The sequence below is a fragment of the Labrys okinawensis genome (genome assembly GCF_002982075.1).
Lineage (GTDB): Bacteria > Pseudomonadota > Alphaproteobacteria > Rhizobiales > Labraceae > Labrys > Labrys okinawensis_A.
Window position 1 is genome coordinate 508819 of sequence record NZ_PUEJ01000003.1, and the last position, 57194, is coordinate 566012.

A 57194-nucleotide genomic window follows, 5' to 3' on the forward strand; every position below is an offset into this window, starting at 1 on the left:
TCGGATCAATGTCGTGCCGGCCTCTTCTCCCAATCGCAGGATCGATCGGCTTTTCTCGAGACTGCCTTAGCCGACGACCGCAAGAATGGCCTTGGCCAGGTCCGGCGCGCGGTGGCGCAGCGGGCCTTGCAGCCTGCCATACAGGGTGAAGATGGCGGGCTGGGCGACGATGCCCAGCGACATCGCCGTCAGCAGGTCGGCATCACGTTCGGGGATGTCGCCCCGGCGCATGGCGTCGGCGAAAATCGAGCGCACCGCCTCCACCACATTCTTTCCTGCTTCGTTGGGCACTTCCGCCAGATGAGTGTGCTGGGAAAGCAACAGGAAGGCGAAGAGGGCGCGATCCTCGTCGAACAAGGTGCAGAATACCTCGACGATGCGCCCGATCTTGGTATCGAATTCGGCGTGGGCCTGATCCGCCGCGAGGATGTCACCGGCAAGCCTGGCATAGCCATCGAGGAAGAGGGAGCGCGACAGGGCATCCTTGGATGGGAAGTGGCGGTAGAGGGCAGCCTCCGCCACGCCCACGGCACCCGCGATGTCGCGGATCGAGGTCCCCGCCACGCCCTTTTGGGCAAACAGGCGCAGGGCCTCGGTCACGATCTTCGCGCGGGTCTTCGATCCGTCACGCATGGTTCCCGCCCGCTTCGTCTTGGATGGCCTTGGCCGGAGGCGGCGCTTCCGGTTCGGCGGCCTTGTCGGCGAGGGCGTGGGAAGCGCCGGCGGAACGGCCCGGTGCGGCAAGCGGGGCCGGCGGCGGGCGGTGGGCCTCCGGCTCGATGCCATTGCCCTGCGCAGGAGGCGGCGCGGAGGGCTTGGGCGGATCGGGCAAGTCCGGCAGCGGGGCCGGCGGGGTGACCTTGGCCTCACCGGCGCCGGCATTGGCCTGGCGCTCCTTCAGCATCTTATTAAGGCCGACATAATCGGTCTTGCCGGTGCCCATCACCGGCATGGCGTCGATGATCATGATCTCCGAGGGGATCATCAACTCGGCGGCATGCTTGTAGCGCAGATGCGCGATCACGTCGGCGCGGTTGGCCTGCTTGTGCGGCGTGACCAGCACCAGGCGCTCGCCCTTGCGCGGATCGGGCGTGGCCAGCACGGCGACCGGGCTCTCCGGCCAGAGGTCGGCAAGCATCGCCTCGACCGCGGCGAGCGAAACCATCTCGCCGCCGATCTTGGCGAAGCGCTTGGCCCGGCCCTTGATGGCGATGAAGCCCTGCGGATCGATGGTGACGATGTCGCCGGTGTCGTACCAGCCTCCTTCTGGCGCGGCGATTTCGCCGGGACGATCGGCCTTGAGATAGCCGAGCATCACATTGGGCCCGCGCACATGCAGGCGCCCGCCTTCCTCGATGCCGGGAACTTCCTCCAGCCGCGTCTCCATGTCCGGCAGAGCCCGGCCGACGGTGCCGTTCTTATTGAACATCGGCGTGTTCAGGGCCAGTATCGGCGAGGTCTCGGTGACGCCATAGCCCTCCAGGATACGCAGGCCGAACTTCTCGTTATAGGCCCGCCGCGTCTCTGCCTTCACAGGTTCGGCACCGGCCACGACATAGCGCAGCGAGCGGAAGTCGTAGGGGTTTGCCATTTTGGCATAGCCGGCGAGGAAGGTATCCGTGCCGAACAACGCGGTGGCGTTGGTGCCGTAGATCAGCTCGGGGATGATGCGGTAGTGCAGCGGGGTCGGGTAGAGGTAGAGCCTGACGCCGTTGACCAGCGGCAGGATCATGCCTCCGGTCAGGCCGAAGGAATGGAAGACCGGCAGCGCGTTGAAGACGATGTCGCCGGGGCCGAAGTCGATGCGGGCACCGACCTGAGCGATGTTGGACAGGATGTTGCTGTGCGACAGCACCACACCCTTCGGTGCGCCCTCCGAGCCCGAGGTGAACAGGACGGCGGCAGGGGCGCCCGGGCCGGGCTTTGCATGAGCGCGCCCGGCGCCGAGGAGACCCCTCAGCTTGTCGGCGGTTCCGACCCCGGCGCGCACGTCCTCCAGCCAGACGAAGCGGACATGCGCCTCCATCGCGGCCACGACATCGCCGAGCCGGCCTTTCTCCACGAAGGCGCGGGACGACAGCACCGTCTTCACCTGCGCGGTCTTGCAGGCCGAGATCAGGTTGGCCTGGCCGGCCGAGAAGTTCAGCATGGCCGGGATCCGGCCTGTCGACTGCAGGGCGAAGAAGGTGACGGCGACGGCATTGGCGTTGGGCAGGAGCACGCCGACATGCTCCCCCGGCGCGGTAAAGTCTACGAATTTACGCCCGAGCACGTTGATGCCGATCAAGAGGCGCTTATAGGTGAGGGTGCCGCTGACCGGATCCTCCAGCACCACCCGCTTGCGGCCATATTTGTCGGCAGCCGCCACAAGGGCCCTGAAGAGATCGGTGTCGACGGAACTCGTTTTGTAGATGAGGTCCGACATCACGTCGTAGAGGGCAGCGCCGGCGGCCTGGCGGCGCTTCTTGCCGCGCAGCTCCTCGTCGATGGTGAGGCGCGTGGGCTCGGTGAAGGTCACCGTCACCTTGGGGAACCAGCGGCGCGACACCTTGTTGGCGTCGAGCCTGGTGAAGGGCGTACGCTCCAGGCCGTCGATGCGCATGGGCACGATGTCGGCATGCGACTTGTCGGCGATCAGGCCGGCGCCGTCATAGACCTTCATCAGTGCGCCGGTGACGGTAAGGCGTCCCTCGGGGAAGATCACCAGGGTCTCGCCGGCCTTCACCGCATTGATCAGCCCGCGCGTCGCCATCGGCTTGGTCGGGTCGAGCGGATAGGCCCGGCAGATCTTCAGGAAGGGCTTGACCCACCAGGCCTTGGCGATGGTGTGGTCGATGGCGAATACGGGATCCTTGTCGAGCAGGGCCAGGACGAGGCCGGCATCGAGGAAGCTGACATGGTTGATCGCGATGATGCGATGGGGGGTCGGCGTCTCCAGGTTCTCGATGCCCTTGACCTCGAGCCGATAGAGCAGCCGGTAGAGCAGCAGGATGAAGTCGCGGAACCGGCTCATCGGCAGCACATAGAGCAGGACGATGCCGGCGATGATGTTGAGGATGGCGATGCCCAGGAAGGCCGTCGGGGTGGTCAGTCCGAATTGGGCTTGCAATAGGGACAGGCCGCCAGCACCCGCCACCATGAAAATGGCGGTGATGACGTTGCCACCGGCGATGACGCGAGCACGTTCATCCTTGGGAGCCCAGTGCTGCACGGCGGCATAGGCGGGAACGATGAACAGACCTGCGGCAACGGCCGTCAGGATCAGCACGATCGTGGTCTGGATGCCGTTGGCGCTGGCAAGGTAGCTCACGATGCTCAAGGGTACCTCGGAGCGCGTGGTTGCGAAGGCGATCAAGGCCACGACGAGGCAGAACACGCCCATCAGGATGCAGCCGATCGGCGAGAGCAGCAGGATGATGCGGCCGGCGGCGAGACGGGCTGCCAGGATCGAGCCGAGAGCAATGCCAATCGAGAAAGCGGTGAAGAACAGCGAGTTCACCGTATTGTCGCCGCCGATGACATCGTGGGCGAGCGAGGTCGTCAAAGACAGGATGACAATGCCGATCAGCCAGAACCAGGCGACGGCGAGGGAGCCGATCAGGAGCTTGCGGTCGTCTGCGACCAGACGAACCAGCTGATAGCTGGAGCGTACGATGTTCCAGTCCACCTTGAGGTCTGGCGCCGCTTGGCCGGTCGGTGGAATAGCGCGGGCGAACCACCAGCAGGCCACGGCGATCACGACCATGACGCCGGCCACCAGGGGGCTGGGCAGATCGGGCGCCACGATATTGGCGCCGAGCGTGCCGATCAGGATCGAAAGGAAGGTGCCGGCCTCGATCAGGCCGTTGCCGGCAGGCAATTCCTCTGGGGCGAGATGGTCGGGCAGGATGCCGTATTTGACCGGTGTGAACAGGGTACCCAGGACGCCCATCGCCAACATGCTAAAGAGCAATACGGGAACCGAATGCATTGCGAAGCCGACGGCAGCGATGGCAATGATAACGATCTCGACCAGCTTGATGCGCTGCGCCACCACGGCCTTGTCGTAGCGATCGGCCATTTGGCCCGCCAGACCGGACAGGAGCAGCCCTGGCGCCACCAGCAGGGCGCTCGCCAGCGAGACCAGGCTGTTGCTGCCTTCCATCGGGGCCGTCTGGGCTATGCCGTAAACAGCCAGGACGATGAGGGCCTGCTTGATGAAATTGTCATTGAAGGCGCTGAAGAACTGGCTCCAGAACAGGGGCCAGAAGCGGCGGGCGGACATCAGCGATGCGAGCATCGGCTTGGGTTCCTGGATGGGCGCGTGGCGGCGCGGGAGAATCGCATTTTAAGTTAGCGTTCGTTCACTAACTTAAAATATATGGTAAACCGCGTCAAGGAGAGGATTGTTTGCCGATATCGGCATGTGCGCCGTGGCACAACCGGAGGGCGATCGCCGGCTTGGCCGCGCGGGCAGATTATCCTTCGCGCCGGATGACGTTCAGAAACAGGCTGCCATAGCGTTCGAGCTTGGCCTGGCCGACACCGGGCAGGGCCAGAAATTCGGACAGGCTGCCCGGCCGTTCGCTCGCCATGGCGCGGAGCGTGGTGTCGGCGAAGATCATGTAGGGCGGCACGCTCTGTTCGCGGGCGAGCCGGCTGCGCTCGGCCCGAAGGGCGGCGAACAGGGCGCCGTCGCGTTCCGACATCTCGATCTCGCTGCGCCGGGCGCGTTTGGCCTCGGTGCTCTTGCGCGGCCGGTCGCGGCGGAAGATGATCTGCCGCTCGCCCTTGAACACGGCCCGCGCTTCCTCGGCCAGGATCAGGGCGCCATGGGCTTCATGGTCGACATTGACCAGGCCGGCTGCCGTGAGCTGGCGCAGCACCGATTGCCAGGTGCGGGCCTCGATATCCTTGCCGGCCCCAAAGACGGGCTGGTTGTCGTGGCCGAAACGCTGGACCTTCTCGGTGACTCTGCCGGTGAGCACATCGATGATGTGGGCGGCGCCGAACATCTGGCCGGTGCGGTAGATCGCGGCCATCGCCTTGACGGCGGCATCGGTGCCGTCCCAGCTCTCGACCGGCGAAAGGCAAGTATCGCAATTGCCGCAGCGGCCGGGATGGGCCTCGCCGAAATGGGCCAGGATAGCCTTACGTCGGCATTCGACAGTTTCGCAGATGCCGAGCAGGGCGTTGAGCTTGCCGAGTTCGACCCGCTTCACCGTCTCCGGTGCGTTGCCTTCCTGGATCATGCGGCGGCGCTGGACCACGTCGGCCATGCCGTAGCTCATCCAGGCATCCGAGGGCAGGCCGTCGCGTCCGGCCCGGCCCGTCTCCTGGTAATAGGCTTCCACCGAGGCCGGAATGTCGAGATGGGCGACATAGCGCACGTCCGGCTTGTCGATGCCCATGCCGAAGGCGACGGTGGCGACCAGGCAGAGGCCTTCTTCCTCCAGGAAGGCGTCCTGGTTGGCGCTGCGAACACCGGCTTCCAGGCCGGCATGATAGGGCAAGGCACGGATGCCCTGCTCGTTCAGCCACTGCGCCGTTTCCTCGACCTTGGCGCGTGACAGGCAATAGACGATGCCGCTATCGCCCTTGTGGCCGGCAAGGAAGGCCAGCAATTGCCGGCGGGCATTGTCTCGCTCGACGATGGCATAGCTGATATTGGGCCGGTCGAAGCTGGTGGCGAAGACTTCGGCCTCATTCAGACCGAGTCGCTCGATGATGTCGGCGCGGGTGACCGGATCGGCCGTGGCGGTGAGGGCGATGCGCGGCACGCCGGGAAAGGACGCGGCGAGGCCGCCGAGCTCGCGATATTCGGGCCGGAAGTCGTGGCCCCACTGGCTGACGCAATGGGCCTCGTCGATGGCGAAGAGCGCGATGTCGGCATCGGCGATCAGCGATTGGAAGCCTTGCGTCGCCACGCGTTCGGGGGCGACGTAGAGCAGGTCGAGCTGGCCGTCCATCAGCGAGCGGCGGACCTTGTAGGCCTCCTCGCGCGACAGCGACGAATTGAGCGCCGCGGCGCGCACGCCGGCCTGCTTGAGGGCTTCGACCTGGTCGCGCATCAGAGCGATCAGCGGCGAGACCACGATGCCGACGCCGCGCCGGCACAGGGCCGGGATCTGGTAGCACAGCGATTTGCCCGCTCCCGTCGGGAACAGCACCACCGCATCGCCGCCCCCGGTGACATGGCGCACCACCGCCTCCTGCTGGCCACGAAAAGCCGCGTAGCCGAATACGCTGTTGAGGACGGCGAGAGGATCTCGGGGAGATGAGAGGGTCATGCCTGCAGGATGCGCCTTCGATGCCTGATTCCATTCTATGGCGTTCGGTGAGGCTTACCCGACCAGGCTCGTGATTCGAAAATCTCTGGCATTGGATTCCTCCGCCGCCAGGCAATTCCGGTGGAATAATCTCGTTCGTCTGAGCGAACTCCGCTTCTGAGCGAGGATGCCGGCGGCTCCTGCGACGGAACTGAAGGGCTTGCTTGCGATCTCATAAGTTATGTTATAACATTTCATATAGATGGAAACTCAGTCGACCGCCATGGCATCGACATGCCCGTTTTCGCAATGGATCAAGGAATTCCGACATCATGCAGCCCACGCCGCAAACCCCCGTCACCGTCCTCACCGGCTATCTCGGGGCAGGCAAGACTACGCTTCTCAACCGCATCCTCACCGAAAGCCAAGGCAGTAAATATGCCGTCATCGTCAACGAGTTTGGCGAAGTCGGCATCGACAATGACCTCGTCGTCGATACGGACGAGGAAATCTTCGAGATGAACAATGGCTGCATCTGCTGCACGGTGCGCGGCGATCTCATTCGCATCATCGAGGGCCTGATGCGCCGGCGCGACCGCTTCGATGCCATCCTGATCGAGACGACGGGGCTGGCCAACCCCGCGCCGGTTGCCCAGACCTTTTTCGTCGACGACGACGTGCGCGCCAAGACCCGGCTCGATTCGATCGTCACGGTGGTGGACGCCCGCCATCTGCTCGGTGAGATCGAGAAGGCGCATGAGGCCCAGGAGCAGCTCGCCTTTGCCGATACGATCCTGCTCAACAAGATCGATCTGGTTTCACAGGAGGAGCTCGAACGGGTGGTGAAGCGGATCCGACGCATCAATCCCACCGCCAGCCTCCATGAAACCCGCCGCTGCGATATTGCCCTCGACAAGGTGCTCGGCCGCGGCGCCTTCGACCTCGACCGTATCCTCGAAGCCGAGCCCGATTTCCTCGAGGGCTTCCATGAGCACGAGCATGACGACCATGTCGGCAGCTTTGCCCTCGTGTCGCGAGAGCCGCTCGACCCAGGCAAATTCATGCCCTGGCTCAACACGATCGTGCAGCAATTCGGCACCGACATGCTGCGCACGAAGGGCATCGTCGCCTTCGACGGCGATCCCCAGCGCTTCGTCGTCCAGGGCGTGCATATGCTGCTCGAAGGCGATCATCAGCGCCCCTGGAAGCCCGGGGAGGAGCGCAGGAGCCGTCTGGTCTTCATCGGACGCAATCTGCCGAGGGAGGTAATCGAGGAGGGTTTCCTGGCCTGCCGGATACCGGCGACGGAAGACGCGGGCTGAATTCGGAAGGGCAGGGGCCGGCAGAGGCTGTTGCCCGCTGCATATTCGCTTGACCGCGCCGGCAACCCCCCGGTAACTGTGGCGTCGACGGTTCCCGTCGGATGCGAGTCCGACGGGAGTAATAGGGAACACGGTCCGGCTTTCTCCAAGCCCATGCCGTGGCTGCCCCCGCAACTGTAGGCGGAGTGCCGAGCATCCTCGTGGCGCGAAGAGCGCCATGCCACTGTGGGTCACCATGGGAAGGCAGAGGCAAGGCCTGTATCCGCGAGCCAGGAAACCTGCCGTCATCTCGATCAATCCCATGTCACGGGCGGGGATGCCCGGAACAGGAGACAATGTGACGTATCTTCCCGTCGTGTCGGGCCCTCGCCCGCCTGTTCCCTCCGCTTCGCACGACCGCGCCCTCCGCCACACCAGGGCCTGAGGACCATTCGCTGTCTTCGGCCTCTGCCGGAGGCGGCTGCTCCCCCAATCGCGAACCGAGAGAACGTCATGACCTTTTCAACGAGCAAGGCCTGGAGCAAGGCCTGCTGGTCCAGCTTCGCCGCTCTGCTTGCCACCGGCCTCGGCCTGATGCTGGGCAACGACCCGGCGGCCGCTCAAGCGACGAAATATCCCCTCAAGCTCACCAATTGCGGCCGCACCGTCACCTTCGACCAGGCGCCCCGCCGCGCCGTATCCGTTGGCCAGAGCAGCACGGAGGTGCTCTATGTGCTCGGCCTTGCCGACAAGGTCGTCGGGACGGCGGTCTGGTTCGGCCCGGTGCTGCCCGGCTATGAGGAAGCCAATGCCAGGGTTCCGCGCCTGGCCGACAATGATCCGAGCTTCGAGAGCGTGATCGCCAAGAAGCCGGACCTCGTCACGGCCCAGTTCCAATGGCATGTCGGACCCAGCGGCGTCGTCGGCAAACCGCAACAGTTCGAGGAACTGGGCATTCCCACCTATGTTTCGCCCGCCGATTGCGTCGGCAAGGACAATTCCGGCGGTGGCGACGGCACGCGCGGTACCCTCTTCACCATGGATCTGGTCTATCAGGAGATCACCGAACTCGCTGAGATCTTCGACGTGCAGGAGCGTGGGGCGAAAGTCGTCGCGGACCTGAGGGCGCGCGAGGAAGCCGCCCGCCGCAAGATCGCTGCCGGCGACGGCAAGGTCTCCGCAGCCTTCTGGTTCTCGAGCGCCAAGGTCGATGTCGATCCCTATATGGCCGGCAAGAACAGCGTGCCGGGCTACATCATGTCCGTGCTCGGTGTCCGGAACGTGGTGGAGAGCGAGGAGGAATGGCCGAGCGTCGGCTGGGAGACCATTGCCAAGGCCGATCCCACCATCATCGTCGCCGGCCGGATGGACCGTCGCCGCTATCCCGCGGACGATATCGCCGTGAAGCTGAATTTTCTCAAGACGGATCCGGTGGCGAGCCTGATGCCGGCGGTCAGGCAGGGACATGTCGTGGAGATGGATGTCCAGGCCATGCAGCCGAGCATCCGCATCGTCGATGGCATCGAGATGCTCGCAGATGCGATCCAGCGTTTCGGTCTGAAGCGCTGAGATGAATCACGCTGTCACACGAATGCTGGCGATCGGATTAATGGCGCTTGCCGTGCTCGTCCTGGCGCTCTGGCTGGGCGCCGCCATCGGGGAGACGGCCATTCCGATGGATGTCGTGGCCAAGACGGCCGCCAACCGCCTGTGGAGCGCCGGTTATGCTCTCGATCGCATCGATGAAGGCATCGTGTGGAACTACAGGCTGAGCCGTGCCGTGGTGGCTGCCTGCTGTGGCGCTGCCCTGGCGCTTTCGGGTGCCGTGCTGCAGTCGCTGCTGCGCAACGTGCTGGCGGACCCCTATGTGCTCGGCATCTCGGCCGGGGCGTCGACGGGAGCGGTCGGGGTTGTCATCCTCGGCCTCGGTGCCGGCATTCTGAGCCTGCCGGCCGGCGCCTTTCTCGGCGCGCTGACGGCCTTCAGCTTCGTCGCCTTGCTGGCGATGCGCTCGGGCCGCGGCACGGGCGCGGTGATCCTGGCTGGTGTCGCCGGATCCCAGCTCTTTAATGCCCTGACCTCCTTTATCGTCACCAAGGCTGCCAATGCCGAACAGGCGCGCGGCATCATGTTCTGGCTGCTGGGCAATCTCTCGGGCGTGCGCTGGCCGGATGTCTGGCTGGCCCTGCCGGTCACGGCCGTGGGGCTGCTGGTGTGCCTGTGGCACGCTCGCGCGCTCGATGCCTTCACCTTCGGCACCGAATCGGCGGCCTCCCTCGGCATTTCCGTCCGGCGGGCCTATGTCGTGCTCGTCGGCGTCGCGGCGATGATGACGGCGGTGATGGTGAGCATCGTCGGATCCATCGGCTTTGTCGGCCTGGTGATTCCGCATGCGGCCCGGATGGTGGTGGGCGTGCGCCATGGACGCCTGCTGCCGGCCAGCGCCTTGATCGGCGCCGTGTTCATGATCATCGCCGACATTTTGTCCCGGACCATCATCCCCGGCCAGGTCCTGCCGATCGGCGTGATCACGGCCCTGGTCGGCGCGCCGGCCTTCGCTCTCATTCTCAGCCAAAGAAAGGCGACGACATGAGCCTGTCGGCGCATAAGCTGTCCTGGTCGGCGGGCGGGGCCTCGATCCTGCACGGGGTGTCGCTGGGGGTTCGTCCCGGCGAGTTGCTGGGTATCATCGGTCCCAACGGCTCGGGCAAGACCAGCCTGATGTCCCTGCTGGCAGGTATCCGCCGTCCCCAGAGTGGCGAGGTATTGCTCTCGGGCCAGCCGCTCCACGGCCTCGCCCGTCGCGAGGTCGCGCGCCGCATCGCCCTGGTCGAGCAGCAGGCGGAGACGGCCGAGCGCATCACCGCCCGCCAGGCCGTCGAACTCGGGCGGACGCCGCATCTGGGCGCCTTTTCGCCCTGGTCCGGCAAGGACGACATCATCGTCGACCAGGCGCTGGAGGAGGTGGCCATGACCGGTCTCGCCGGCCGCTTGTGGCACACGCTCTCCGGCGGTGAGCGCCAGCGCCTCCACATCGCCCGTGCCCTGGCGCAGCAGCCGGAGATCCTGCTTCTCGACGAGCCTACCAACCATCTCGATATCGGCCATCAGATCGGTCTGCTGCATCTGGTGCATCGCCAGAACCTTACCGTCGTGGCGGCCCTGCATGACCTCAATCATGCGGCGATGTTCTGCGACCGGGTCGCACTGATGCAGGCCGGACGGATCGAGGCGATAGGTCCTCCGGCGGAGGTGCTGACGGCGGCGCGCATCCAGTCGGTCTTCGGGGTTACCGCCGAAGTCGTCCGCGATGGCACCGGCGGCTGCTTTATCCGCTATCGGCATCCGGACCTGCCGGCACCGCGACCGGGCTGGATCGCGGCGGCGTCGTGACACGCATCCGCCAACAGACGGGGAGAGCCTTCAGGTGACGAGCACCGACGCTGCGAATTACGACCTCAAGGAAGAGATCCGCGATTATTGGTCGAAGCGGTCGGAAACCTTCGACCGCGCCTTCGGGCACCATATTCCCGAGGGACCGGAATTCGAGGCCTGGGCCGCGGCGATCCGCGATCATCTCGGCATGGAACCGCGCCGGATTCTCGATCTTGCCTGCGGCACGGGCGAGATCACCAAGCTGCTGCTGGCGCTCGGCCACGACGTGACGGCCCTGGATTTCTCCGAGGCGATGCTGGCGGTAGCCCGGCGCAAGCATGCCGGGCGACAGCGCCTGCGCTTTCGTCTGGCCGACGCCGAGAACACCATGGAGCCGGAGAACGCCTATGATGCCATCGTCTGCCGGCATCTGGTCTGGACGCTGACCGAGCCGCACAAGGCCTTTGCCGATTGGCATCGCGTGCTGAAGCCGGGCGGCAGATTGCTGTTCTTTGACGGAGACTGGGCGAAACCCACCCGGATCGGCCGGATGGCATCCGGGCTCATTGCCCTGATCGACCGCCTCGCCGGCGCCGATCCCTATTACGACGGCGCGATGGGCGAACGCCATGCCCGCATCATGGAGCGGTTGCCTTTCGGCGGGGGCTTGCGAAGCACCGATCTCCTCCCGCTCCTGCAAGAGGCCGGCTTCAAGGATGTGGTGATCTCGTCGCATCGGCCGATCGCCGCGGCCCAGAGGCGCCAGGCGGATGTCCGAAACCGGCTGCGCACCTATCTCTACCAGCGCTTCATCATCTGCTGCCGCAAATGATCTGCGGGCTGTCTCCGCCTTGCATCCCCAGGGTAACGGAACCATATCCCTCAAAGCAGCCTGGAGAACCGCCCGAGGCCCGTTCGAGGTAGCGAAACTCCACGGCGCGACATGCTTCCGCCACCCGGTGGCCGAGCAGAAAAACAAGCACGATAACTGATGACGTCGCCGGGGCTGGGGTCTATGGTCCGTGACGGGACGCTATCAAGCTCTGTGAACAAGGACGTGAGATATGGCTTCGAAACTCGAACAATTGCGCGCCATGACGGTCGTCGTCGCCGATACCGGCGATATCGACTCGATCAAGGCGCTCAAGCCGGTCGATTGCACCACCAATCCGAGCCTGCTGCTCAAGGCCGCCGAGATGCCGGCCTATGACCATTTGATCGCGGAAGCCGTGAGCTGGGGCAGCAAGCAGGGCGGCAGCAAGGAAGGCACCGTCGCAGCCATCGCCGACCGTCTTGCCGTTTCCTTTGGCGCGGAGCTGACCAAGCTCGTTCCCGGCCGCGTCTCCACCGAAGTCGACGCCGATCTATCCTTCGATACGCAGGCGACCATCGCCAAGGCGCATGCCATCATCGCCGACTACAAGTCCCGCGGTATCGAGCGCGATCGCATCCTGATCAAGATCGCCTCCACCTGGGAAGGTATCCGCGCGGCCGAAGTGCTGCAGAAGGAAGGCATCGACTGCAACCTGACCCTGCTGTTCTCCAAGGCCCAGGCCGTGGCCTGCGGCGATGCCGGCGTGTTCCTGATCTCGCCCTTCGTCGGCCGCATCCTCGACTGGCATGTGAAGAATGAGGGCCGCACCTTCACGCCGGAAGAAGATCCGGGCGTGATCTCGGTCCGCGGCATCTACGCCGATTACAAAGCGCGCGGCATCAAGACGGTGGTGATGGGCGCCTCGTTCCGCTCCACCGGCGAGATCGAGGCGCTGGCCGGTTGCGACCGCCTCACCATCGCACCGAACCTGCTGCAGGCGCTCGATGCGGACCAGGGCACGCTGGAGCGCAAGCTGTCGCCCGACAACCACGCCTCGGCGCCGACCACCGGCAAGATCGACGAGCGTGCCTTCCGCTGGGCGATGAACGAGGATGCGATGGCGACCGAGAAGCTCGCCGAAGGTATTCGCGGCTTCGCCAAGGATCTCGGCAAGCTGCGCACGCTCATTGCCAAGCGCGTCGAGGGCACGGCCCAAGCCGCATGATTCTGGCTGCCTGACTGTCGCAACGTGAGCCGGGCTTTTACCCAGGATGGCCAGGAAGGGGAGGACGCTCAGGTCCTTCCCGAGCGGCCGATTTCGATCGAGCGCAATCTCGTGACGGCGCGAGGCCTTGCCATGATCGAGGCCGAGCTCAAACAGGCGCGTTCGCTTTTCGCCACGGCCGAAGCGGCCGGGGATCGCATCGCCATGGGCAATGCCTCGCGCGACATTCGCTACTGGGCCGCTCGGCGCGCCTCGGCGGAACTGGTGACACCTTCCGCCGCCGATGACGGCATTCGCTTCGGCATGGCCATCACGCTGCATTATCCCGACGGGCGTGAAAGGATCTGGCGCATTGTCGGCGAAGACGAGGCCGACGCTGCCCTTGGGCGTATCAGCCACGTCTCGCCCCTGGCACGGGCGCTGTTCGGCAAGGATGTCGGGGATGTCGTCCGCGTCGGGCCGCAGGAGGCAGAGATCGTCGAGATCGACAGGACGCCGGAAGTGCCCTGATTCAGGTTTCCCACTCTTCTACCCGATCGAATTCCAGAACGGCGAATTGCAGGGCATCGAGGATGGCCAGATTACGGGCAACACGCTGGCTCCTATAAGCGCCGTAATAGAGTTCATGGACGGCGACGGCTGGGAGTGCGATATCTGCCGGACGGTGTTGTCGCAGCCGTGCCTATAGCCCGTACAGGCGCTGTGCAAGAGGCAGGGTGCCATAGTGCCGGCCAAAGAAAAATGGCGGCCATCGGCCGCCATTTTCGGATATGCGCAGGGAATGCGATTATTCCTCGGAGAAGCCACCGAGATGGCTCTGCGAGTAGTTCTGGATGCCGAGGCGCTCGACCAGGTCGAGCTGCGTCTCCAGGAAGTCGATATGGCCTTCCTCGTCGGTCATCAGTTCCTTGAACAGGTTCTCGGAGACGAAATCCTTGACGGTGCGGCAATATTCCGCGGCTTCCTGATAGAGGGCCCGGGCCTCGCGCTCGGCGGCGAGATCGCACTCGAGAACTTCCTTCACCGTTTGACCGATCCGCAGCGGATCGAGCGTCTGCATGTTCGGGAAACCTTCCAGGAAGAGGATGCGGGAGGTCAGCTTGTCGGCATGCTGCATCTCCTCGATCGATTCGGCGCGCCACTTCTTGGCAAGGCCCAGCAGGCCCCAATTGTCGAAGATCCGGTAATGCAGCCAATATTGATTGATTGCGGTCAGTTCGCTCCGCAACGCCTTGTTGAGATAGTCGATGACCTTCTTGTCGCCCTTCATGAGCGTTTCTCCGTACTTGGTGGACTGAAGTCACATTAGAAGAATTCTAAATTTAGGCAAGCCCCGATGGCGGCAAATTTGTCCGGGGGTATTTTGCCGGGCAGGGGGCGGTACAGGCCCATCCACGATCGCCTCAGGCGCTCCCAGTTTATTCTTGTTCTAAACTACTGATTTATAACGATTCTATTGTTGTGTCGGGCCATTGACAAGCCGGGCGCGTCCGTCCACATCACTTCCGTCACTGCCTTTGCTCGAACCCAAGATCGCTGCGAATGATCGTCTGTTCCTGCCGTGTTTTGACCGATGAGGATTTCACCAGCACGCTCGCGACCGAGCAGCCGGGCTGTCCGCGTTCGGCTGCGGAGGCTTATCGCTGTCTGGGCTGCGGACCCGAATGCGGCCGCTGCCTGATCACTGTGCGTCAGATCCTTGCCGATGCGCGCGCGGCAGCGCGCTGCCATGACTGCACCGAGGATTGTGCCCTGCGCGATATGGTCGAGGCGGCCAATACCGACGAAATCCTGCTGGACGCCGCCGAATAGGCCGTTTTGCCGGCGGCAAGACCAGACCTTCGCTGCGACGGTATTCGCATCCTTCTTTATCCCCTCTTCGTGATCCGCTTCTCACGATTGCGTTTCGCGTCAGCCGCGCCACAATAATGCCGCGCCATGTCGGCATAGGCGATTCATGCCCCAGTCAGGTGATCAGGATGTTCGAACCGGCCTAGCCGCGCATCTCGTGGCGCTGTGGCGGTTCGGGCTGGTGCTGTCGGGCAGCGGACAGTCGGCGGAGGAACTGGTCCAGGCAACCTGCTTGAGGGCACTCGAGCGCTCGCATCAGTTCATACCGGGAACGCGGCTCGACCGTTGGCTGTTCGCCATCGAGCGCTCGATCTGGCTCAACGAGGTCCGGGCGAACAAGGTTCGCAATCCCGTCGAACTCGACGAGGCGGAGGCGGCCCTGTCTTTCGACGGCGAACGGCAGTTTCAAACGAATATTCTGGCTGCTCAGGTGTTGAGACAAGTGCAGGCTTTGCCTGCAGCGCTGCGCGAAACCGTCTTTCTGGTCTATGGAGAGGGGCTCAGTTATGCCGAGGCGGCCGAGATGCTGGCCGTGCCGATCGGCACCGTCATGAGCCGTCTTGCCTCGGCCCGCCTCAGGCTCGCGCATCTGAACAGGGATACGCCGGAAGGCGCTTCGGGGGAGGCATCATGAGTGTGGAAGAGATGGGACCCGATGACGCCATCCTCGTGGCCTTCCTCGATGATGCGTTGTCGCCCGAGGAACGTGCGAGCCTGAAAACCCGTCTGGCCCGGGAACCGGAATTGAAGGCGAGGCTGGATGCCCTCGCGGGCGGCTCCCTGCCGTTCAGACAAAGCTATGACGCCCTGGCGGCGCATGCGCCGCAGGCGCGGCTCAAGGCTATTCTTGCGGCAAGCCAGACGGCAATTCCGGCCTCGACGGCCAACGACAACCAGAAACGTTCCGGCTGGCGCGTACCGCCGGCTGCGGTGGCGGCGGCGCTCGCCTTGTTTGTTCTCGGCGCTGGCATCGGCCATTATCTGCCGCCCGGCCTCTGGCCATTTCCCTCGGGACAGCACGGTGATCATGACGGGCCGGATGCCTGGCGTTCCACCGTGGCGGAATATTGGGGGCTGACCACGTCGCAGACACTCGACTGGATGCCGAACGACGTCTCCACCGCACAGCGCGACCTTGCCGCCGCGACCCGCCGGCTCGGCTTCCCGCTGACGCCCGACAAGATCAGCCTGCCCGCCCAGGAGCTCAAGCGCGTCGAACTCTTCCACTACGACAATGCGCCGCTCGTCGAGATTGCCTATTTGGATGAGCTGACCGGGCCGCTTGCCTTCTGCATCTATGCCAACAATCCCGGCACGGTGACGCCGCCGACGCTCGAGCAGCGCAAGGGCTTCAACGTGGTGTTCTGGTCGGATGCCGAACGCTCCTACATGCTGATCGGCCATGGACCGGACGAGATCATGCAAAAGCTCGCCGCGATGCTGGCAAAGCAGATCGCGGCGTGATCGGGGGCGGGTCTGCAGGCCCGCCTGCCTTCTTGTCTCGGGCGGCGGTTCCACGCCGCTTTGAACACCAGCCCCCCAAAAAACTTGCCAAGCTGGTGAGACAAGCGGATTCTTACTCTGGAGCCGTTCAAAACTGTGATTGACAGTGACTCCTTCTTTTGATCAACTGGTAAAAAATAAAGAGCCAAATACCAGAGGTTCAGATGACTGCACGATCCGACATTGCGCGGGGCCGTCTCGATTCCGCCACGCTTGCCAGCAATTTCTCAGATCTTCATCCCGCCTTCGACAGGCATGAAGCACGGGTTGCCGCCGAGCGCTGCCTGTTCTGCTATGATGCTCCCTGCGTAAAGGCCTGCCCGACTTCGATCGACATCCCGCTGTTCATCCGCGAGATCATGACGGGCAATACGGTTGGCGCGGCCCGGACCATCCTGGAATCCAACATCATGGGCGGCATGTGCGCCCGTGTCTGCCCCACCGAGACATTGTGCGAGGAAGCCTGCGTCAAGGAGACCTCCGAGGGCAGGGCGGTCGAGATCGGCAATCTGCAGCGCTATGCAACCGACGAACTCTTCGCCAAGGGCCGGCAATTGTTCAAACGCGGCGCCCCCACCGGCAAGCGTGTCGCCGTAGTCGGCGCCGGCCCGGCCGGTCTCTCATGCGCCCACAAGCTCGCAACGCTTGGTCATGAAGTGGTGGTCTTCGAGGCACGCGAGAAGGCGGGCGGCCTCAACGAATATGGCATCGCCGCCTATAAGAGCACCGGCGATTTTGCCCAGGCCGAGGTCGACTACATCACCGCCATCGGCGGCATCACCATCGACTATGGCAAGCGGCTCGGGCGCGACATCGAACTCTCGGATCTTGCCAGGCAATTCGACGCCGTCTTCCTCGGCATGGGGCTGGGCGATACCAACGATCTCGGCCTGGAAGAGGGCATCGAGGGCGTGATCGACGCCGTCGATTACATCGCGGACCTCCGCCAGGCCACCAATCTCGCCGATTTGCCGGTCGGCCGCCGCATCGTGGTGATCGGCGGCGGTATGACCGCCATCGATATCGCCTCGCAGACCAAGCGCCTGGGCGCGGAAAGCGTGACCATCGCCTATCGCCGCGGGCAGCCGCAGATGAATGCCTCCGATTACGAGCAGGAGGTCGCCCAGACCGATGGCGTGCTCATCCGCCACTGGCTCAAGCCCGTGCGGCTGCACGCCGAGGATGGCAAGCTGGTGGCCGTCGAGCTCGAATATACAGTGGAACAGGATGGGCGGCTCGCGGGCACAGGCGAAACCGTCAGGCTCGAATGCGACCAGCTTTTCACGGCGATCGGCCAGTCCTTCCTGCCAGGAGAGGTGAACGGCGTGCCGCTTGCGCTGGAAAAAGGGCGGATTGCCGTCGATGCCCAGCGGCGAACCTCGGTCCCCGGCATCTGGGCCGGCGGCGATTGTGTCGCTGGCGGCAAGGATCTGACGGTGGCAGCGGTGGAGGACGGCAAGCAGGCCGCTCTCTCGATCGATCTAGCTCTGAAGTCCCGAGCGAAAGCGGCGTGAGGAGGAACGACATGGCCGATCTCAGCACCAACTTCCTGGGCATCAAGTCTCCCAACCCGTTCTGGCTGGCCTCTGCGCCGCCGACCGACAAGGAATACAACGTCGTCCGCGCCTTCCAGGCGGGCTGGGGCGGCGTGGTCTGGAAGACGCTCGGCGAGCAGGGCCCGCCGGTGGTCAACGTCAATGGCCCGCGCTACGGCGCCTGGCACAGCCAGGACCGCCGCGTGATGGGCTTCAACAATATCGAGCTCATCACCGACCGGCCGCTCGAGGTCAATCTGCGCGAGATCAAGCAGGTCAAGCGCGACTGGAAGGACCGGGCGCTGATCGTCTCCCTGATGGTGCCTTGCGAAGAGAATGCGTGGAAGTCGATCCTGCCCTTCGTCGAGGACACCGAGGCCGACGGCATCGAGCTGAATTTCGGCTGTCCGCACGGCATGTCGGAGCGCGGCATGGGCTCGGCCGTCGGGCAGGTGCCCGAATATGTCGAGATGGTCGCGCGCTGGTGCAAGCAATATACCCGCATGCCGGTGATCGTGAAGCTGACGCCCAATATCACCGACGTGCGCAAGCCCGCCGAGGCGGCCAAGCGCGGCGGGGCTGACGCTGTATCGCTGATCAACACCATCAACTCCATCGTCTCGGTCGACATCGACAATATGCGCCCCTGGCCGAATACCGATGGTTTCGGCACCCATGGCGGCTATTGCGGCCCGGCGGTGAAGCCGATCGCGCTCAGCATGGTCTCGGAGATCGCCCGGGCGGAGGCGACGCGGGGTCTGCCGATCTCCGGCATCGGCGGCATCGAGACCTGGCGTGACGCCGTGGAATATATGGCGCTGGGCTGTGGCACGGTGCAGGTTTGCACCGCCGCCATGGTCTATGGCTTCAAGGTGGTGCAGGAGATGATCTCCGGCCTGTCCGACTGGATGAACGAGAAGGGTTATACCTCTGTCGACCAGTTCGTCGGCAAGGCCATTCCGCGTGTCACCGACTGGCAGCACCTCAACCTCGACTATGTGGTCAAGGCCCATATCGACCAGGATGCCTGCATCAAATGCGGCCGCTGCCACATCGCCTGCGAGGATACGTCCCACCAGGCCATCACCAACATGGTCGACGGCGTGCGCAAGTTCGAGGTGATCGAGGAAGAGTGCGTCGGCTGCAATCTGTGCGCCGTGGTCTGCCCGATCGAGGATTGCATCACGCTCGAACCGGTGACCACCGGGGTCGACAAGCGCACCGGCAGGCCGGTGGGCGGGCATCGCACCTGGAAGGAGCATCCCAACAATCCGGCCGTGCATGCCAAGGCGACCGAACCGGCGGAGTAAGGCGGGGGAAGCACGCCTGTAGCGATATGAGGCACGGCGTGCCGATCTCCAGATCGGCATGCTGGAAAACGAGTGTTTGCCTGCCGAGGATGCCGATCTGGAGATCGGCACACCAATCCTGTATTTATCCCGCAAGGTCATGTGGGCGAGATGCCCGTCAATCCGGGCAATCCGCGTGAAGCTAGCCGATCTTTCCCGCTATGCCGAAGCCGCCGGCCTCTCTGTGAGGGGGGCCTTTCATCCGAGACCCGAGGACGGTGTACCGTCGCGCGACACCGAGCCCGTCGGAACGCTGGTACTGCTCGGCTGGGCCGGCGGGCGGCATTGGCCCAGCTTTGCGGCTTCGCCCGAGGCTGTGGATGGCGCGCTCCATCCATTGGATCGCTGGTCCGAGCGGGTGATCGGCGCGATGGCAAAGGAGTTCGGCGCCGCGGCCCTCTATCCCTTCGGCGGCCCGTCCTATTGGCCATTCCAGCGCTGGGCGCAGCGCGGCGACAACGTTTTTGCCTCGCCGCTCGGCATGTATGTCCACCCGGTGCATGGGCTGTGGCACAGCTATCGCGGTGCCCTCTGTTTTAGGCAGAGGCTGGACCTGCCCCCAAAGGAAATCCAGGCCCATCCCTGCGAGAGCTGTGCGGCCAAGCCCTGCCTGGACACCTGCCCGGTCGGCGCCTTCACGACGGCGGGTTACGATGTCGAACGCTGCGCCGCTCATGTGCGCTCCGCCGAGGGCGCGGCCTGCCGGCAAGGCGGCTGCCTCGCGCGCCGGGCCTGCCCGGTCGCTCCGGGGCAGGCTTATGGCGCCGAGGAGGCGGGCTTTTATATGAAAGCTTTCCTGGCGGCGCATTGACCGGAGGACCGCTCTATTTCAGCTTCTCCTTGGTCTTGGGAAAATCGCGCCAATAGTCGCCGCTGCCCCGGCGCAGCACGTCGTCCTCGGGCCGGATCTCGAAGGGGGACAGCGTCGGCTTCTCCCGCAATTGGGCGAACAGGGCCGGTGCGTCGATCCCCTTGAGCAGGTCGAAGAGCTCTTCGAAACGATCGATCACGAAATAGCTCGCCTGGAAATCGTCGATGTAATAGCCGGTCCTGGCAACCCTGTCGAAATCGAAGCGCAAATGATGGGCCGAGGCATCGCCGACGGCATATTTCGCCTCGCCGAAGGAGGAGACGATGCCCGCCCCATAGATGCGGATGCCCTCGGGCTTGCGGATCAGGCCGAACTCGATGGTGTACCAGTTGAGGCGGGCGAGGAATTTCACGCCCCTGTTGTCGATCGCCTCAAGGCCGATGCGGCCATATTCGTTCATGTAATCGGCATAGGCCGGATTGGTGAGCAGCGGCACATGACCGAAGACGTCGTGAAAGATGTCGGGCTCTTCCAGATAATCGAGCTGCGCGCGCGTGCGGATGAAGGTGCCGGCCGGAAAGCGCCGGCTTGCCAGCATCTCGAAGAAGGGGCGGGAGGCGATGAGGCCGGGCACGGCTACCACCTCCCAGCCGGTGGCCCTTCGCAGCCTTTCGTTCATGCGCTCGAAATTGGGTATGCCTGTCTCATCGATACCCAGTGTCGTCAGGCCATCCAGATATTCCTGCGCGACATGGCCCTTCAGGGCCGCGAGCTGGCGCTTGAAGAGAATCGACCAGGTCTCGTGGTCTTCCCTGGTATAGCGATCCCAATCCTGCGGGATGATGCATTGCTCGATCGTCTGAGCACTCAGTATGGCGTGTCCCATCATGTCCTCCCAAAAGCGTTTTGCGACTTCTTGGAATCACCAAGAATCGCAAAGACGCGTCGGAACGAGGGGCTGGAGCAAACGCGCCTGAACGTGCTTTGCTCTAGGGGATGACCCCTCCATCCATATGGGGTGATGATAGCACGCCTGCCAGGACGACACGCAATTTCTCTGGGTTGTGTTTTGTCTCTAACGCTTTGTTCTGGCGTGTTTTATTGCCGGAAAAGCCAGCGCGGCTTTCTGAAAATTGCTCTGGCACGAAAGGCGGGCATTGGCTTGGGACATCGCAGGAATGCCGGCCCGTTCGATGTCGGCAGGAGCCGCCCTCAGCGCTCTGCCAGCACGCCGCGCAGGATCGTTTCGGTCAGCGTCTTCAGCGTTTCCTCGTAGAAGGCCTCGTCGTTGAGGTCCTTGCCGGTGAGAACGCTGATCTGCGTGGCGAAATCGGCATAATGCTGGGTGGTCGCCCAGATCATGAAGAGCAGGTGATAGGGTTCGATCGGCCGCAGCTTCCCCTCGGCGATCCAGCGCTGGATGATGACCGATTTCTGCCGGACGGTGTCGGTAAGATCCGTCGCCAGCACTTTCTTGAGATGCGGCGCGCCCTGCATGATCTCCATGGCGAAGAGACGGGAGGATTCCGGATAGAGCCGCGAGCATTTGAGCTTGTGCTCGATATAGGATGTCAGCGCCGCGACCGGGCCGCGCGTGGCGTCGAGTTCCTTCAGCGGCGTGACCCAGACTTCCAGCGTGCGGGTGAGCACCGCCTCGTAGAGGGCGTCCTTGGTGCGGAAATAATAGAGGAGATTGGTCTTCGACATGCCGGCGGCTTCGGCGACCTGGTCGATACGGGTGCCGCGCAGGCCGTGTTTCGAGAAGGCCGAAAGGGCGCTGTCGAGGATCTTGTCGATATTGGCCAGGCCGAGCTTGGTCTTGTTGCGTTGCCGGCCGGCCTCTCCTCCCTCTGGCATGAGCGCTTCCTGCTTCGTTGTTCCCAATCCTTCATGGCTCAGAAGCTTGGCGGTGTGCAAGCCGATATCAGCTCACAGGGCGTGTCGCCGACATTGCGAAAACGATGAGGCTCCCGGCTGTCGAAATAATAGGCGTCGCCGGGGCCGAGCACGGCCATGTCTTCACCCACGGTAACTTCGAGCTGGCCGCGAATGATGATGCCGCATTCCTCGCCCTGGTGATGCAGCAGCACTTTGCCGGAATCGGCGCCGGGCTGGTAGCGTTCGGAGATCATCTGCAGGGCGCGCCCGCGCAGGTCCGAGCCGACCTGGCGATAGGAGACGCGCCCGCGGCCGATCTCCATCAGCTCGCCGGAGCGATAGAACACCTTGCGGCCGGGATTGGCGTCGAGGGCGAAGAATTCCGCCAGGCCGATCGGCAAGGCGTCGAGCACTCGCTTGAGCGCGCCGACGGAGGGGTTCACCGCATTCGATTCCATCAGCGAGATGGTGGCGTTGGAGATGCCGGCGCGCTTGGCGAGCTGGCGCTGCGACAATCCGCGCGCCTCGCGCACGCGCCGCAGCAGCGAACCCAAATCGACGTTCTGCATGATGGCGTCCTTCATCCAGCCCTGTTTAGAATGTTAAATATCATGAACGCCGCGGGCAATTCCACTTTGCATTCAATGTGCCGGAATTCACGAACCTAACGCTTGTTGTTGATCGTTCGTTCCGGAACAGAAACTGCGGTAGAAACGGCGCTCGAAATAGGAATGATGCTGCTGCAACAAAGAGTTGGCATAATTTCCAAATTCAAGGCAAAGCTATTGCCAGCATAATGAGCCGGGCCTCCCGCCAGCCTTCGGGACCCCGGCAGCTTCCGGAGAGATCTCGATGAACGCCCCGATCCGCGTGACCAACAACCTCGAAGCGTTCTGGATGCCGTTTACGGCTAACAGACAGTTCAAGTCCAACCCGCGCATGTTCGTCGCGGCCAAGGACATGCACTACACCACGGCCGATGGCCGTCAGGTGCTGGACGGTACGGCGGGTCTGTGGTGCTGCAATGCCGGCCATGGCCGGCCCAAGATCACCGAGGCGGTCCAGAAGCAGGTGGCTGAACTCGATTACGCGCCGGCCTTCCAGATGGGCCACCCCGCCGCCTTCGAACTCGCCTCCCGCCTGGTCCAGCTCACGCCCCAGGGCATCGATCACGTCTTCTTCGCCAATTCCGGTTCGGAAGCCGTCGACAGCGCGCTCAAGATCGCGCTCGCCTATCACCGCGCCCGCGGCGAAGGGCAGCGCTTCCGCCTGATCGGCCGCGAGCGCGGCTATCACGGCGTGGGCTTCGGCGGCATTTCGGTGGGCGGCATCGTTTCCAACCGCAAGATGTTCGGCACGCTGCTCACCGGCGTCGACCACATCCGCCACACCCATGACCTCACGCGCAATGCCTTCTCCCGCGGCCTGCCCGAGCATGGCGCCGAATATGCCGAGGATCTGGAACGGGTGATCGCCCTGCATGATCCTTCCACCATCGCGGCCGTGATCATCGAGCCGATCGCCGGCTCCACCGGCGTGCTGCTGCCGCCCAAGGGCTATCTCGAGCGCATCCGCGCCATCTGCGACAAGCACGGCATCCTCCTGATCTTCGACGAGGTCATCACCGGTTTTGGCCGTCTCGGCGCGCCCTTCGCCGCCGACTATTTCGGCGTGACCCCCGACATGATGACGGTGGCCAAGGGCATCACCTCCGGCGTGATTCCGATGGGTGCGGTCTTCGCCAAGAAGGAGATCTACGATGCCTTCATGACCGGGCCGGAGCACCTGATCGAGCTCTTCCACGGCTACACCTATTCGGCCAATCCGGTAGCCTGCGCCGCCGCGCTCGGCACGCTCGACACCTATGCCGAGGAAGGCCTGCTGACCCGCGCTGCCGATCTCGCCTCCTACTGGGAGGACGCGGTGCATTCGCTCAAGGGCCTGCCGCACGTCATCGACATCCGCAATCTCGGCCTGATCGGCGCCATCGAACTCGAGCCGATCGCCGGCCAGCCCACCAAACGCGCCTTCTCCGCCTTCCTGAAGGCCTATGAGAAGGGCCTGCTGATCCGCACCACCGGCGACATCATCGCCCTGTCGCCGCCGCTGATCATTTCCAAGGCGCAGATCGACGAACTGATCACGACGCTCGGCGACGTCTTGAAGGCGCTGGATTGATGATCTTGACCCTCCCCTGGAGGGGGAGGGTCGACGCGTAGCGTCGGGGTGGGGTGGCCTTCCCTGCTCCGACGCGATGCGTCAATTCTCGATCGCAAGATCACCCCACCCCGGACTTCGTCCGACCCTCCCCCTCCAGGGGAGGGTAAGATGTTTCGCTTCCCAAGGCGCGCAGCAAGACAGACTCCTTCAGAGGAAACCCATGGCCCGTATCGACAACCTGATCGGCGGCAAGCAGACCGCCACCACCAGCGGACGCTTCGCGCCCGTGTTCAATCCCGCCACCGGCGAGCAGAGCGGCGAACTCGGCCTGTCCTCGACCGCGGATGTCGTTGCCGCCGTGCAGGCCGCCAAGAAGGCCTTCCCTGCCTGGTCGACCACGGCGCCGCTCAAGCGCGCCCGCTACATGTTCAAGTTCAAGGAACTGCTTGAAGCCAATGCCGACAGGATCGCCCAGGCGATCTCGGCCGAGCACGGCAAGACCCATTCCGATGCGCTCGGCGAGGTGCAGCGCGGCATCGAGGTCGTCGAATTCGCCTGCGGCATCCCGCATCTCCTGGCCGGCGAGTTCAGCCGCAATGTCGGCCCGGCCATCGACACCCACAATGACCGCCAGCCGCTCGGTGTCGTTGCCGGCATCACGCCCTTCAACTTCCCCGCCATGGTACCGCTATGGATGTATCCGGTGGCGATCGCGGCCGGCAACACCTTCGTTCTCAAGCCGTCCGAACGCGATCCCTCCGCCGCGCTGGTGGTGGCGCAGCTTCTCCTTGACACCGGCCTGCCGGAAGGCGTGCTCAACGTCGTCAATGGCGACAAGGAAGCCGTCGACGCGCTGCTGCATCATCCCGACGTCAAGGCCATCAGCTTCGTCGGCTCGACCCCGATCGCCCAGTACATCTATGCGACGGCCGCTGCCAACGGCAAGCGCTGCCAGGCTCTCGGCGGCGCCAAGAACCACATGGTGGTGATGCCGGATGCCGACATGGACCAGGCCGCCGACGCGCTGGTCTCCGCCGCCTACGGCTCGGCCGGCGAGCGCTGCATGGCCATCTCGGTGGCCGTGCCGATCGGCGACAAGACCGCCGATATCCTGGTCGAGCACCTGCTGCCGCGCATCAACAAGCTCAAGGTCGGCCCCGCCGCCGATCCGCAGGCCGAGATGGGACCGCTGGTCACCAAGCAGCACCAGGAGAAGGTGCTCGGCTATATCGATGCCGGCGTGAAGGAAGGCGCCAAGCTGGTGGTCGACGGCCGCGGCCTCAAGCTGCAGGGCTATGAGAACGGCTATTTCGTCGGCGCCACTTTGTTCGATCACGTCACCGAAGAGATGTCGATCTACAAAGAGGAGATCTTCGGGCCGGTGCTCTCGATGGTGCGCGCACGCGACTACGCCCATGCCACCAAGATGATCAACGACCATGAATATGGCAACGGCACCGCCATTTTCACGCGTGACGGCGATGCGGCGCGCGCCTTTGCCGACGGCATCGAGGTCGGCATGGTCGGCGTCAACGTGCCGCTGCCGGTGCCGGTGGCCTACCACTCCTTCGGCGGCTGGAAGCGCTCGCTGTTCGGCGACCACTCGATTTACGGCATGGAGGGCGTACGTTTCTACACTCGCCTGAAGACCGTGACCGCCCGCTGGCCGACCGGTATCCGCTCGGGCGTGAACCTCAACTTCCCCTCGACGAACTGAGGGGAGTCATATTCCCGGGTGCGCGGGGGCATCCTGCCCGCATCTTCCTAAACCCCGAACGCACTGTTTGCGGAGGTGAAGAGCGGGCAGGATGCCCGCGCACCCGGAGAAGCTACCCCCGGTTGAACTGTGCGGGGCGCTTTTCCACGAAGGCGGCCATGCCTTCCTTCTGGTCTTCGGTCGAGAACAGGGCCTGGAAGACGCGGCGCTCGAAGGTGAGGCCGCTGGCGAGCGGCAGCTCATAGGCCTGGTTGATCGCCTCCTTCATCACCATGCTCGCCGTCAGCGACATGCTCGCGATGGTCTGCGCCGTCTTCACCGCGTCCTCGACAAGATCGGCGGCCGGAACGACGCGCGAGGCGAGGCCGCAGCGCTCGGCCTCGGCGGCGTCCATCATGCGGCCGGTCAGGCACAGTTCCATCGCCTTGGACTTGCCGATCGAGCGAACCAGCCTCTGGCTGCCGCCCATGCCGGGGATGACGCCGAGCTTGATCTCGGGCTGGCCGAATTTGGCGGTATCGGCGGCCAGGATGAAGTCACACATTAGGGCGAGCTCGCAGCCGCCACCCAAAGCATAGCCGGCTACGGCAGCGATCTTCGGCTTGCGGGAAGCCGCGAAATGGTTCCATTCCGAGAACCAGTCGCTGCTGTGCATGTCGACGAAGCTCTGGGCCTGCATCTCCTTGATGTCAGCGCCGGCGGCAAAGGCCTTGGCGGAGCCGGTGATCACCAGGCAGCCGATGGAGGGATCGGCATCCGCCGCCTGGGTGGCTGCCAGGAGTTCGCCGGCCAGCTTGCGGTTGAGCGCGTTGAGGGCCTCGGGCCGGTTGAGCGTGATCAGCAACACGCGACCGCGCTGTTCGGTGATGATGGTCTCATAGGTCATGTCTGGTCCTCAATGCTTGCCGCGCAGCAGCCGGATGATGGCGGAGAAATCCTCGATGCCATGGCCGAGGCCGTCGAACAGGGAATAGAGCTGGGCCGCTTCGGCGCCAAGCGGTGTGTTGGCGCCCACTGCATTGGCTGCCGCCTGGGCGAGCTTGAGATCCTTGAGCATCAGCGCGGCGGCAAATCCCGGCTTGTAGTCGTTGTTGGCGGGTGAAGTCGGCACCGGCCCCGGCACCGGGCAATAGCTGGTGAGGGACCAGCATTGGCCGGAGGAGGTCGAGGCCACGTCGTAGAGCGCCTGCTGCGACAGGCCGAGCTTTTCGCCGAGCGCGAAGGCCTCGCAAACGCCGACCATCGAAATGCCGAGGATCATGTTGTTGCAGATCTTGGCGGCCTGACCGGCGCCGGCGGTGCCGCAATGCACCACGCGCTTGCCCATCACATTGAGCAGGGGCTCGGCTCGGGCAAAGGCCTCGCCGGTGCCGCCGACCATGAAGGTCAGCGTGCCGGCCTTGGCGCCGCCCACGCCGCCGGAGACGGGAGCGTCAACGGCGGCGAGCTTTCGCGCGGCGGCGATGTCATGGGCCTTGCGGGCGCTGTCGACATCGATGGTGGAGCTGTCGATCAGCAGCGTGCCATCCGGTACGAGGCTGGCCAGCTCAGACCACACCTTCAGCACATGAGCGCCGGCCGGCAGCATGGTGACCACGGCGTCGGCCTCCTTGACCGCCTCGGCGGCGGAGGAGGCAATGGTCACGCCATCGGCGCGTGCACTGTCGAGCGAGGCCTGGGACAGATCGAAGCCGCGCACCTCGTGCCCGGCCTTGACCAGATTGGCGGCCATCGGCCCACCCATATTGCCGAGACCAATGAAACCTATCTTGCTGCTGGCCATTGGGGACTCCTTTGCGAGAATGCGATCGGGATGGGTGCGGTGCGCATCAGCATGCGCTCAGGGAAACACCCGATCTGTGACCGGCTGGATCCAGGCCTCGATGTCGCGGTCATCCACTTCGGCGAGGCTCGGCGGTGACCAGCGCGGGTTGCGATCCTTGTCGATGATCGCCGCCCGCACGCCCTCGTAGAAGTCATGGCCCTGCGCCACGGCAACCGCGGCGGCGAATTCGCGCTCCAGGCATTCTTCCAGCCCGCTCGCCTCGCGGGCGAGACGGACCAGGCGGAAGGTGAGCTTGAGGCTGGTCGGTGATTTCGAAGCAATGATGTCGCGCGCCTTCATCGCGAAGGACGAGCCATCCGCGTCAAGGGCCTGCAGGATGGTTTCGACGGAGGAGCCGGCAAAGCATTGGTCGATCAGGGCGCGATGCTCGGCAAGGCGAGCGGGTTCGGGGCGTATGGCGTGCTTGCCGAGCAAGGCGCGGATGGCCTCATTGCCGGTTCCCGGCGTCAGCTGCGCCAACGCCTCGATCAGGGCGGGGATGTTGCCCAGCGGGATCTGGAGGTCGGCCAGGCCGGCATAGATCGCATCTGCCGCGCCGATGGTCTCGCCGGTGAGGGCGAGGTAGGTGCCGATCTCGCCCGGCGCATGGGCGAGCAGCCAGGTGCCGCCGACATCCGGCACGAAGCCGATGCCGACTTCCGGCATGGCGATGCGGCTGCGCTCGGTGACGATGCGGTGGGCGCCATGCGCCGACAGGCCGATGCCGCCGCCCATTGTGATGCCGTCCATCACGGCCAGATAGGGCTTGGAAAAGCGGGCGATGCGGGCATTGACGCGATATTCGTCGCGCCAGAATTTCGCTCCCGTGCCGTTGGGCGTTCGCTCGCCCTCATAGAGGGCGCGGATGTCGCCGCCGGCGCACAGGCCGCGCTCGCCTTCCCCCGTCAGCAGCACGGCGGCGATGGCTGCATCCTTCTCGAAGGCGTCCAGGGCCGGCGCGATCAGATGCACCATGGCGCGGGTGAGGCTGTTCATCGCCTTGGGGCGATTGAGCCGGATGCGGCCGAGCGAGCCCTTACGTTCGACGATGATTTCAGGAAGCGTTTCCACTGCTGTCATCAGCGGCTCCCCAGCAGGGCACGGGCAATGATCACACGCATGATTTCGTTGGTTCCCTCCAGAATTTGATGCACCCTGAGATCCCTGACGATCTTCTCGACGCCGTATTCGCTCAAGTAGCCATAGCCACCGTGAAGCTGCAGTGCCTGATTGGCAACCTCGAAACCGGCATCGGTGACGAAGCGTTTGGCCATGGCGCAAAAGCGCGTCGCCTCGGGGCTCTTGGCATCGAGGGCGCTCGCGGCCCGCCAGAGGAAGGTGCGCGCCACCTCCAGATCCGTCGCCATGTCGGCAAGGCGAAACTGCAGGGCCTGGAAATCCGAGATCTTACGTCCGAAGGCTTTTCGCTCACCCATATAGGCGATTGCCTTGTCGAGGGCGGCCTGGGCGCCGCCGAGCGAGCAGGCGGCGATGTTGAGGCGGCCGCCATCGAGCGCCGCCATGGCGATGCGAAAGCCCTGGCCTTCTTCGGCGATGCGGTTGGCCGCCGGGACCCGGACATTCTCGAACATCACCGCGCGGGTCGGCTGGGCATGCCAGCCCATCTTCTTCTCGCTCGCACCGAAGGAAAGGCCGGGCGTATCCTTGTGCACGATGAAGGTGGAGATGCCCTTGGGGCCTTCCCCTCCGGTGCGGGCCATCACGATGTAGAGATCGCTGGCACCGGCACCGGAAATGAACTGTTTCTGGCCATTGAGGATGTAGTGATCGCCGTCGCGCACGGCCCGGGTGGCGAGGGATCCGGCATCGGAGCCGACGCCGGGCTCGGTGAGGCAGTAGCTGGCGATCGTCTCCATTTTCGTCATGGCCGGCAACCATTGGCTGCGCTGTTCGGGTGAGCCATAGGCGTCGACGATCCAGGCGCACATATTGTGGATCGACAGGAAGGAGGCGATGGCCGGACACCCCGACGACAAGGCTTCAAAGATCAGGGCCGCGTCGAGCCGGGTGAGGCCGGAGCCACCCACGTCCTCACGCACATAGATCGCGGCCATGCCGAGGTCTGCCGCCGCCTTGAGCGTGTCGACGGGGAAATGCCTGTTCTGGTCCCATTCGAGGGCATGCGGGGCGATCGCCTCCGCCGCAAAGCCGGCGGCCATTTCCCGGATGGCTGTTTGTTCGTCGCTGAGTTCGAAGTCCATGGTGGTCGCCTATCTTTACCCTCCCCTCGATGTCCGCACGTCCTGCGGATGTGCGAGGGGTCGACGCGCAGCGTCGGGGTGGGGTGATGGTCTTGACCGGTGTGGTTCCCACCCCACCCCGGCCTTTCAGCCGACCCCTCGCACGTCCGCAGGACGTGCGGACATCGAGGGGAGGGTAGAGATTGCCTCACCGCATCGTCGGGATCGAGAAGTCGGCGCCGCTCTTGATGCCGCTCGGCCAGCGCGAGGTCACCGTCTTGGTCTTGGTATAGAAGCGGATCGAATCCGGCCCATGCTGGTTGAGGTCGCCGAAGCCCGAGCGCTTCCAGCCGCCGAAGGTGTGATAGGCGATCGGCACCGGGATCGGCACGTTGATGCCGACCATGCCGACATTGACCCTGGCGGCAAAGTCGCGGGCGGCATCGCCGTCGCGCGTGAAAATGGCGACGCCATTGCCGTAGGAATGCTTTGTCGGCAAAGCAAGTGCTTCCTCGTAGGTGTCTGCCCGCACGACGGAGAGCACCGGCCCGAAGATCTCCTCCTTGTAAATCGTCATATCGGGCTTGACCTCGTCGAACAGGCAGCCGCCCATGAAGAAGCCATTCTCATAGCCTTGCAGGCGGAAATTGCGGCCGTCGACGGCCAGCTTGGCGCCTTCGTTGACACCGATCTCGACATAGCGCTTGACGCGCTCCACCGCCTCGCGGGTGACCAGCGGCCCGTAATCGGCGGAGCCATCGTTGGAGGGGCCGATCTTCAGCGATTCCACCCGCGGGATCAGCCTTTCCATCAGCGCATCGCCCGTGGCCTTGGTGACGGGAACGGCGACGGAGATCGCCATGCAACGCTCGCCCGCCGAACCGTAGCCGGCGCCGATCAGGGCATCGACGACCTGGTCCATGTCGGCATCGGGCATGACGATGGCGTGGTTCTTGGCGCCGCCGAAACACTGAGCCCGCTTGCCGGTCTGGGCGGCGCGGACATAGATGTATTCGGCGATCGGGGTGGAGCCGACGAAGCCCACGGCGCGGATGTCCTCGTCGTCGAGAATCGCGTCGACCGCTTCCTTGTCGCCATTGACGACATTGAAAACGCCTGCCGGCAGGCCGGCCTCGACGAAGAGCTCGGCGATGCGGATGGGCACGGAAGGATCGCGTTCGGATGGCTTGAGGATGAAGGCGTTGCCGCAGGCGAGCGCCGGTGCGCATTTCCACAGGGGGATCATCGCCGGGAAATTGAAGGGCGTGATGCCGGCGACGACACCGAGCGGCTGGCGCAGGGAATAGACGTCGATGCCGGTGCCGGCGCTCTCGGTATATTCGCCCTTGAGCAGATGCGGCACGCCGACGGCGAATTCCACCACTTCGAGGCCGCGCTGGATGTCGCCCTTGGCATCCGGCACCGTCTTGCCGTGCTCGCTCGCCAGGAGCTCGGCCAGACTGTCATGCTCGTCACGCATCAATTCGAGGAAGCGCATCAGCACGCGGGCGCGGCGCTGCGGGTTCCACCCCGCCCAGACCAGCTGCGCCTCGCGGGCGTTCTCGACAGCCGCCCGAATTTCCGCCGCGCTGGCGAGTGCCACCTTGGCCTGCACATCGCCGGTGGTGGGATTGAACACGTCGGCAAAACGGCCGCTGGTGCCCTCGACACGCTTGCCGGCGATGAAATGTCCGATCTGTCGCATGGCTGTATCCTTTGTCGTGGTTTGAATATTTCCCGGGTGCGCGGACGTCTCGTCCGCTCTTGGAAACGTCGCGCTTACAGAAGGGAAGAGCGGACGGGACGTCCGCGCACCCGAAACGCCGTCGCCGCAACCCTATGCCCGCTTCCTCTCCGATGCCATCTCCGGGAAGTCGGTCTCTGCGAACTCGATACCCCGGAACGCACTTTGCGTATCGCCTTCCACTTCCAGCCGGCGCAGCTGCACCCGCCGGATCTTGCCGGAGATGGTCTTGGGCAGCTCGGTGACGAACTCGATGCGGCGGATGCGTTTGAAAGGGGCGAGACGCTCATTGGTATAGCGAAAGATCGACAGGGCCGTCTCCCGTGACGGTTTGGCTGCGCCGACCAGCAGCACATAGGCCTTGGGGATCGACAGGCGGATGGCATCGGCCACCGGCACAATGGCGGCCTCGGCCACCGACTCGTGTTCGATCAATACGCTTTCGAGCTCGAAGGGGCTGATGCGGTAATCGGAGGATTTGAAGACGTCGTCGGCGCGGCCGACGAAGGTGAGGTATCCTTCTTCGTCGACAAAGGCGACGTCACCGGTGCGGTACACCTCCTCTTCCAAGCCCCGCAGCTTGCCGTCGGTCCCCTGATAGCCTTGCATCAGACCGGCCGGTCTATTGCCGCCGAGCGGCAGGCAGACCTCGCCTTCCGTGGCAGGCTTGCCATCGGCATCGAGCACGCGGATGTCGTAGCCGGGGAGGGGACGGCCCATGGCGCCGACCTTGATCGGCTGTCCCGGCGAATTGGCGATCTGGGCCGTGGTTTCGGTCTGGCCATAGCCGTCGCGGATGGTCAGCCCCCAGGCGTCCCGCACCCGCTCGATCACTTCCGGATTGAGCGGCTCGCCGGCGCCACACACTTCGCGCAGCGAAACCTTGTAGGCGGCGAGATCCTCCTGGATCAGCAGCCGCCAGACGGTCGGTGGCGAGCAGAGCGTGGTGACCTCGCAGCGTTCGAGTTCGCGCAGCAGCACCTTGGCGCTGAACTGCGGCTGGTTGATCACCAGCACCGTGGCGCCGGCGTTCCAGGGCGCGAAGAACGAGCTCCAGGCGTGTTTGGCCCAGCCGGGCGACGACACGTTGAGGTGGATGTCGCCGGGCTGCAGGCCGAGCCAGTACATGGTCGAGAGCGCGCCGATCGGATAGCTGCGCTGGGAATGGCGCACCAGCTTGGGCTTGGCGGTGGTGCCGGAGGTGAAATAGAGCAGCAGCGGATCGTGCGAATGGGTCGGGCTATCCGGCGTGAAGATGGCAGGCTGGTCGAAAGCCTCGGCATAGGCGATCCAGCCGGCCTCACCCCCTGGGCCGACGACGATGCGTTTCACCTCCGGGGGCGCCACGCTCTCGCATTTGGCGAGCTGGTCGCGTTCGGCGACGATGGCGCGGGCCTTGCCGCGGTCGAAACGATCGGCGAGCTCGTCCGGGGTGAGCAGCGTCGTGGCCGGAATGAGGATCAGGCCGAGCTTGATCGCCGCCAGCGTCGTCTCCCAGATCGCGGGCACGTTGCCGAGCAGCACCAGGACGTGATCGCCGCGTTTCAGGCCCTGGGCGCGCATGAAGTTCGCCACCTGGTTGGAGCGCCGGCTGAGCTCGGCGAAGCTGAGACGGGTCTCGGTTCCGGTGGCTGTGTCGACGATCCAAAGGGCCGTGCGGTCCCGGCTGTCGGGAGCGGTGGCGAGCTCGGCGTCGAACCAGTCCAGCGCCCAGTTGAAGCCGGCCCCGTCGGGCCAGCGGAAGCCGGCGCGGGCCGTCTCGTAGTCGGTGCGATGCTTGAGCAGAAAGTCACGAGCCTGCCGAAAATCGGGCATGAAGGTTTCCTCGCTTGCCGAGCACAATGAAAGTGCCGTTATTTTCGTTGATCGTTCAGCCGTCCTTCCTCGTTCAGACCAGCCGCTCCACCGCCATGGCCGTCGCCTCGCCGCCGCCGATGCACAGGCTGGCGACGCCGCGCTTCAGCCCATGGCTTTCGAGGGCGGCCAGCAGCGTCACCAGCACGCGCGCACCGGAAGCGCCGATCGGATGGCCGAGGGCGCAGGCACCGCCATGCACGTTGACCTTGTCCGAAGGCAGGTCGAGATCCCGCATGGCCGCCATGGTCACCACGGCGAAAGCCTCGTTGATTTCGAAAAGGTCGACTTCCTCGGCCGTCCATCCCGTGCGCTCGAACAATTTGCGTATGGCGCCGATCGGGGCGGTGGCGAAGCGGTTCGGCTCCTGGGCGTGGCTGGCATGGCCGACGATGGCAGCAAGCGGCGTCAGGCCGCGCTTTTCCGCCTGCGAGCGGCGCATCAGCACCAGGGCGGCGGCGCCATCGGAGATGGAGCTGGAATTGGCCGCCGTCACCGTGCCGCCTTCGCGGAAGGCCGGCTTCAGCGTCGGGATCTTGTCGGGACGGGCCTTGCCCGGCTGCTCGTCGACGCCGACGACCTGCTCGGTCTTGCCCGTGCCGACGGTCACGGGCACGATCTCGCTGTCGAAACGTCCGTCGCGAATGGCGGCCTGGGCCCGGCTCAACGATTGCAGTGCAAATTCATCCTGCGCCTCGCGGGTGAACTGATAGGCTTCGGCACAATCCTCGGCGAAGGTGCCCATCAGGCGGCCCTTCTCATAGGCATCCTCGAGCCCGTCCAGGAACATATGGTCCTTCACGCTGCCATGCCCCATGCGGTAGCCACTGCGTGCGCGGTCGAGCAGATAGGGCGCGTTGGTCATGCTCTCCATGCCGCCGGCCACCACCACGCCGGCGGTGCCGGCGGCGATCAGGTCATGGCCTAGCATGGCGGCCTGCATGCCCGAACCGCACATCTTGTTGACGGTGGTGGCGGGCGTCGAAATCGGCAGGCCCGCACCGAGGGCGGCCTGGCGGGCCGGTGCTTGGCCCTGGCCGGCGGCGAGCACGCAGCCGAACACGATTTCCTCGACCGTTTCGGCAGGCAGCCCGGCCCGGGACACCGCAGCCGAGATGGCGGCCGCGCCGAGGCGAGCCGCTGGCAGGCTGGAAAAGGCTCCCTGAAAACCGCCGAGCGGCGTACGCGCGGAACCGACGATCACGACCGGGTCATTCATCTCCAGGTCCCTTTCTGTAAAAGAAGATTTTACGCCGATTTCGGCGTTGTGTGTGGCCGATCAGCGCGGTGCCATGCGCAAGGCGCCGTCGAGCCGGATGATCTCGCCGTTGAGCATGCGGTTTTCGATGATATGGCAAACCAGGGCGGCAAACTCCTCGGGATGGCCGAGGCGGGGAGGGAAGGGAACGGTCGCACCCAGCGACGTCCTGACTTCCTCCGGCATGGCCTGCATCATCGGGGTCTCGAACACGCCGGGCGCCACCGCGACGACACGGATGCCGAAGCGGGCGAGTTCGCGCGCTGCAGGCAAAGTGAGGCTGGCGACGCCGCCCTTGGAGGCGGCATAGGCGGCCTGGCCAATCTGGCCGTCATAGGCTGCGATCGAGGCGGTATTGACGATGACGCCACGCTCGCCGTCCTCGCCCGGCGCGTTGGCCGCGATCGCCCGGGCGGCGAGACGCGTCATGTTGAAGGTGCCGACGAGATTGATCTGGATGGTACGGGCGAAGCGCTCGAGATCATGGGGACCATCACGCCCGACGATACGTTCACTGGGGGCGACGCCGGCGCAGTTGACGAGAGCGTCGAGCCTGCCGAAGGCTTCGAGGGCGGCGCCGACAGCGGCCTGTCCATCCTCGGGGCCGGCCACGTCGGTGCGCTGGAAACGCGCAGCGCTGCCGAGTGCCGCAGCGGCTTTCTCGCCGGCTTCGGCATTGAGATCGCAGAGCAGGACCCGCCCGCCGCGGCTCACCAACTCGGCTGCCGCCGCATGGCCGAGCCCGGACGCTCCACCAGTCACAAGGAAGACGCGATCTTGGATCTGCACGGCGCGGAACTCTCCCCATTCGGCACGTTGATTGCCGTTGTCGTTGGCAACGATACTACGCACGTCGGTGGTGGCTTTCGATGACCCTTCATGTTTAAAAGCGTGATCGGTTTTGCCATATCGGAGGTCATGAGCGTGGAGGAGGGATTAGCTCGCCGGCACAATTCGTGGCTCAAGGGGCCGTCATCCCCGGCCGAGCACGGCGAGGGGAGGGAGATGCGGGGGCCGACGAACTCGAACTGTGGCCCCTGCATCTCCTTCTCGCCACCTGCGATGGCGCCGAGGATGATATTTCCCCGGCATTTTCGGCTGCGTTCGGGGCGAACTGCATGATCGGTGTCGGCTTCATCCAGGATACTCTGGATCCTCTGCGGCGAGGGGGCTTCGACCTCGGCCCGGCGCTGGATGCCGGGGGCTTCAGCGAGAGCGATCTCGATCTGCCGGGGTTTCGCCTTTCAGCCGAGCAATATGGCCGCCTATGGCTGCGCATCGCCCAGATCATGAGCTGCGAATATTTCGGCTTCGGCGCCCGGCCGATGGCGCCGGGCAGTTTCGCCATGCTCTGTCATGCGGTGATCTCCAGCCAGACGCTGGAACACGCGGTCCGGCGCAGCCTGCGCTTTCTCAATCTGGTGCTGGGGGAGCCCAAGGGTGAGCTGGTGATCGAGGACACCTCGGCCAGCGTGATCCTGCGAGAGAGTTCACCGCCCCGGCCGGCCTTTGCCTACCGCACCTATTTCCTGCTGCTGCATGGTATCGTCTGCTGGCTGGTCAAACGCCGGCTCGAGATCCGCGAACTGCATTTTCGAGGCCCCCTTCCGAAAGGCCGGGAAGACCATCGCGATTTCTTCGGCACCGCCATCCGCTTCGACCGGCCGCAGACCGTGCTGGTCTTCGACCGCGAACTGCTGTCGTTGAAGGTGCGCCAGACCGAGAAAACATTGCAGGGCTTCATCACCGGGGCGCCGGCCAACATATTGGGGCGCTATCGCTATGATCGCGGCGCCGCCGCTGCCACGCGGCGCCTGCTGCGAGAGCTCCCGCCTTCCGAGTGGCCTTCCTTTGCCGAGATGGCCGTGAAGCTGAACCTGTCCGAGCCGACATTGCGGCGTCATTTGGCCGGCGACGGCGAGAGTTTCTCCGAAATCAAGGAGGAGATCCGCCGCAAGCTGGCCCTGGACTGGCTGCTCCGGACGGACAAGCCGGTCGGTCAGGTCGCCGCCGATCTCGGCTATACCGAGCCCAGCGCCTTCCACCGCGCCTTCCACAAATGGGCCGGCATGAGCCCGGGCGCATTCCGCCGTTCTCGCGCGAAATGACCGCCGGGCCGCCGGTTCCGTCATAACTCCTTGGGGTTATTGTTCGATCGTCAGCATCGGCACAAGCTCCCCTGTGACAAAGAGAGAACGGCCGCCGGCAGGCCGGTGGACCGTCACCAGGGGAGAGCGGCAATGCAAGATGTGAAGTTGGATAGGGCCTTGGGCCTGTGGTCGGTGGTGTTATTCGGCCTGGCCTATATGACGCCGATGATCGTCTTCGGCACGTTCGGGCCGCTGGCGACGGCGAGCCAGGGCACCACGGCGATGTCCTATCTGCTGGCCTCCGGCGCCATCCTGCTCACTGCCCTCAGCTATGGCGTGATGTCTCGGGTCTATCCCGTGGCCGGCTCCGCCTACACCTATGCGCGCCGATCGTTGAGTTCCGGCGTCGGCTTCCTGGTCGGCTGGGCCGTACTGCTCGATTATTTCTTCCTGCCCATGGTGATCTGGCTGATCGGCGCGGCCTATCTGTCCTCCGCCTTTCCCGCCGTGCCTACCTGGGTCTGGATCGTCGCCTTCATCCTCACCACGACCGTGATCAACATCCTCGGCATCGCCTTCGCGAGCCGGGTGAATTTCGTGCTGATGCTGGTGCAGCTCGCCGTCGTCGTCGCCTTCGTGCTGCTGGCGGCCCGCTATGTCGCCGCCGCGGACGGGGCCGGCGGCCTGGCGGCAGCGGCGCCTTTCTTCCAGGCCAATGTGCCCTTTTCCGCCTCGGTCGCGGGGGCTGCCATCGCCGCCTATTCCTTCCTCGGTTTCGATGCCGTTTCCACGCTGACGGAGGAGACCAGGGAGGCCGGGCGCACGATTCCCAAGGCCATCCTGATCGTCGCCATGGCAGGCGGCGCCATCTTCGTGGCAGCGGGCTATGTGATCCAGCTCGCCCATCCCGGCTTCGAGTTCGCCTCCGTCGATGCTGCCGGCAATGAGATCGCCCAGAAGATCGGCGGCGATTTCTTCGTCGTGATCTTCCTCGCGACGCTGGTGCTGGCGCAATTCAGCTCGGGCCTGGCCGCGCAGGCCAGTGTCGGTCGGCTGCTCTATGCCATGGGCGCGACAACGTGCTGCCCGGCAGCCTGTTCGCCCGCCTGCATCCGAAATGGCAGACGCCGCTTGTCAACCTGCTTATCGTCGGCCTGGTTGGGCTGGCCGCCATCTGGATGGATGTCACCACCTCCACCTCCTTCATCAATTTCGGAGCCTTCCTGGCCTTCACGGCGGTCAATCTCTCGGTGATCGCCCTCTATCTGCGCGGCCACGAAGGCGTCAGGCCGCTGGGTGCGCTGATGGGGGTGGTCCTGCCGGCCGTCGCGGCGGCCTGCGACCTCTATCTCCTCTTCAATCTCGATGCCCACGCCAAATGGCTCGGCCTGATCTGGCTGGCGCTGGGAGCGGCCTATCTGGCTTATCTGACCCGCCTATTCAGCCAGGCGCAGCCCGAGATGGATTTCGTGGAGGAGGCGGCCTGAGCAGGCGCTGGTCAGGCTGCGGTGGATTGCCCGGCCAGGAACAGGCGGAACAGCTGCCCCTGGCTTGATATCTTCAGCTTTGCGTAGATGTGGCGGCGATGCACCTTGATCGTTTCTGGGGACAGCGAGAGCACGGCGCCGATCGAGAGGCTCGAATGCCCCTTCAGGATCAGTGCCACGATTTCCCGCTCGCGAGGCGTCAGCAGGGGATGGGCGATGGCGGCCGATGGGAGCGCCTCGCCGGAGGGAGAGGGCGGCCGGGCCGTTCGCCAGTGCCTCTCCGCCAGCCGGCAGACGAGCTGGGCGACATCGCCGAACTGCTCGATCTGGCGGCGGCGGCATGGCGGGCTGGCGCCGAGACGGCTGATCGAGAGCACGCCGACGTGCCCGTCGCCGAGATCGAGCACGAAGCCGATCTCATCGCGGATCGTGGTCGCAGCGTAATGCACCCTGTAATATTCGGACAGCCTGAAATGGTCGGGTGCCAAATCCTGCATGACGATCAGGGACGCGGCGCCGTTCCCCCGGACGGCATCATAGAAAGGGTCGAGCACATAGGCGCCCGCCAGATATTGCTCGACGATGATGCCGCGATCCACGAGGTCGGACGGGTTGTGGAGATCATGCGCGCGCCCATCCGGCGTGTAGCGAAAGCCGTTCATCATCTCGAAAGGGGCGATCAGGCGCAGGACCCCCTGCAGTGCCGCGGGAAAGCCCGGCGAGCCTATGGCATCGACGGCCTGGGCGAGGAGGTGGTTCCAGCCCTGGAATGGTGGTGGCATGGCGCTCGCTCCGACCTTCTCGGACAGGCAGATGGTTCGGTTGCCAACCCTATGCGCCCGCACCGGGCCGGCAACAAGCCGGAATGGAGACGACGATGAATATAGCCGGCATGCGATCATCCCCAACGCATCCGCTCGACCTGCCCGCCTGCGCGATTGCCGACGGCATTCTCCGCCAGCGGTTCCGGGCCGTAGACGTGGTGGCGGAAGCCCTGCGCCGGGCCGAGGCATGCCAGCCCGAATTGAATGCCTTCACAGTGCTGCGGCGCGATCGCGCGCTGGCCGCGGCCAAGCGGGCGGATGAAGCCGCCAGGGCCGGACAATGTCTGGGAGCCCTGCACGGCGTGCCTTTCGCCGCCAAGGACATGACGCCGACAGCCGGCGACCTCACCACATTGGATTCCTGGACGAGCGGAGATCCGGTTCCCGCCGAAAGCGCTCTGTGCATCCGGCGGCTGGAGGGGGCCGGAGGCATTTTGATCGGCAAGACCACCACGCCGGAATTCGCATTTTCCAGCTTCACGCAGAGCCCGCGCTGGGGGGTGACACGCAACCCCTGGGACCCCGAACGTACGAGCGGCGGGTCCTCCGGCGGATCGGCCGTGGCCGTGGCCATGGGCGTGGTACCCATGGCGGAGGGCACCGATATGGGAGGCTCCGTGCGTATCCCCGCCGCCTTCTGCGGCGTGGTGGGCTTCAAGCCGAGCCTTGGGCGCATCCCGATGACGATTCTGCCCAGTGTTTTCGACAATATCTCCCATTTCGGGCCGCTCGCCCGCAGCGTCGAAGACGCCATTGCCTTCATGGCGGCGACGGTCGGGTCGAGCGACGAGGATATCCTGTCCCTGCCGCTCCCCTTCGACTTCATGAGGGCGCGCAAGGCGGGCCTCATCGGCCGGCGTTTCGCTTTCTCGCTCGACCTCGGCTTCTATGCCGTCGAACCGGCGGTGGAGAGAGCCATTCGCGGCGCGGTGGAAGATCTTCGCGGGGCGGGCGCCGTGGTCGACGAGATCCCGATCGGCTGGAGCCGGGCTGTCGTCGATCAATGGTTCGACATCTGGTGCGTGTTCATGTCGGCCTATTTCGGAGACCGGCTCGCCGCAGGGCGTGAGCGCATGGACCCATCGGTGGTGGCGATGATGGAAAAGGGCCTCATCATGGATGCCACCTATTACAAGCGCATCGAATTGCTGCGCACCCGGATGTGGCGCGACATGGCCAAGCTGTTCGAGAGCTATGACGCCCTGCTGTGCCCGACTTGCGCCATCACGGCGCCCCCGGCAGGGCTGACCGACGACGACTTTGCCGAGAGCCTGCCGGACGGTCGCCTGAAGGGACTGGACATGACATGCCCCTTCAACCTCCTGCCGCAATGCCCGGCTCTCTCTCTCCCGATCCATCCGGCCGGGGCTCTGCCGGTCGGGCTGCAGATCGTCGGGCGGCGCTATGCGGACGAGGATGTTCTCGCCATCGCACTGGGCGCGGAAAAGATCGTGGCGAGGCCGCGCTAGAGCAAAGTGCGATTTCTCCCTTTGCTCTCTAATTCCTTGTTTTGACGCGTTTTCTTAATCGAAAAGTCTATCAACTTTTCTGGAAAACGCTCTAGACCGTGAAAGCGGCGGCTCGGTGGAGCCGCCGCTTGGTAGGTCATAGCCGCATTGTTTTCCGCCGATAATCGGGTCTTTTCGGCGCGACGGTTTAGCTGCCGAGCGCGGCGCTCATGGTCGTTTCGTCGGCCGCCACCTCGAACTGTTTGAAGTTCTCGGTGAACATGCCCACCAGCCTGCGGGCCTGGTTCTCATAGGCGGCCTTGTCGGCCCAGGATTTGAAGGGATCGAGCACATGGCTCGGCACGCCTTCCACGGACGTCGGCACCTGGAAGCCGAAATGCCGGTCGGTGCGGAACTTGGCCCTGTCGAGGCTGCCGTCGAGGGCGGCATTGAGGAGGGTGCGGGTCCATTTGATCGGCATGCGGCGCCCGGTGCCGTAGGCACCGCCCGTCCAGCCGGTGTTGACGAGCCAGCAGGAGACCTGGTGCTTGTCGATCAATTCCTTCAGGAGCCGGGCATATTCGACCGGATGGCGCGGCATGAAGGGGGCGCCGAAGCAGGTCGAAAAGGTCGGCTGCGGCTCGGTCACGCCGCGTTCCGTGCCGGCGAGTTTGGCCGTGAAGCCCGAGAGGAAGTGGTAGATGGCCTGCTCAGGCGTGAGACGGGCGATGGGCGGCATCACGCCGAAGGCGTCCGCCGTCAGCATCACCACCGTTCCGGGATGGCCTGCCGCGCTGGTCGGCGAGGCATTCTCGATGAAATGCAGCGGATAGGCGGCGCGGGTGTTCTCGGTCTTGCGGCCGTCGGTGAAATCGAGCTTGCGCGTGATCGGATTGATCGAGACATTTTCGAGGACCGCCCCGAAGCGCTGGGAGGCGGCAAAGATCTGCGGCTCGGCCTGCTTGTCGAGATTGATGGTCTTGGCGTAGCAGCCGCCCTCGAAATTGAAGATGCCGTTCGGGCCCCAGCCATGCTCGTCGTCACCGATGAGCGAACGGTCGGGCGAGGCCGAAAGCGTGGTCTTGCCGGTGCCCGAGAGCCCGAAGAACAGGGCCGAAACGCTGCTGGGGCCGACATTGGCCGAGCAATGCATCGGCATCACGCCGCGTGCGGGCAGGATGTAGTTGAGATAGGAAAACACCGACTTCTTCATTTCGCCGGCATAGGACGTGCCGCCGATCAGGACGACGCCGCGGGTGAAATCACAGGCGATCACCGTCTCCGAGCGCAGGCCGTATTTGGCCGGGTCGGCCTTGAAGCTGGGCATGTCGATGATGGTGAGGTCGGGATAGAAGCCGGCCAGTTCATCGGCGGAGGGACGGATCAGGAGGTTGCGGATGAACAGGCTGTGCCAGGCGAGCTCGGTATAGACCTTGACCTTGATGCCGTTATCCTCGTCGGCGCCGGCATGCAGGTCCTGCACGAAGAGCTGCTTTTCCGTCGCGTGCCAGAGCATGTCGGCCAGCAGGGTATCGAAGGCGCCGCGTGAGATCGCGTTGTTGTTGGCCCACCAGATGCTGTCCTCGGTCTCGCGCTCGCGGACGATGTACTTGTCCTTCGGGGAACGGCCGGTGTGGCTGCCGGTGTCGACGACCAGGGCGCCGCCGGGGCTGAGCAGGCCTTCGCCGCGGCGAATCGCGACCTCGATCAGAGAGGGTTCATCGAGATTGGCGTGGAGCGCGCCGAGATTGTTGAACTGGATCGGCTCGATCTCGTCCTTGGCTCCGCCTTCCACAACATGAAGTTTCATATCACGCCTCCTCATATTTGCCGGTCTCTGGGCTCATGGCCCGGCCCTGTTCTCGCGGGCAGCACCGCAACAATCGTTCATCGCCGCGTCGACAGGCGGCGGGGGCGGCTGCTTCCCATCCAAATGCGACCTTAGCACGGCAAACCCGTGGACGGTCATGCGAATGTTGCGGCGAAATGCATCGGCGACAAAATCATGGCCGGCATCGGTATTGTTATGACAAATGACGGCAGAACGGCGCTCGCGGAAAGTTCCACGAACGCCTCCAATCTGCCTAATACTTTGAAAGATCGTTGTGATTTCCAGCTGCACCCGCCCGGGTAGCCGAAACACCTAGCCTTCGCGCTTCATGCGCTCGCGACGTTTGAGTTCCGCCGGGCTCGGCTCGGCCAGCTCGAAGGTGCCGATCGGCACCGGGCCGGCCGGCTCATAGGTGGCAATCACCACCCCGGTGCTCGAAACGTCGTGGCTGGTCAGTTTCAGCGCACCGGAAGGGGTGCCGCTGCCGAACAGGCGCTTGCCCTTGCCGAGCACGACCGGGAATGTCATCACGAAAAGCCGGTCGATCAGGCCGGCGGCCAGCAACTGCGGGTAGAGCGTCGTGCTGCCCTGGATCAGGATGTCGGGCCCGTCGCCTTGCTTCACTGTTTTGACGGCGTCGATACTGCCGAGGCGATGGCTATTGTGCCATTCGAAAGGCTCGCTGCCATGCGTGACCACATATTTGTTGGCGTTGGTGAAGGCCGGTCCGATCGGGTCTTCCGGCCCGACGAAAGGCCAGTGGGCCGCGAAGATCTCATAGGTCTTGCGCCCGAGCAGCAGGTCGAAGGGACCGCCGAACAAGCCACCCATCGCGGCGCCCATCTTGTCGTCCCAGAAGGTGACCGTCCAGCCGCCGAACTCGAAGCCGCCCGTCGGGTCTTCCGGTGGGCCGCCAGGGGCCTGCATCACCCCATCGAGAGATTGGAATACACCGCCGATGATCTTGCGCATGATCGTCTCCTCCTGCTGATCTGCATTGGAATGCGGCCCCCGCTCGTCGCCGCATCGTTCGCTTGTCCAAGGACGGCGGGCCATGCCTGGTGCCGACATTGCGAGCGATATTTCGTCCTGCCGGCGGGACCGGCTGTCCCGGCGGCCTGGTCAGGAGCGGTCGCTGCCCCGGCCCGTATGGCGTTTCGGCGGTGATGGGGCGTCGAGCAGGGATCGGCGGTATTCGACGGCCAGTTCGGTGCTGCGCTTCAGAAAATCGGCAATGATCTCGAGCTCGCGCGCCTCGAAAGTCGACCAAAGCCCGAACATCCTCTCCTGCAGGCCGAGATAGGCCGCTTTGATCGGTTCGATCGCATCTTGCCGGGCACGGACCAGGACGCGTCTGCGGTCCTTGGGATCGTCGAAGCGCTCGACATAGCCGGCGGCGGTCAGACGATCGATCAGGGCGGTGACGGAGCCAGAGGTAAGCCCCGTCGCCTTGGCGAGCTCTCCGGCGGAAGCGGTCTCGCGCATGACGATCAGATCGAGGACTTCGAGGTCGGTCTGGTTGAGACCGAAACGGTCGGCGACGGTCTTGCTGGTGATCACGCTCTGGGCGCCCATGGTGCGCGTCGCCCTGCCGACCTCCTCGACCAGAGCCCGATGCGAAGGCTGAGCGTTCCGGTCGTCCTGCCTCGTAGCCATTGTCCTGCCTCCTCTGCTGCCTATCGCGGACTCATAGGGAAGCGGCCGCTTCAAGCATGGGCACAAGCCAGGCCGAAGGCGGCCATGGCGGCTCCGCAGGTGACGAGGTCGAGCGGCAGGCGCCAGAAGCTGCGATGCGTCCAGCGCGTCGCCTGTTCCACGGTGATCGCAGTCGTTTCGCTTTTTTCGAAGACGAGCGCTTTGGGAATGAAGTCGAAAGCCGACCACAGGCGCATGGCGCCATGGCTGACGACGGCGATGATCAGAGCCGTCCGCACATCGGCGACGGACCAGCTCGCGACGAGTGCCGCGAGCAGCATGAGCTCGAAGGTGACATGGGCAGGGATCCAGAAGCGCCGGCGCGAAATTCCGCCGGCGCGAGGCTGAATGATGTCCGGCCGCTTGGGCCAAGCCGGATCGACGACACTGATTTCGTACCAGCCACCGCCGAAGCTCGCAAATGCCAGGCCGCAAACCAGGCCGGTGGTGACTTCGACCGCGCTCATCCGCCATCTCTCCCTCGATCCTCATTATCTTGACAGTCAAAATACTTGATTGTCAAGATAATGAGGATCGAGGGAGACGTCGCGCGGCATGTCCGGCTTCGGCGGCCGATAGTGGCGGCGCGTAATCGCCCTCATTTCCCGGGTGATGGCGGAGAGGGCGCCAACTGCAGCAGGATGTCCTGATGGACGCTGCAATCGCCGTGGCCGATGGATTGCCGGGTCGCCTGGCCGCCGAGGACGAGAGCCGGCACGAAATAGAAACATTCTCCCGGGCCGAGTCGCCGCTCACTCATGGAGGTGTAGAGGCTGTAATAGGTCCGAGGCTCTTCCTGCAGGAAGTTCTTGAGGTCGCCGGCGAAGAAGCCGTCCATCGACCAGGTGATGGCGGCGCTGTTGCGATGATGGATGCTCAGAAAGACGACGTCGCTGGCATATTTCCAATCGGCTGGCAGCCCCTTCTCGACAGCCTTCTGCCGAAGGTCGCGGAAATAGATCAGATCGCCGAAAGCGGTGCGGGCAATCGGAATTCGCGTCGGGTCGGGTTGTTTGAGCAGGAGCCAGCGTGCCAGCATCGCTTCTTGATCGCGCGGATCGAAAAACGTGATGAAGCCGTCGCCGAAGGAACCGATACCGACCGTCTGCCAGAACTCGATCAATGTGGGGTGGGCATGCTCCTTCAGCTTGGCCGGAAGCTCGCCGGACAAGGGACGCACATCGGCGCCGGGGGGGAAATCCTTCAGGAAGGCTTGCAGGTCCATCGGTCTTTCCTGGGCGAAGCTCTGCCCATTGCTATAGAGCGCTCCCAAGAGAAGGAGCAGGGTTGCCAAGATGCGCATTGCGTGGACGGGCCCACCAGGATTGTCGGTTCGAATCTGCCGCAACGGAAATGGTTGGGCAAGGGCTGGGAGCCGCGCCTTAAATCTCTTCCAAATGGGGTTGCCTATTTTTTGTCCATAAGGTCAATATTGCTGCCAGCCGCGAGGGCAATCCCGGCTGGGCCGGAGAGCGGTTGAGAGCGGGGACTGCTTCGCTTTTTTTGTTCGCCGGCGTTCCTTGCCGCGGTTTGAAATATTCCAACCGGGGCAGCGAACCGGTAACGTGATAAAATAGAGACTCCCATCGCGGTGGCACGATCATTGCTGTGAACGGGAGCGAGCAGGGCGGAACGGTTCACCGTATCCGCCGGGGACGAACCAGAGGTAGGGCCGGCATGCAGGTTGAGGGCGTGGATCGGAAGCTTGGTGCCGCGAGGGAACGAACGGCCGCCGGCGAACCCGTGATTGCGGTCGAGGATCTTTCCTTGACCTTCGATACCGGCGACGGGCCGGTCTATGCGCTCTCCAAGGTCAATCTCACCGTCAATGAAGGCGATTTCGTTTCCTTCATCGGCCCCTCCGGCTGCGGCAAGACCACTTTGCTGCGCGTCATCGCCGATCTCGAACGCCAGACTTCCGGCTCGATCAAGGTGAACGGGCTGACGCCGGAACAGGCGCGGCTCGGGCGGCATTACGGCTATGTCTTCCAGGCGCCGGCGCTCTACCCCTGGCGCACCATCGAGCGCAACGTCATGCTGCCGTTGGAAGTGATGGGATTTCCTGCCGCCGAACGCAGGGAGAGGGCGGCCCGCAATCTCGAACTGGTCAATCTCAAAGGCTTCGAGAAGAAGTTTCCCTGGCAATTGTCCGGCGGCATGCAGCAGCGCGCCTCGATCGCGAGGGCGCTCTCCTTCGATCCCAAGCTGATGCTGATGGACGAGCCGTTCGGAGCGCTCGACGAGATCGTCCGCGACAAGCTCAACGACCAGCTCCTGCATCTGTGGCGCACCACCAGGAAGACGGTGGTGTTCGTCACCCATTCCATTCCCGAGGCGGTGTACCTGTCCACCAAGATCGTGGTGATGTCGCCCAGGCCCGGCCGCATCATCGACATCATCGACTGCGATTTCCCGCGCGACCGCACGCTGGACATCCGCGAGACGCCCGAATTCCTCGAAGTGGCCCACCGCGTGCGCGACGGCCTCAGGGCAGGGCACTCCTATGACGACTGAGGTGCTCGTTGCCCGTACCGCCCCCTCACTGTGGAGCCGCCTGATGACCGGCAAGGCCGGGCCGGTGACGGTGGTCGTGCTGGCGATCTTCGCTCTCTGGTATCTTGCCTGCCTCCCGATGAACGGGGCGGCTCTGCAGCGCGTCATGCCCGATGCCGCCGCCCGCCCGCTCCTGGAGCAGTTCGTTGCCGCCATCAACCTGCCGGATGGCAACCTCGCCGCGCCGCACCAGATCATCATGGCGATGGTGCAGGGCCTGTTCTTCGAGCCGCCTCTGGGCCGGCGCAGCCTGGTCTATCATGGCCTGATCACGCTTTCCTCGGCCTTGTCGGGCTTCGTGCTCGGCGCCGTGCTCGGCATCGTGCTGGCGGTGCTGATCGTGCATTACCGCTCGATGCGGCAGAGCCTGATGCCGTGGGTGATCGTCTCCCAGACCATCCCGATCCTGGCGCTGGTGCCGCTGCTGACCGCGATCACCGGCCGGCTCGGCGCGCCGATCCTGGTGCCGAAGGCCCTGATCGCCACCTATCTGTGCTTCTTCCCGGTGACGGTCGGCATGGTGAAGGGGCTGACCTCGCCGGATCTGATGCAGCTCGACCTGATGCGCACCTATGATGCTTCGAAATGGCAGACCTTCTGGAAGCTGCGCTGGCCGGCGGCGACACCCTATCTGTTCGCCAGCCTGAAGATCGCCATCGCCGGCTGCATCATCGGCGCCATCGTTGCCGAGATGCCGACGGGCGCCCAGGGTGGGCTCGGCTCGCGCCTGTTGGCGGGCTACCAGTACAACAATCTGCGCCTGGTGCTGTGGGCTTCCCTGTTCACCGCCGCGCTGCTCTCGGCGGCCCTGATCGGACTGATCGGCCTGATCGAACGGCGTACGTTGGCGAGAATGGGCGTCAAAGGAGAGCAGGCATGACGGCCTTCCAATCGCGCGGATGGCTTATTGCAGCAGCGCTTATTGCTGTAAGTGCCCTTTTCCCTTTGGGCGATGGCACCGATGCCATTTCGATTCAGATGGTCAGCTCAGTCTATATCGTTGCGGTTCTCTATTTGGGGGCCAGCCTTCATGGGAATCGCTATGGTGGATGGCTTTTTAGTTTACTTCCGCTTTCTTTTGCCGCCGTCGTTACCCTGACGATAATTGTCCACTCACCGGGCGTCGCAGGGGTGGCCAACTGGGGCCTCTGGTTGAAGGCGATTGGGTTGTGGCTTGCCGCCTGGATGCTGGTGGACATGATCGCCAATGCCGGTGATGGACGCCGCACCTCGCGCTGGCGGAACCTGGCGCCGATGATCCTGTTCGGCGCCACACTACTCCTTCTTTGGGAGTGGCTGGTCGTCGGTTTCGGCATCTCGCCCATCATCCTGCTGCCGCCGTCCGCCATCGGCCAGGCCGTGGTGGCGCAGGTCAATACGCTCGCCACCGATTTCGTCTGGACCTTCCTGCACGAAGTCCTGCTCGGCTGGCTGATCGGCTGCGGCTCGGGGTTCCTGGTGGCGTTGGTGGCCGACCGCATCCCCTTCCTGCGCCGTGGCCTGTTGCCGCTCGGCAATGTCGTCTCGGCCCTGCCCATCGTCGGCATCGCGCCGATCATGATCTGGTGGTTCACCTATGACTGGCCCTCCAAGACGGCCGTCGTGGTGGCGATGACCTTCTTTCCGATGTTGGTCAACACGGTGGCGGGCCTGGCAGCCAGCGGCGCGCTGGAGCGCGACCTGATGCGCTCCTACGGCGCCAGTTACTGGCCGACATTGGTGAATCTCCGTCTTCCCGCCGCGATGCCCTTCATCTTCAACGGCTTGAAGATCAATTCGACCCTGGCGATGATCGGCGCCATCGTCGCCGAATATTTCGACGGGCCCACCATCGGCATGGGCTTTCGCATCAACACCCAGGCGGCGCTGTCGCAGACCGACATCGTCTGGGCGGAGATCGCGGTGGCCATGGTGGCGGGCTCACTATTTTACGGCCTCATTGCCCTCGTCGAGCGGGCGGTGACGTTTTGGCATCCCTCTTACCGGCGCGCGTGACGCAGGACGAGGTTAACAGAGGAGTGGACGGAATGAAGAAGGCACTACTGGCCGGCGTCGCTTTCGCGCTCGGGCTTGGAGCGATCAGCGCGGCGCAGGCAGCCGACAAGGTCACGCTGCAGCTCAAATGGGTGGTCCAGGGGCAGTTCGCCGGTTATCTCGTGGCCAAGGACAAGGGCTTCTACAAGGAAGCCGGTCTCGATGTCACCGTGGCGCCCGGCGGCCCCGATATCGCGCCGGAAACCGTGATCGCCAACAAACAGGCCGACGTGATCGTCGACTGGATGCCCGCGGCCCTCGCTGCCCGCGAGAAGGGCGTGCCGCTGGTCAATATCGCCCAGCCCTTCAAGCGCTCCGGCCTACAGCTCACCTGCCGCAAGGAATCCGGCGTCAAGACGCCGGCCGATTTCAAGGGCAAGACGCTGGGCGTATGGTTCTACGGCAATGAATATCCCTTCAACGCCTTCATGGGCAAGCTCGGCCTCAAGCTCGACGGCTCGGCCGAGGGCGTGAAGGTGATCAAGCAGGGCTTCAATGTCGATCCGCTCCTGCAGAAGCAGGCCGACTGCATCTCCACCATGACCTACAACGAATATTGGCAGGTGATCGAGGCCGGCGTGAAGGCCGAGGACCTGACCGTCTTCAACTACACCGACCAGGGCGTGGCGGTGCTGGAGGACGGGCTTTATGTCATGGAGGATCGCCTCAAGGATCCGAAATTCGTGGAGACCATGGCCAAGTTCGTCAAGGCCTCGATGAAGGGCTGGGAGTATGCCCGAGCCCATCCGGACGAAGCCGTGAAAATCGTGCTCGATAACGATGCCTCCGGTGCGCAGACCGAGGTGCACCAGACCCACATGATAGCCGAGGTCAACAAGCTGACCGAAGGCTCCGACGGCACACTCGATCCGGCCGCTGCGGAGGGCACCGTCAAGACGCTGCTCGGCGCCGGTGGCGACAGCCCGGCCATCACCAAGGCGCCCGTGGGCGGCTGGAGCTCGGCGGTCACCGACGCAATGAAGAAGCTGTGAGACGAATGACCCTCCCCTGGAGGGGGAGGGTCGGCCTGCAAGGCCGGGGTGGGGTGGGAACCGCCGCCGAACCAATCAAGTTCTCGCATGACCCGGCTTATCGAAAGGCCTGCGCCTTTTCACCCCACCCCGACGCTAAGCGTCGACCCTCCCCCTCCAGGGGAGGGTAAAACCAGCGCCGAGGTAACAGGCGCGGCGAACTCGTTATTGGAGGACTATTATGCCGATCCTGATCCGTGGCGGTGTCGTGGTAAACCACGATCATTCCAGGCAAGCCGATGTGCTGATCGACGGCGAAACCATTTTGGCGATCGGTCCGAAGCTGTCGGCGCCGGCGGGGACCGAAATCATCGACGCCGATGGCTGCTTCGTTTTGCCGGGCGGCATCGATCCGCATACCCATCTCGAAATGCCCTTCATGGGCACCGTCTCGGCTGACGATTTCGAATCCGGCACCCGCGCCGCTCTGTCCGGCGGCACCACCATGGTGGTGGATTTCTGCTTGCCCGCGCCCGGCCAGTCGCTGCTGGCGGCCTATCAGGAATGGCGCCACAAGAGCGAAAAGGCGGTCGCCGACCATTCCTTCCACATGGCGATCACCTGGTGGGACAAACAGGTCTTCGACGAGATGGACACCGTGGTGAAGACCTACGGCATCAACACCTTCAAGCATTTCCTTGCCTATAAGGGCGCGCTGATGGTGAATGACGACGAATTGTTCCACTCCTTCAGCCGCTGCGCCGGCCTCGGCGCCCTGCCGCTGGTGCATGCCGAGAATGGCGACATCGTCTTCCGCCTGCAGCAGCACTACATCGACCAGGGCATCACCGGGCCCGAAGGCCACGCCTATTCGCGCCCGCCGGAAGTGGAAGGTGAGGCGACCAACCGCGCCATCATGATCGCCGACATGGCGGGCAGCCAGCTCTATGTCGTGCATACCTCCTGCCGCGACAGTCACGAGGCGATCGCGCGGGCCCGCGCCGCCGGCAAGCGCGTCTATGGCGAGCCGCTGATCCAGCATCTGGTGCTCGACGACAGCGAGTATCAGAACAAGGATTGGGACTACGCCGCCCGCCGGGTGATGTCGCCGCCCTTCCGCAACAAGTCCCACCAGGATTCGCTGTGGGCCGGCCTCGCTTCGGGCTCGCTCCAGGTGGTGGCGACCGATCACTGCGCCTTCACTGCCGAACAGAAACGCATGGGTCTCGGCGATTTCCGCAAGATTCCCAACGGCACGGGCGGGCTCGAGGACCGCATGCCGGTGCTGTGGACCGCGGGCGTCAAGACCGGGCGCCTGACCAAGGAAGAGTTCGTGGCGGTCACCTCCACCAACATCGCCCGCATCCTCAACATCTATCCCCGCAAGGGGGCGATTGCCGTGGGCTCGGATGCCGACCTCACCATCTGGGATCCGGCCGCCACCAAGACGATCCAGGCCAAGACCCAGCTCAGCCGCGTCGAATACAATGTCTTCGAAGGCTATGAGTGCACGGGCCTGCCGATCGTTACCCTGTCGCGCGGGCGCATCGCCTGGAAGGACAAGCAGATCCAGCTCCAGAAGGGAGATGGGGCCTTCATCCAGCGCGATCCGTTCCCGGCGGCTGCCGTGGCGAACGCCACCTGGAAGGAGCTCAGCAAGCCTCGGCCGGTCTCGCGTATCGAAGTCACGCCGTAAGGAGCGCGATGGGTGCATAAAACCCTCTCCGCGAAGCGGGGAGATCGCGCACACAAGTTGTGTGTGCCTGGCCCGGCGAGCCGGGCCGGGTGGGGCGGGGAATGCGAGACCTCTCATTGAAGAATGGCGCGACCGTGATGCAACCACGTTAGGTTCCGTGCACTGCCCGCCACACCCCATCTGTCAGTGCTCCGCACTGACATCTTCCCCACTTGGTGGAGAAGGCTTTCGTTCTGCGTTGCCGGAGATCGAGCTTGAATTTGACGCATCCCACTTCCCTCCAGCACGGAAGCTGGCTCAACGAGCCGCCGTCCTGGTCGCTGGCCGGCGACCGCCTCGACGTCGTCACCGGCGAGGCGACCGATTTCTGGCGGAAGACGCATTACGGCTTCACCCGCCACAGCGGCCATTTCTTCCACCTGGAGAGTGGTGGCGATTTCACCGCGGAACTGCGCGTTCGAGCCCGCTTCGAGACGCTCTACGACCAGGCCGGCCTGATGGTCCGGCTCGATGACGAGACCTGGCTGAAAGCCGGTATCGAATATAACGATGACGCGCCCATGCTCGGCAGCGTGCTGACGACGGGGCAATCGGATTGGGCCACCGGGCCTTTCCCGGGCGATGCCGGCGATTTCCGCCTGCGCCTCACCGTCGCAGACGGGGTATTGAGGCTGCAATATTCGACGGACGGAATAATCTGGCCGCTGGTCAGGCTGGCGCCGTTTCAGAAGGCTGCTTCCTATCAGGTCGGCCCGATGTGCTGCACGCCTGAAAGGGCCGGCCTTGCCGTTTCCTTCTCGGATTTCCGCCTGTCGCAGCCCAACGGCAAGGCGCTTCACGATCTTTCGTAACTTCAGAAAGGCCCCACCATGCTCACCAATCTCAATATCAATCCGCAGCGCCTGTGGGACAGCCTGATGGAAACCGCCAAGTTCGGCGGCACGGCCAAGGGCGGCATCAAGCGCCTGACCCTGTCGGACGAGGACAGGAAGGTCCGCGACTGGTTCAAGGCGCAATGCGAGGCGCTCGGCTGCACGGTGAGCGTGGACGAAGTCGGCAACATGTTCGCGGTGCGCCCCGGCAGGAACAACGAGCTGCCCCCGATCGCCATGGGTTCCCATCTCGACACCCAGCCGACCGGCGGCAAGTTCGATGGCGTGCTCGGCGTGCTCGGCGCGCTGGAGGCGATGCGCACCCTGCACGAGCAGGGCTATGAGACCAATGCCCCGATCGAGATCGTCAACTGGACCAATGAGGAAGGCTCGCGCTTTGCGCCGGCCATGCTGGCCTCAGGTGTATTTGCCGGCGTGTTCACGCCCGATTATGCCTATGAGCGCCTCGACCGCGACGGCATCAGTTTCAAGGACGAGCTGGAGCGCATCGGCTATCGCGGCACCGAGAAGGCCGGCGCCCACAAGTTCCAGGCGATGTTCGAGCTCCATATCGAGCAGGGCCCGATCCTCGAGGACGAGCAGAAGATGATCGGCGTGGTCACCGGCGTGCAGGGCATGCGCTGGTACGAGGTCACGGTGACCGGGCAGGATGCCCATACTGGCGCCACGCCGATGTATCTGCGCAAGAACGCCCTGCTGGGTGCCGCCCGTATCATCGAGGCGGTCGACGCCATCGGTCAGAAGCACCAGCCCGGCGTCGCCACCGTCGGCCTGATCGAGAACAAGCCCAACAGTCGCAATGTGGTGCCGGGCGAGGTCTTCTTCACCGTCGACCTGCGCCATCCCGACGAGGAGGTGCTGGAAGTGATGGAGCAGGAATTCCGGGCCGCCCTGGAGGCCGCTCTGACGCCGATGAAGCTTGCCTATGAGGAAAAGCGCATCTGGAACTCGCCGGCGGTGAAATTCGCCCCCGAACTGATCGAATGCGTCGAGCACGGCGCCGACAAGGCGGGCTTCGCCTTCAGGCGCATGGTGTCGGGCGCAGGGCACGACGCGGCCTATATCGCCCGTGTCGCGCCGACCACCATGATCTTCGTGCCCTGCGAGGGCGGCCTCAGCCACAACGAGGCCGAATCGACCTCCTTCGACGAATGCGCGGCCGGTGCGCAGGTGCTGCTCAATGCCGTGATCGAGCACGACCGGCGGCTCGCGGGCTGAATCCGGCCGCGAGCGAGCTCATCCAGTCGACGAAGAGGTTGACCCGTCCCCATGGTGGACCAGGTGGAGGAGCGATCTTTGGGCCAGCCTGAAGCGCAGCGTTTCCGGGCTGGCCCGAAGGCCAGTCTCCCAATATGCGGCTTTGGGCAATTGCACTATGAACCGCTTGTCCGCGCCTTGTTATGAAACCTGATGGAGGAGGCTGCCTTGCTGCCCGCCGAGCTTGAAGCCGACCTCCATGACAATATTCCGCTGACGCAGGCCATGCAGGTCCGGGTCCTGGAGATCGGGCCGGAGTCCGTACGCCTCGGCGCGCCGCTTTCCGCCAATATCAATCATCACCGCACGGCGTTCGGTGGCAGTCTCGCCACGCTGGCCACGCTCGCCGCCTGGTCGCTCGCTTTTCTCAAGCTCAAGAGCGCCGGGCTCGACTGCAGCCTCGTCGTCGGCTCCGTGCACATGGATTATCTGGCCCCGGTAGAGGGCGATTTCTCGGCCCGCTCCATGCTGGCGGAACCCGAAAAGTGGGAGCATGTGCTGGAGGCCTTCGCGCGCAGGGGCAAGGCCCGCATCCCCGTGCTGGCGGAGATCGATTATGGCGGCCGCTGTGCCGCACGCTTCAGGGGCGATTTCGCGGCATTGGCCCGCTGAAGCGGGCCTGAATGGCGCACGGTCAATTGGCGCTGACCGCCAGGAAGGCGGTGGGCTGCACCGAGATCTGCCCCATGAACGGCCGGTCATGCGCGAGAATAACGAAATAGGCCGATGTCACCACCACCACGAAGATATGCGTGGCGAGGATTTGCATGCGAGGGACATAGTTGTTGCAGATGGCGATGGCCACGACGGTCGTCGTCGAAATGATCCAGATCGCGATCCATTGGGCCCAGCTCATGCCGGTGTTGGAAGCCGACAGCCGGAGCAGCCGCGCATGGCGCACGGCCAGCAGTTGATTGACCAGGGGCTGATAGGCGGCAGGCTGGGCATTCGCTCCGGTCTGGCGTGAGACCAGGCCGATCGTGTTGATGAGGATATCGCCGGAGCGATCGAAGACCGGGCTTTCGATGCGCTCGCCATTGGCCATGGCCGGCCAATCGCCGGAGACGACCTGCGCCACATACGCCTTGAGGCTGTCGCGCACGCTGGTCTGGAGATCGGCCGGAAGTCCGGAGGAAAGCACCAGGACGTTTTCGACCGCGTCGGCTTCCTGCTGGACGGCGCTGCGGGCAGTGAGGGAATCAGCCCACAGGCCCGCGGCTGAGAAGGCCACCATCAGGCCGAAGATGGTGGCGCAGACACCGACGATCGACTCACGGATTGGAAGTGGCTCGTCCGAGGCGTAACCGCCTCTGGCAATGGCGAGGCGGACGAGGCCGATGACGATCCAGGTGATCGCCAGGCAGATCACCAGCACCGTTGCGAACATGACGGGCAGCGACAGCTGGTGCAGCAGAATGAACATGAGCGCTCCCCGGGAGGACGTGTCTATTGAAAATCGACGACTTGGTCGTTCAGCGGGAGCTGATTGACGTGGTCTCCACGCCAGCGTGGTTCGATCCTGGCGACCGCGCCTTGCTCGAGCTCCTCCTCGTTCCCTGGCGCCAGCACCCCCTGCCCGGAGAAGCGCGTGAGCACGAAGGGCAGGCTGTTGGCATTGAGCGGTGAGGGGCCGTCCATCAATTGAAAGTGCAGATGGGGCGCGGTGGAATTGCCGGTATTGCCGACAAGGCCGATGACCTGGCCGGCTTTGACATGATCACCCAGCTTGACCCTGAGGCTGCCGCGCTGCAGGTGGGCGTAGAAAGCGTAGGCGCCGTTGCCGATGTCTGTGACCAGCATGTTGCCGCCGATATTGGCGGGTACGATGCCGCGGGCCGGCTGGCTCGGGATCTGCTCGTCGGCCTGGTCGTAAAGATTGACCACCACGCCGTCGGCCGCTGCGTGGACTTCAGCGCCGTAGAAGGAATAGCTGGCCAGATCCTCGGCATTGCCGGTGAACAGGCGGCTGTTGGCGTCGAGCCTGATCCAGTCGATGGCGAAGCGTTCCGGCACGCGCAGGCGCCCGTTCACGGCCATGACGGCGCTGCGATGAGCAGTGACCGTATCGCAGCAGCCATCGGCGGCAACCCAGCCTGTGCCCCTCAGCGGTGGCTCGATCACCGCGGCCGGCTTGCCGATCGCCGTCGCGCCACCGGTGAAGCTGTAGCTTGCGGTGACGGGCGCATTCGCCGGCAGCGGCGTGGGCTTGCCGTCCGCGCCTGCGTTCTCGCGGAAGGCGTGGATGTGCGCGGAGACGCTCAGCGGCAGCTTGTCGTTCTCGGCAAAGCCGACATCCATGAAGACGATGGCGGTATCACCCGGCGGCAGCTGGCGATCCCTGCCGCTGTAGAGATGCATCATCTTGGCCAGCTCTCCGCCCTCAAGGGCGAACAGGATCTTGCCGGCATCGTCGATCGCCTCGACCTTGTCGAGCCGCACGAACACATTGCCGGGATTGTTGACCAGCAGCTCATAGGCGAGATGCACGCGCCCATCGGCGCCGAGAACCGGATTGGGTTCGCTGATCGGCTGCACCGTGACCGAACTCAGGATCTCATCGGGTTTGAGAGATTGGGCGATGGCGGCTGAGGCCGCCAGAAGCCCTGCAACCGCCACCAGAGGCGACTGGAAACGCATGGAAAATGCCCCGCCGGCTGCCCCGCACCGGAAGGCAGAACCTGTGGGTACAGTCCCGCATTTGCCTCAGCCCTTGTCAAGCGATCTCGATGGCTTGGCGCGTCGCGAAGGCAGCGGCCGGGCACCGTCGAACGGCGCCCGACCGGGTCGTCTTCACCACAAATGGTGGACGAACCCGGCGATCTCACGCTGGTAAAGATTCTTCAGTGTTTCGAGCGTTGCCTGCGGGAGAGCCGGCACGTCGCTGGCCGCGGCATTTGCAGTGGCCTGGGCTGCGTTCTTGGCGCCGGGGATGACGGTGGTGACGGCATCATCGGCCAGGATCCAGGCCAGTGCGAATTGCGACATGGTCATGCCATCGGGCACCAGCGGCCGGATCTCCTCCACGGCCGCCAAGGCGACGTCATAGGGTACGCCCGAGAAGGTCTCGCCCTTGTCGAAGGCCTCGCCATTGCGGTTGTAGGCGCGATGATCGTTCGCCGCGAACTGGCTGGCCGCGCTCATCTTGCCCGTCAGCATGCCCGAGGCGAGCGGCACACGGGCGATCACCGCGACATTGCGCCTCTTCGCCTCGCGGAAGAAGAGCTCGGCCGGGCGCTGCCGGAAGATGTTGTAGATGATCTGGACGGAGACGACGCCGGGATATTCGATTGCTTTCAGCGCCTCTTCCACCTTCTCGACGGAGACACCGTAATTGCGGATCTTGCCGGCGGCCACCAGGTCATCCAAGACGCCGAACACCTCCGGCCGGTAATAGACCTCTGTCGGCGGGCAATGGAGCTGGACGAGGTCGAGGCAGTCGGTGGCGAGGTTCGTCAGCGAGCGCTCGATGAAGGCGGTGAGGTTCTGGCGGTTGTAGCCGTCGGCTGTGTGGGGCGAAAGGCGCCGCCCGGCCTTGGTCGCCACGAAGGGGCGGGGGCCAGAGCGCTCGTTCAGGACCTCGGCGATGAAACGTTCGGAGCGGCCATCGCCATAGACATCGGCGGTATCGAGGAAGGTGGTGCCGGCATCGAGCGCGGCATGGAGGGCGGCGCGGGCATCGCCATCGGGCACATCACCCCAGGAGCCGCCAATTGCCCAGGCGCCGAAGCCAATCTCCGACACGTTGCGCGCCGTCTTGCCGAACAGC

General features: G+C 64.4%; 51 protein-coding genes and 1 riboswitch (1 of these 52 running past the window's edge). Of the genes, 27 read left to right on the top strand and 24 right to left on the bottom strand.

The window, feature by feature from the left end:
- Positions 1-66: 66 nt before the first annotated feature.
- The 3 genes from C5L14_RS09405 to recQ all read right to left on the bottom strand — a co-directional run bounded on the left by C5L14_RS09405 (position 67) and on the right by recQ (position 6269).
- Positions 67-633 (bottom strand): TetR/AcrR family transcriptional regulator, encoded by a 567-nt coding sequence (locus C5L14_RS09405; protein WP_105861759.1) that lies wholly within the window; start codon positions 631-633, stop codon positions 67-69.
- On the bottom strand, positions 626-4279 hold the full coding sequence (locus C5L14_RS09410; protein WP_105861760.1) for an acyl-[ACP]--phospholipid O-acyltransferase: 3654 nt from the start codon (positions 4277-4279) through the stop codon (positions 626-628). The genes C5L14_RS09405 and C5L14_RS09410 overlap by 8 nt, the downstream gene beginning before the upstream one ends.
- A gap of 178 nt (positions 4280-4457) precedes the next feature.
- Positions 4458-6269, bottom strand: a complete 1812-nt coding sequence (gene recQ, locus C5L14_RS09415) for a DNA helicase RecQ (protein WP_105861761.1) — start codon at positions 6267-6269, stop codon at positions 4458-4460.
- 311 nt (positions 6270-6580) lie between these two features.
- Between recQ and C5L14_RS09420 the strand changes: the two genes are divergently transcribed.
- The 7 genes from C5L14_RS09420 (at position 6581) to greA (ending at position 13473) form a co-directional block, all read left to right on the top strand.
- On the top strand, positions 6581-7570 hold the full coding sequence (locus C5L14_RS09420) for a CobW family GTP-binding protein (protein WP_105861762.1): 990 nt from the start codon (positions 6581-6583) through the stop codon (positions 7568-7570).
- Between the two features lie 71 nt (positions 7571-7641).
- A riboswitch (cobalamin riboswitch) is annotated at positions 7642-7870 on the top strand.
- Between the two features lie 273 nt (positions 7871-8143).
- A complete protein-coding gene (locus C5L14_RS09425; protein WP_105861981.1) occupies positions 8144-9118 on the top strand; it encodes an ABC transporter substrate-binding protein in 975 nt (324 codons plus the stop codon).
- A 1-nt stretch (position 9119) separates the two neighbouring features.
- The gene (locus C5L14_RS09430) at positions 9120-10142 is read left to right on the top strand and encodes a FecCD family ABC transporter permease (protein WP_105861763.1); all 1023 of its coding nucleotides are present in this window, start codon (positions 9120-9122) and stop codon (positions 10140-10142) included.
- Positions 10139-10942: an ABC transporter ATP-binding protein gene (locus tag C5L14_RS09435; protein WP_105861764.1), complete on the top strand. Its 804-nt coding sequence runs from the start codon at positions 10139-10141 to the stop codon at positions 10940-10942. Before C5L14_RS09430 ends, C5L14_RS09435 begins: the two co-directional genes overlap by 4 nt.
- A gap of 34 nt (positions 10943-10976) precedes the next feature.
- On the top strand, positions 10977-11756 hold the full coding sequence (locus C5L14_RS09440; protein ID WP_245443320.1) for a class I SAM-dependent methyltransferase: 780 nt from the start codon (positions 10977-10979) through the stop codon (positions 11754-11756).
- A gap of 232 nt (positions 11757-11988) precedes the next feature.
- Positions 11989-12963 (top strand): transaldolase, encoded by a 975-nt coding sequence (gene tal, locus C5L14_RS09445; RefSeq protein ID WP_105861766.1) that lies wholly within the window; start codon positions 11989-11991, stop codon positions 12961-12963.
- A 24-nt stretch (positions 12964-12987) separates the two neighbouring features.
- The gene (greA, locus tag C5L14_RS09450) at positions 12988-13473 is read left to right on the top strand and encodes a transcription elongation factor GreA (protein ID WP_105861767.1); all 486 of its coding nucleotides are present in this window, start codon (positions 12988-12990) and stop codon (positions 13471-13473) included.
- 277 nt (positions 13474-13750) lie between these two features.
- Here greA and bfr read toward each other — a convergent pair whose 3' ends face one another.
- The gene (bfr, locus tag C5L14_RS09455; RefSeq protein ID WP_105861768.1) at positions 13751-14233 is read right to left on the bottom strand and encodes a bacterioferritin; all 483 of its coding nucleotides are present in this window, start codon (positions 14231-14233) and stop codon (positions 13751-13753) included.
- Positions 14234-14505: 272 nt separating this feature from the next.
- On the opposite strand from bfr, the gene C5L14_RS09460 reads away from it, so the two are divergent.
- The 6 genes from C5L14_RS09460 to C5L14_RS09485 all read left to right on the top strand — a co-directional run bounded on the left by C5L14_RS09460 (position 14506) and on the right by C5L14_RS09485 (position 20012).
- On the top strand, positions 14506-14775 hold the full coding sequence (locus tag C5L14_RS09460) for a (2Fe-2S)-binding protein (RefSeq protein ID WP_105861769.1): 270 nt from the start codon (positions 14506-14508) through the stop codon (positions 14773-14775).
- A gap of 145 nt (positions 14776-14920) precedes the next feature.
- Positions 14921-15448 carry an RNA polymerase sigma factor gene (locus C5L14_RS09465; RefSeq protein ID WP_105861770.1) on the top strand — a complete coding sequence of 176 codons (528 nt, stop codon included), beginning with the start codon at positions 14921-14923 and terminating at the stop codon, positions 15446-15448.
- Positions 15445-16278: an anti-sigma factor family protein gene (locus C5L14_RS09470; RefSeq protein WP_146126871.1), complete on the top strand. Its 834-nt coding sequence runs from the start codon at positions 15445-15447 to the stop codon at positions 16276-16278. Before C5L14_RS09465 ends, C5L14_RS09470 begins: the two co-directional genes overlap by 4 nt.
- A gap of 203 nt (positions 16279-16481) precedes the next feature.
- On the top strand, positions 16482-17831 hold the full coding sequence (locus C5L14_RS09475) for an NAD(P)-dependent oxidoreductase (RefSeq protein WP_105861772.1): 1350 nt from the start codon (positions 16482-16484) through the stop codon (positions 17829-17831).
- Positions 17832-17842: 11 nt separating this feature from the next.
- Complete coding sequence (gene preA, locus C5L14_RS09480; RefSeq protein ID WP_105861773.1) at positions 17843-19162, top strand: NAD-dependent dihydropyrimidine dehydrogenase subunit PreA; 1320 nt, start codon at positions 17843-17845, stop codon at positions 19160-19162.
- A gap of 175 nt (positions 19163-19337) precedes the next feature.
- Positions 19338-20012 (top strand): 4Fe-4S dicluster domain-containing protein, encoded by a 675-nt coding sequence (locus C5L14_RS09485; protein WP_210203217.1) that lies wholly within the window; start codon positions 19338-19340, stop codon positions 20010-20012.
- A 13-nt stretch (positions 20013-20025) separates the two neighbouring features.
- Here C5L14_RS09485 and phhA read toward each other — a convergent pair whose 3' ends face one another.
- The 3 genes from phhA to C5L14_RS09500 all read right to left on the bottom strand — a co-directional run bounded on the left by phhA (position 20026) and on the right by C5L14_RS09500 (position 22459).
- Positions 20026-20901, bottom strand: a complete 876-nt coding sequence (phhA, locus tag C5L14_RS09490; RefSeq protein WP_105861774.1) for a phenylalanine 4-monooxygenase — start codon at positions 20899-20901, stop codon at positions 20026-20028.
- 323 nt (positions 20902-21224) lie between these two features.
- Positions 21225-21869: an HTH-type transcriptional regulator RutR gene (gene rutR / locus C5L14_RS09495; protein WP_105861775.1), complete on the bottom strand. Its 645-nt coding sequence runs from the start codon at positions 21867-21869 to the stop codon at positions 21225-21227.
- A 38-nt stretch (positions 21870-21907) separates the two neighbouring features.
- Positions 21908-22459, bottom strand: a complete 552-nt coding sequence (locus C5L14_RS09500) for a cupin domain-containing protein (RefSeq protein WP_181161097.1) — start codon at positions 22457-22459, stop codon at positions 21908-21910.
- 283 nt (positions 22460-22742) lie between these two features.
- Here C5L14_RS09500 and C5L14_RS09505 point away from each other — a divergent pair, with 283 nt between their 5' ends.
- Together C5L14_RS09505 and C5L14_RS09510 are read left to right on the top strand one after the other, a co-directional pair.
- On the top strand, positions 22743-24068 hold the full coding sequence (locus C5L14_RS09505; RefSeq protein WP_105861777.1) for an aspartate aminotransferase family protein: 1326 nt from the start codon (positions 22743-22745) through the stop codon (positions 24066-24068).
- 202 nt (positions 24069-24270) lie between these two features.
- Positions 24271-25767, top strand: coding sequence for a CoA-acylating methylmalonate-semialdehyde dehydrogenase (locus C5L14_RS09510; protein ID WP_105861778.1), 1497 nt, complete (start codon positions 24271-24273; stop codon positions 25765-25767).
- A 112-nt stretch (positions 25768-25879) separates the two neighbouring features.
- Here C5L14_RS09510 and C5L14_RS09515 read toward each other — a convergent pair whose 3' ends face one another.
- The 8 genes from C5L14_RS09515 to C5L14_RS09550 all read right to left on the bottom strand — a co-directional run bounded on the left by C5L14_RS09515 (position 25880) and on the right by C5L14_RS09550 (position 35438).
- Complete coding sequence (locus tag C5L14_RS09515; protein ID WP_105861779.1) at positions 25880-26653, bottom strand: enoyl-CoA hydratase; 774 nt, start codon at positions 26651-26653, stop codon at positions 25880-25882.
- Between the two features lie 9 nt (positions 26654-26662).
- Positions 26663-27550, bottom strand: coding sequence for a 3-hydroxyisobutyrate dehydrogenase (mmsB, locus tag C5L14_RS09520; protein ID WP_105861780.1), 888 nt, complete (start codon positions 27548-27550; stop codon positions 26663-26665).
- A 57-nt stretch (positions 27551-27607) separates the two neighbouring features.
- Entirely contained in the window at positions 27608-28672 is a 1065-nt protein-coding gene (locus C5L14_RS09525) for an enoyl-CoA hydratase/isomerase family protein (protein ID WP_105861781.1), read from the bottom strand.
- Positions 28672-29814, bottom strand: coding sequence for an isobutyryl-CoA dehydrogenase (locus tag C5L14_RS09530; RefSeq protein ID WP_105861782.1), 1143 nt, complete (start codon positions 29812-29814; stop codon positions 28672-28674). Before C5L14_RS09530 ends, C5L14_RS09525 begins: the two co-directional genes overlap by 1 nt.
- 187 nt (positions 29815-30001) lie before the next feature.
- The gene (locus C5L14_RS09535) at positions 30002-31498 is read right to left on the bottom strand and encodes a CoA-acylating methylmalonate-semialdehyde dehydrogenase (protein WP_105861783.1); all 1497 of its coding nucleotides are present in this window, start codon (positions 31496-31498) and stop codon (positions 30002-30004) included.
- A 132-nt stretch (positions 31499-31630) separates the two neighbouring features.
- Entirely contained in the window at positions 31631-33352 is a 1722-nt protein-coding gene (locus C5L14_RS09540) for an AMP-binding protein (protein ID WP_105861784.1), read from the bottom strand.
- Between the two features lie 73 nt (positions 33353-33425).
- Complete coding sequence (locus tag C5L14_RS09545) at positions 33426-34610, bottom strand: acetyl-CoA C-acyltransferase (protein ID WP_105861785.1); 1185 nt, start codon at positions 34608-34610, stop codon at positions 33426-33428.
- A gap of 60 nt (positions 34611-34670) precedes the next feature.
- Positions 34671-35438 (bottom strand): SDR family NAD(P)-dependent oxidoreductase, encoded by a 768-nt coding sequence (locus C5L14_RS09550; RefSeq protein WP_105861983.1) that lies wholly within the window; start codon positions 35436-35438, stop codon positions 34671-34673.
- A 329-nt stretch (positions 35439-35767) separates the two neighbouring features.
- Between C5L14_RS09550 and C5L14_RS09555 the strand changes: the two genes are divergently transcribed.
- From C5L14_RS09555 to C5L14_RS30625, 3 genes are all read left to right on the top strand, one after another.
- A complete protein-coding gene (locus C5L14_RS09555) occupies positions 35768-36757 on the top strand; it encodes an AraC family transcriptional regulator (RefSeq protein WP_105861786.1) in 990 nt (329 codons plus the stop codon).
- A gap of 147 nt (positions 36758-36904) precedes the next feature.
- Positions 36905-37993, top strand: coding sequence for an APC family permease (locus tag C5L14_RS09560; RefSeq protein ID WP_245443321.1), 1089 nt, complete (start codon positions 36905-36907; stop codon positions 37991-37993).
- Complete coding sequence (locus C5L14_RS30625; RefSeq protein WP_245443322.1) at positions 37918-38226, top strand: hypothetical protein; 309 nt, start codon at positions 37918-37920, stop codon at positions 38224-38226. Before C5L14_RS09560 ends, C5L14_RS30625 begins: the two co-directional genes overlap by 76 nt.
- Positions 38227-38237: 11 nt before the next feature.
- Here C5L14_RS30625 and C5L14_RS09565 read toward each other — a convergent pair whose 3' ends face one another.
- Positions 38238-39008, bottom strand: a complete 771-nt coding sequence (locus C5L14_RS09565) for a helix-turn-helix transcriptional regulator (protein ID WP_181161098.1) — start codon at positions 39006-39008, stop codon at positions 38238-38240.
- 95 nt (positions 39009-39103) lie between these two features.
- Here C5L14_RS09565 and C5L14_RS09570 point away from each other — a divergent pair, with 95 nt between their 5' ends.
- Positions 39104-40519, top strand: coding sequence for an amidase (locus C5L14_RS09570; protein ID WP_105861787.1), 1416 nt, complete (start codon positions 39104-39106; stop codon positions 40517-40519).
- A gap of 187 nt (positions 40520-40706) precedes the next feature.
- Here the strand turns inward: C5L14_RS09570 and C5L14_RS09575 are convergent, their stop codons facing one another.
- From C5L14_RS09575 to C5L14_RS09595, 5 genes are all read right to left on the bottom strand, one after another.
- Positions 40707-42308, bottom strand: coding sequence for a phosphoenolpyruvate carboxykinase (locus C5L14_RS09575; protein WP_428832613.1), 1602 nt, complete (start codon positions 42306-42308; stop codon positions 40707-40709).
- A 333-nt stretch (positions 42309-42641) separates the two neighbouring features.
- Positions 42642-43301, bottom strand: coding sequence for a dihydrofolate reductase family protein (locus tag C5L14_RS09580; protein ID WP_105861789.1), 660 nt, complete (start codon positions 43299-43301; stop codon positions 42642-42644).
- A gap of 150 nt (positions 43302-43451) precedes the next feature.
- The gene (locus C5L14_RS09585) at positions 43452-43985 is read right to left on the bottom strand and encodes a MarR family transcriptional regulator (RefSeq protein ID WP_105861790.1); all 534 of its coding nucleotides are present in this window, start codon (positions 43983-43985) and stop codon (positions 43452-43454) included.
- Positions 43986-44035: 50 nt separating this feature from the next.
- Entirely contained in the window at positions 44036-44491 is a 456-nt protein-coding gene (locus C5L14_RS09590; protein WP_105861791.1) for a hypothetical protein, read from the bottom strand.
- Between the two features lie 131 nt (positions 44492-44622).
- Positions 44623-45249, bottom strand: coding sequence for a GAD-like domain-containing protein (locus C5L14_RS09595; RefSeq protein WP_181161099.1), 627 nt, complete (start codon positions 45247-45249; stop codon positions 44623-44625).
- Positions 45250-45701: 452 nt separating this feature from the next.
- On the opposite strand from C5L14_RS09595, the gene C5L14_RS09600 reads away from it, so the two are divergent.
- The 8 genes from C5L14_RS09600 to C5L14_RS09635 all read left to right on the top strand — a co-directional run bounded on the left by C5L14_RS09600 (position 45702) and on the right by C5L14_RS09635 (position 54040).
- Complete coding sequence (locus C5L14_RS09600; RefSeq protein ID WP_105861793.1) at positions 45702-46538, top strand: ABC transporter ATP-binding protein; 837 nt, start codon at positions 45702-45704, stop codon at positions 46536-46538.
- Positions 46528-47457 (top strand): ABC transporter permease, encoded by a 930-nt coding sequence (locus C5L14_RS09605; protein ID WP_181161100.1) that lies wholly within the window; start codon positions 46528-46530, stop codon positions 47455-47457. Before C5L14_RS09600 ends, C5L14_RS09605 begins: the two co-directional genes overlap by 11 nt.
- Positions 47454-48572, top strand: a complete 1119-nt coding sequence (locus C5L14_RS09610; RefSeq protein ID WP_105861795.1) for an ABC transporter permease — start codon at positions 47454-47456, stop codon at positions 48570-48572. Before C5L14_RS09605 ends, C5L14_RS09610 begins: the two co-directional genes overlap by 4 nt.
- A gap of 32 nt (positions 48573-48604) precedes the next feature.
- Positions 48605-49603 (top strand): ABC transporter substrate-binding protein, encoded by a 999-nt coding sequence (locus C5L14_RS09615; protein WP_105861796.1) that lies wholly within the window; start codon positions 48605-48607, stop codon positions 49601-49603.
- Between the two features lie 220 nt (positions 49604-49823).
- On the top strand, positions 49824-51278 hold the full coding sequence (gene hydA, locus C5L14_RS09620; protein ID WP_105861797.1) for a dihydropyrimidinase: 1455 nt from the start codon (positions 49824-49826) through the stop codon (positions 51276-51278).
- 254 nt (positions 51279-51532) lie between these two features.
- A complete protein-coding gene (locus tag C5L14_RS09625) occupies positions 51533-52129 on the top strand; it encodes a DUF1349 domain-containing protein (protein WP_245443323.1) in 597 nt (198 codons plus the stop codon).
- A gap of 18 nt (positions 52130-52147) precedes the next feature.
- Complete coding sequence (locus C5L14_RS09630; RefSeq protein ID WP_105861799.1) at positions 52148-53389, top strand: Zn-dependent hydrolase; 1242 nt, start codon at positions 52148-52150, stop codon at positions 53387-53389.
- Between the two features lie 192 nt (positions 53390-53581).
- Complete coding sequence (locus C5L14_RS09635; RefSeq protein WP_105861800.1) at positions 53582-54040, top strand: thioesterase domain-containing protein; 459 nt, start codon at positions 53582-53584, stop codon at positions 54038-54040.
- Between the two features lie 22 nt (positions 54041-54062).
- Here C5L14_RS09635 and C5L14_RS09640 read toward each other — a convergent pair whose 3' ends face one another.
- The 3 genes from C5L14_RS09640 to C5L14_RS09650 all read right to left on the bottom strand — a co-directional run.
- Entirely contained in the window at positions 54063-54851 is a 789-nt protein-coding gene (locus tag C5L14_RS09640; protein ID WP_105861801.1) for a DUF4239 domain-containing protein, read from the bottom strand.
- A 23-nt stretch (positions 54852-54874) separates the two neighbouring features.
- Positions 54875-56065 (bottom strand): M23 family metallopeptidase, encoded by a 1191-nt coding sequence (locus C5L14_RS30820; protein WP_146126873.1) that lies wholly within the window; start codon positions 56063-56065, stop codon positions 54875-54877.
- 153 nt (positions 56066-56218) lie between these two features.
- Positions 56219-57194: the 3' portion of an aldo/keto reductase gene (locus tag C5L14_RS09650; RefSeq protein ID WP_105861802.1), read on the bottom strand. Its footprint extends 11 nt past the window's final position; the window shows 976 of its 987 coding nt (coding positions 12-987); the start codon falls outside the window, past its right edge — the gene reads right to left on this strand; the stop codon is at positions 56219-56221.

Bases quoted from the DNA above. Each gene is read 5' to 3' on its own strand.
- C5L14_RS09405 (WP_105861759.1), bottom strand. From the start codon at position 633: ATGCGTGACGGATCGAAGACCCGCGCGAAGATCGTGACCGAGGCCCTG.
- C5L14_RS09410 (WP_105861760.1), bottom strand. From the start codon at position 4,279: ATGCTCGCATCGCTGATGTCCGCCCGCCGCTTCTGGCCCCTGTTCTGG.
- recQ (WP_105861761.1), bottom strand. From the start codon at position 6,269: ATGACCCTCTCATCTCCCCGAGATCCTCTCGCCGTCCTCAACAGCGTA.
- C5L14_RS09420 (WP_105861762.1), top strand. From the start codon at position 6,581: ATGCAGCCCACGCCGCAAACCCCCGTCACCGTCCTCACCGGCTATCTC.
- C5L14_RS09425 (WP_105861981.1), top strand. From the start codon at position 8,144: ATGCTGGGCAACGACCCGGCGGCCGCTCAAGCGACGAAATATCCCCTC.
- C5L14_RS09430 (WP_105861763.1), top strand. From the start codon at position 9,120: ATGAATCACGCTGTCACACGAATGCTGGCGATCGGATTAATGGCGCTT.
- C5L14_RS09435 (WP_105861764.1), top strand. From the start codon at position 10,139: ATGAGCCTGTCGGCGCATAAGCTGTCCTGGTCGGCGGGCGGGGCCTCG.
- tal (WP_105861766.1), top strand. From the start codon at position 11,989: ATGGCTTCGAAACTCGAACAATTGCGCGCCATGACGGTCGTCGTCGCC.
- bfr (WP_105861768.1), bottom strand. From the start codon at position 14,233: ATGAAGGGCGACAAGAAGGTCATCGACTATCTCAACAAGGCGTTGCGG.
- C5L14_RS09460 (WP_105861769.1), top strand. From the start codon at position 14,506: ATGATCGTCTGTTCCTGCCGTGTTTTGACCGATGAGGATTTCACCAGC.
- C5L14_RS09465 (WP_105861770.1), top strand. From the start codon at position 14,921: ATGCCCCAGTCAGGTGATCAGGATGTTCGAACCGGCCTAGCCGCGCAT.
- C5L14_RS09470 (WP_146126871.1), top strand. From the start codon at position 15,445: ATGAGTGTGGAAGAGATGGGACCCGATGACGCCATCCTCGTGGCCTTC.
- C5L14_RS09475 (WP_105861772.1), top strand. From the start codon at position 16,482: ATGACTGCACGATCCGACATTGCGCGGGGCCGTCTCGATTCCGCCACG.
- preA (WP_105861773.1), top strand. From the start codon at position 17,843: ATGGCCGATCTCAGCACCAACTTCCTGGGCATCAAGTCTCCCAACCCG.
- phhA (WP_105861774.1), bottom strand. From the start codon at position 20,901: ATGATGGGACACGCCATACTGAGTGCTCAGACGATCGAGCAATGCATC.
- rutR (WP_105861775.1), bottom strand. From the start codon at position 21,869: ATGCCAGAGGGAGGAGAGGCCGGCCGGCAACGCAACAAGACCAAGCTC.
- C5L14_RS09500 (WP_181161097.1), bottom strand. From the start codon at position 22,459: ATGCAGAACGTCGATTTGGGTTCGCTGCTGCGGCGCGTGCGCGAGGCG.
- C5L14_RS09505 (WP_105861777.1), top strand. From the start codon at position 22,743: ATGAACGCCCCGATCCGCGTGACCAACAACCTCGAAGCGTTCTGGATG.
- C5L14_RS09510 (WP_105861778.1), top strand. From the start codon at position 24,271: ATGGCCCGTATCGACAACCTGATCGGCGGCAAGCAGACCGCCACCACC.
- C5L14_RS09515 (WP_105861779.1), bottom strand. From the start codon at position 26,653: ATGACCTATGAGACCATCATCACCGAACAGCGCGGTCGCGTGTTGCTG.
- mmsB (WP_105861780.1), bottom strand. From the start codon at position 27,550: ATGGCCAGCAGCAAGATAGGTTTCATTGGTCTCGGCAATATGGGTGGG.
- C5L14_RS09525 (WP_105861781.1), bottom strand. From the start codon at position 28,672: ATGACAGCAGTGGAAACGCTTCCTGAAATCATCGTCGAACGTAAGGGC.
- C5L14_RS09530 (WP_105861782.1), bottom strand. From the start codon at position 29,814: ATGGACTTCGAACTCAGCGACGAACAAACAGCCATCCGGGAAATGGCC.
- C5L14_RS09535 (WP_105861783.1), bottom strand. From the start codon at position 31,498: ATGCGACAGATCGGACATTTCATCGCCGGCAAGCGTGTCGAGGGCACC.
- C5L14_RS09540 (WP_105861784.1), bottom strand. From the start codon at position 33,352: ATGCCCGATTTTCGGCAGGCTCGTGACTTTCTGCTCAAGCATCGCACC.
- C5L14_RS09545 (WP_105861785.1), bottom strand. From the start codon at position 34,610: ATGAATGACCCGGTCGTGATCGTCGGTTCCGCGCGTACGCCGCTCGGC.
- C5L14_RS09555 (WP_105861786.1), top strand. From the start codon at position 35,768: ATGATCGGTGTCGGCTTCATCCAGGATACTCTGGATCCTCTGCGGCGA.
- C5L14_RS30625 (WP_245443322.1), top strand. From the start codon at position 37,918: ATGGATGTCACCACCTCCACCTCCTTCATCAATTTCGGAGCCTTCCTG.
- C5L14_RS09565 (WP_181161098.1), bottom strand. From the start codon at position 39,008: ATGCCACCACCATTCCAGGGCTGGAACCACCTCCTCGCCCAGGCCGTC.
- C5L14_RS09570 (WP_105861787.1), top strand. From the start codon at position 39,104: ATGAATATAGCCGGCATGCGATCATCCCCAACGCATCCGCTCGACCTG.
- C5L14_RS09575 (WP_428832613.1), bottom strand. From the start codon at position 42,308: ATGAAACTTCATGTTGTGGAAGGCGGAGCCAAGGACGAGATCGAGCCG.
- C5L14_RS09580 (WP_105861789.1), bottom strand. From the start codon at position 43,301: ATGCGCAAGATCATCGGCGGTGTATTCCAATCTCTCGATGGGGTGATG.
- C5L14_RS09585 (WP_105861790.1), bottom strand. From the start codon at position 43,985: ATGGCTACGAGGCAGGACGACCGGAACGCTCAGCCTTCGCATCGGGCT.
- C5L14_RS09590 (WP_105861791.1), bottom strand. From the start codon at position 44,491: ATGAGCGCGGTCGAAGTCACCACCGGCCTGGTTTGCGGCCTGGCATTT.
- C5L14_RS09595 (WP_181161099.1), bottom strand. From the start codon at position 45,249: ATGGACCTGCAAGCCTTCCTGAAGGATTTCCCCCCCGGCGCCGATGTG.
- C5L14_RS09600 (WP_105861793.1), top strand. From the start codon at position 45,702: ATGCAGGTTGAGGGCGTGGATCGGAAGCTTGGTGCCGCGAGGGAACGA.
- C5L14_RS09605 (WP_181161100.1), top strand. From the start codon at position 46,528: ATGACGACTGAGGTGCTCGTTGCCCGTACCGCCCCCTCACTGTGGAGC.
- C5L14_RS09610 (WP_105861795.1), top strand. From the start codon at position 47,454: ATGACGGCCTTCCAATCGCGCGGATGGCTTATTGCAGCAGCGCTTATT.
- C5L14_RS09615 (WP_105861796.1), top strand. From the start codon at position 48,605: ATGAAGAAGGCACTACTGGCCGGCGTCGCTTTCGCGCTCGGGCTTGGA.
- hydA (WP_105861797.1), top strand. From the start codon at position 49,824: ATGCCGATCCTGATCCGTGGCGGTGTCGTGGTAAACCACGATCATTCC.
- C5L14_RS09630 (WP_105861799.1), top strand. From the start codon at position 52,148: ATGCTCACCAATCTCAATATCAATCCGCAGCGCCTGTGGGACAGCCTG.
- C5L14_RS09635 (WP_105861800.1), top strand. From the start codon at position 53,582: ATGGAGGAGGCTGCCTTGCTGCCCGCCGAGCTTGAAGCCGACCTCCAT.
- C5L14_RS09640 (WP_105861801.1), bottom strand. From the start codon at position 54,851: ATGTTCATTCTGCTGCACCAGCTGTCGCTGCCCGTCATGTTCGCAACG.
- C5L14_RS30820 (WP_146126873.1), bottom strand. From the start codon at position 56,065: ATGCGTTTCCAGTCGCCTCTGGTGGCGGTTGCAGGGCTTCTGGCGGCC.